48 protein-coding genes and 6 tRNA genes (2 of these 54 cut by a window edge) are annotated in these 56,494 nt (G+C 65.6%); 21 read left to right on the top strand and 33 right to left on the bottom strand.

Translation table 11 applies throughout. From position 1 onward, the window contains the following. The 3 genes in view from ACYJP6_RS13535 to ACYJP6_RS13545 are tightly spaced (at most 8 nt apart) and all read right to left on the bottom strand, a layout consistent with a single transcriptional unit that may run on beyond the window. On the bottom strand, window positions 1-548 hold the start of the coding sequence (locus ACYJP6_RS13535; protein ID WP_459475527.1) for a glycoside hydrolase family 1 protein. The gene continues 574 nt to the left of window position 1, outside the view; 548 of the gene's 1,122 nt are visible here — the first part of the coding sequence; the start codon lies at window positions 546-548; its stop codon lies beyond the left edge, outside the window. An 8-nt stretch (window positions 549-556) separates the two neighbouring features. Next, entirely contained in the window at window positions 557-1,735 is a 1,179-nt protein-coding gene (glf, locus tag ACYJP6_RS13540; protein WP_459475528.1) for a UDP-galactopyranose mutase, read from the bottom strand. Next, window positions 1,726-2,904, bottom strand: coding sequence for a glycosyltransferase family 1 protein (locus ACYJP6_RS13545; protein WP_459475529.1), 1,179 nt, complete (start codon window positions 2,902-2,904; stop codon window positions 1,726-1,728). Before ACYJP6_RS13545 ends, glf begins: the two co-directional genes overlap by 10 nt. Before the next feature lie 359 nt (window positions 2,905-3,263). Here ACYJP6_RS13545 and galE point away from each other — a divergent pair, with 359 nt between their 5' ends. Then, a complete protein-coding gene (gene galE, locus ACYJP6_RS13550; protein WP_459475530.1) occupies window positions 3,264-4,352 on the top strand; it encodes a UDP-glucose 4-epimerase GalE in 1,089 nt (362 codons plus the stop codon). 218 nt (window positions 4,353-4,570) lie between these two features. Here the strand turns inward: galE and ligA are convergent, their stop codons facing one another. From ligA to smc, 3 genes are all read right to left on the bottom strand, one after another. After that, window positions 4,571-6,955: an NAD-dependent DNA ligase LigA gene (gene ligA / locus ACYJP6_RS13555; protein WP_459475531.1), complete on the bottom strand. Its 2,385-nt coding sequence runs from the start codon at window positions 6,953-6,955 to the stop codon at window positions 4,571-4,573. 114 nt (window positions 6,956-7,069) lie between these two features. Continuing rightward, on the bottom strand, window positions 7,070-7,969 hold the full coding sequence (zipA, locus tag ACYJP6_RS13560) for a cell division protein ZipA (protein ID WP_459475532.1): 900 nt from the start codon (window positions 7,967-7,969) through the stop codon (window positions 7,070-7,072). 205 nt (window positions 7,970-8,174) lie between these two features. Then, window positions 8,175-11,660, bottom strand: a complete 3,486-nt coding sequence (smc, locus tag ACYJP6_RS13565; protein ID WP_459475533.1) for a chromosome segregation protein SMC — start codon at window positions 11,658-11,660, stop codon at window positions 8,175-8,177. A gap of 170 nt (window positions 11,661-11,830) precedes the next feature. Here smc and ACYJP6_RS13570 point away from each other — a divergent pair, with 170 nt between their 5' ends. Next, window positions 11,831-12,826: a sulfate ABC transporter substrate-binding protein gene (locus ACYJP6_RS13570; RefSeq protein ID WP_459475534.1), complete on the top strand. Its 996-nt coding sequence runs from the start codon at window positions 11,831-11,833 to the stop codon at window positions 12,824-12,826. A gap of 95 nt (window positions 12,827-12,921) precedes the next feature. Here ACYJP6_RS13570 and ACYJP6_RS13575 read toward each other — a convergent pair. The 6 genes from ACYJP6_RS13575 to ACYJP6_RS13600 form a co-directional block, all read right to left on the bottom strand. Beyond that, a tRNA-Gly gene (locus ACYJP6_RS13575) sits at window positions 12,922-12,997 on the bottom strand. A gap of 4 nt (window positions 12,998-13,001) precedes the next feature. Next, window positions 13,002-13,077, bottom strand: a tRNA-Glu gene (locus ACYJP6_RS13580). 63 nt (window positions 13,078-13,140) lie between these two features. Next, a tRNA-Gly gene (locus ACYJP6_RS13585) sits at window positions 13,141-13,216 on the bottom strand. Between the two features lie 4 nt (window positions 13,217-13,220). Next, a tRNA-Glu gene (locus ACYJP6_RS13590) sits at window positions 13,221-13,296 on the bottom strand. Window positions 13,297-13,360: 64 nt separating this feature from the next. Next, window positions 13,361-13,436 (bottom strand) — tRNA-Gly (locus ACYJP6_RS13595). Window positions 13,437-13,441: 5 nt separating this feature from the next. Beyond that, window positions 13,442-13,517, bottom strand: a tRNA-Glu gene (locus ACYJP6_RS13600). Window positions 13,518-13,688: 171 nt separating this feature from the next. Between ACYJP6_RS13600 and ACYJP6_RS13605 the strand changes: the two genes are divergently transcribed. Next, on the top strand, window positions 13,689-14,456 hold the full coding sequence (locus ACYJP6_RS13605; RefSeq protein WP_459475535.1) for a hypothetical protein: 768 nt from the start codon (window positions 13,689-13,691) through the stop codon (window positions 14,454-14,456). Between the two features lie 25 nt (window positions 14,457-14,481). On the opposite strand, the gene ACYJP6_RS13610 is transcribed toward ACYJP6_RS13605, so the two are convergent. The 4 genes from ACYJP6_RS13610 to msrB all read right to left on the bottom strand — a co-directional run bounded on the left by ACYJP6_RS13610 (window position 14,482) and on the right by msrB (window position 16,849). Further along, complete coding sequence (locus ACYJP6_RS13610; RefSeq protein WP_459475536.1) at window positions 14,482-14,970, bottom strand: GAF domain-containing protein; 489 nt, start codon at window positions 14,968-14,970, stop codon at window positions 14,482-14,484. After that, window positions 14,967-15,854 carry an ATP-binding protein gene (locus tag ACYJP6_RS13615; protein WP_459475537.1) on the bottom strand — a complete coding sequence of 296 codons (888 nt, stop codon included), beginning with the start codon at window positions 15,852-15,854 and terminating at the stop codon, window positions 14,967-14,969. Before ACYJP6_RS13615 ends, ACYJP6_RS13610 begins: the two co-directional genes overlap by 4 nt. A 111-nt stretch (window positions 15,855-15,965) precedes the next feature. Continuing rightward, entirely contained in the window at window positions 15,966-16,451 is a 486-nt protein-coding gene (locus ACYJP6_RS13620; protein ID WP_459475538.1) for a glutathione peroxidase, read from the bottom strand. Then, window positions 16,448-16,849: a peptide-methionine (R)-S-oxide reductase MsrB gene (gene msrB / locus ACYJP6_RS13625; protein WP_459475540.1), complete on the bottom strand. Its 402-nt coding sequence runs from the start codon at window positions 16,847-16,849 to the stop codon at window positions 16,448-16,450. Before msrB ends, ACYJP6_RS13620 begins: the two co-directional genes overlap by 4 nt. A gap of 155 nt (window positions 16,850-17,004) precedes the next feature. Between msrB and ACYJP6_RS13630 the strand changes: the two genes are divergently transcribed. After that, window positions 17,005-18,216 (top strand): pyridoxal phosphate-dependent aminotransferase, encoded by a 1,212-nt coding sequence (locus ACYJP6_RS13630; protein WP_459475541.1) that lies wholly within the window; start codon window positions 17,005-17,007, stop codon window positions 18,214-18,216. A 183-nt stretch (window positions 18,217-18,399) separates the two neighbouring features. Beyond that, on the top strand, window positions 18,400-19,278 hold the full coding sequence (htpX, locus tag ACYJP6_RS13635; protein ID WP_145012731.1) for a protease HtpX: 879 nt from the start codon (window positions 18,400-18,402) through the stop codon (window positions 19,276-19,278). 39 nt (window positions 19,279-19,317) lie between these two features. Here htpX and ACYJP6_RS13640 read toward each other — a convergent pair whose 3' ends face one another. Together ACYJP6_RS13640 and ACYJP6_RS13645 are read right to left on the bottom strand one after the other, a co-directional pair. After that, window positions 19,318-20,493 carry a vWA domain-containing protein gene (locus tag ACYJP6_RS13640; protein WP_459475542.1) on the bottom strand — a complete coding sequence of 392 codons (1,176 nt, stop codon included), beginning with the start codon at window positions 20,491-20,493 and terminating at the stop codon, window positions 19,318-19,320. Between the two features lie 8 nt (window positions 20,494-20,501). Beyond that, window positions 20,502-21,335: an AAA family ATPase gene (locus ACYJP6_RS13645; RefSeq protein ID WP_459475543.1), complete on the bottom strand. Its 834-nt coding sequence runs from the start codon at window positions 21,333-21,335 to the stop codon at window positions 20,502-20,504. 110 nt (window positions 21,336-21,445) lie between these two features. On the opposite strand from ACYJP6_RS13645, the gene cysK reads away from it, so the two are divergent. Continuing rightward, a complete protein-coding gene (gene cysK, locus ACYJP6_RS13650) occupies window positions 21,446-22,420 on the top strand; it encodes a cysteine synthase A (protein WP_459475544.1) in 975 nt (324 codons plus the stop codon). Window positions 22,421-22,523: 103 nt separating this feature from the next. On the opposite strand, the gene ACYJP6_RS13655 is transcribed toward cysK, so the two are convergent. From ACYJP6_RS13655 to tig, 5 genes are all read right to left on the bottom strand, one after another. Next, complete coding sequence (locus ACYJP6_RS13655; RefSeq protein ID WP_459475545.1) at window positions 22,524-24,380, bottom strand: SurA N-terminal domain-containing protein; 1,857 nt, start codon at window positions 24,378-24,380, stop codon at window positions 22,524-22,526. Window positions 24,381-24,553: 173 nt separating this feature from the next. Continuing rightward, the gene (gene lon / locus ACYJP6_RS13660; RefSeq protein ID WP_459475546.1) at window positions 24,554-26,950 is read right to left on the bottom strand and encodes an endopeptidase La; all 2,397 of its coding nucleotides are present in this window, start codon (window positions 26,948-26,950) and stop codon (window positions 24,554-24,556) included. 126 nt (window positions 26,951-27,076) lie between these two features. Further along, complete coding sequence (clpX, locus tag ACYJP6_RS13665) at window positions 27,077-28,357, bottom strand: ATP-dependent Clp protease ATP-binding subunit ClpX (protein ID WP_059232396.1); 1,281 nt, start codon at window positions 28,355-28,357, stop codon at window positions 27,077-27,079. Between the two features lie 110 nt (window positions 28,358-28,467). Next, window positions 28,468-29,109, bottom strand: a complete 642-nt coding sequence (gene clpP, locus ACYJP6_RS13670) for an ATP-dependent Clp endopeptidase proteolytic subunit ClpP (protein ID WP_007162222.1) — start codon at window positions 29,107-29,109, stop codon at window positions 28,468-28,470. A 90-nt stretch (window positions 29,110-29,199) separates the two neighbouring features. Beyond that, on the bottom strand, window positions 29,200-30,510 hold the full coding sequence (tig, locus tag ACYJP6_RS13675; RefSeq protein ID WP_459475547.1) for a trigger factor: 1,311 nt from the start codon (window positions 30,508-30,510) through the stop codon (window positions 29,200-29,202). 279 nt (window positions 30,511-30,789) lie between these two features. Here tig and ACYJP6_RS13680 point away from each other — a divergent pair, with 279 nt between their 5' ends. Both ACYJP6_RS13680 and ACYJP6_RS13685 read left to right on the top strand, forming a co-directional pair. Continuing rightward, window positions 30,790-32,097, top strand: a complete 1,308-nt coding sequence (locus ACYJP6_RS13680) for an Nramp family divalent metal transporter (protein ID WP_459475548.1) — start codon at window positions 30,790-30,792, stop codon at window positions 32,095-32,097. Between the two features lie 56 nt (window positions 32,098-32,153). Next, on the top strand, window positions 32,154-33,104 hold the full coding sequence (locus ACYJP6_RS13685; protein WP_459475549.1) for a 2-hydroxyacid dehydrogenase: 951 nt from the start codon (window positions 32,154-32,156) through the stop codon (window positions 33,102-33,104). Window positions 33,105-33,133: 29 nt separating this feature from the next. Here the strand turns inward: ACYJP6_RS13685 and ACYJP6_RS13690 are convergent, their stop codons facing one another. Continuing rightward, entirely contained in the window at window positions 33,134-33,580 is a 447-nt protein-coding gene (locus tag ACYJP6_RS13690; RefSeq protein WP_459475550.1) for a hypothetical protein, read from the bottom strand. A 98-nt stretch (window positions 33,581-33,678) separates the two neighbouring features. Next, window positions 33,679-34,635, bottom strand: a complete 957-nt coding sequence (locus ACYJP6_RS13695; protein WP_459475551.1) for a LysR family transcriptional regulator — start codon at window positions 34,633-34,635, stop codon at window positions 33,679-33,681. Window positions 34,636-34,845: 210 nt separating this feature from the next. On the opposite strand from ACYJP6_RS13695, the gene ACYJP6_RS13700 reads away from it, so the two are divergent. From ACYJP6_RS13700 to ACYJP6_RS13730, 7 genes are all read left to right on the top strand, one after another. Further along, complete coding sequence (locus ACYJP6_RS13700) at window positions 34,846-36,579, top strand: AMP-binding protein (RefSeq protein ID WP_459475552.1); 1,734 nt, start codon at window positions 34,846-34,848, stop codon at window positions 36,577-36,579. Next, complete coding sequence (locus ACYJP6_RS13705) at window positions 36,576-38,084, top strand: CoA-acylating methylmalonate-semialdehyde dehydrogenase (protein WP_459475553.1); 1,509 nt, start codon at window positions 36,576-36,578, stop codon at window positions 38,082-38,084. Before ACYJP6_RS13700 ends, ACYJP6_RS13705 begins: the two co-directional genes overlap by 4 nt. A 13-nt stretch (window positions 38,085-38,097) precedes the next feature. Beyond that, the gene (gene mmsB, locus ACYJP6_RS13710; RefSeq protein ID WP_459475554.1) at window positions 38,098-38,994 is read left to right on the top strand and encodes a 3-hydroxyisobutyrate dehydrogenase; all 897 of its coding nucleotides are present in this window, start codon (window positions 38,098-38,100) and stop codon (window positions 38,992-38,994) included. Beyond that, the gene (locus ACYJP6_RS13715) at window positions 38,991-40,043 is read left to right on the top strand and encodes an enoyl-CoA hydratase/isomerase family protein (RefSeq protein WP_459475555.1); all 1,053 of its coding nucleotides are present in this window, start codon (window positions 38,991-38,993) and stop codon (window positions 40,041-40,043) included. The genes mmsB and ACYJP6_RS13715 overlap by 4 nt, the downstream gene beginning before the upstream one ends. A 21-nt stretch (window positions 40,044-40,064) precedes the next feature. Beyond that, complete coding sequence (locus tag ACYJP6_RS13720; RefSeq protein WP_459475823.1) at window positions 40,065-40,238, top strand: acyl-CoA dehydrogenase family protein; 174 nt, start codon at window positions 40,065-40,067, stop codon at window positions 40,236-40,238. A gap of 137 nt (window positions 40,239-40,375) precedes the next feature. After that, entirely contained in the window at window positions 40,376-41,176 is an 801-nt protein-coding gene (locus ACYJP6_RS13725) for a universal stress protein (RefSeq protein WP_459475556.1), read from the top strand. Between the two features lie 132 nt (window positions 41,177-41,308). After that, window positions 41,309-41,860 carry an ATP-dependent Clp protease proteolytic subunit gene (locus ACYJP6_RS13730; protein WP_459475558.1) on the top strand — a complete coding sequence of 184 codons (552 nt, stop codon included), beginning with the start codon at window positions 41,309-41,311 and terminating at the stop codon, window positions 41,858-41,860. Between the two features lie 59 nt (window positions 41,861-41,919). Here the strand turns inward: ACYJP6_RS13730 and ACYJP6_RS13735 are convergent, their stop codons facing one another. Beyond that, the gene (locus ACYJP6_RS13735) at window positions 41,920-43,698 is read right to left on the bottom strand and encodes a glycoside hydrolase family 5 protein (protein ID WP_459475559.1); all 1,779 of its coding nucleotides are present in this window, start codon (window positions 43,696-43,698) and stop codon (window positions 41,920-41,922) included. A 396-nt stretch (window positions 43,699-44,094) separates the two neighbouring features. On the opposite strand from ACYJP6_RS13735, the gene ACYJP6_RS13740 reads away from it, so the two are divergent. Then, window positions 44,095-44,502 carry a response regulator gene (locus ACYJP6_RS13740; RefSeq protein ID WP_145012681.1) on the top strand — a complete coding sequence of 136 codons (408 nt, stop codon included), beginning with the start codon at window positions 44,095-44,097 and terminating at the stop codon, window positions 44,500-44,502. A 66-nt stretch (window positions 44,503-44,568) separates the two neighbouring features. Further along, the gene (locus ACYJP6_RS13745) at window positions 44,569-44,781 is read left to right on the top strand and encodes a hypothetical protein (protein WP_459475560.1); all 213 of its coding nucleotides are present in this window, start codon (window positions 44,569-44,571) and stop codon (window positions 44,779-44,781) included. Between the two features lie 15 nt (window positions 44,782-44,796). On the opposite strand, the gene ACYJP6_RS13750 is transcribed toward ACYJP6_RS13745, so the two are convergent. Next, window positions 44,797-45,258 carry an Lrp/AsnC family transcriptional regulator gene (locus ACYJP6_RS13750; RefSeq protein WP_459475561.1) on the bottom strand — a complete coding sequence of 154 codons (462 nt, stop codon included), beginning with the start codon at window positions 45,256-45,258 and terminating at the stop codon, window positions 44,797-44,799. A 223-nt stretch (window positions 45,259-45,481) separates the two neighbouring features. Between ACYJP6_RS13750 and ACYJP6_RS13755 the strand changes: the two genes are divergently transcribed. The 4 genes from ACYJP6_RS13755 to lpdA are packed head-to-tail and all read left to right on the top strand — an operon-like array spanning window position 45,482 to window position 50,450. Further along, window positions 45,482-46,714: a thiamine pyrophosphate-dependent enzyme gene (locus tag ACYJP6_RS13755; RefSeq protein ID WP_459475562.1), complete on the top strand. Its 1,233-nt coding sequence runs from the start codon at window positions 45,482-45,484 to the stop codon at window positions 46,712-46,714. A 4-nt stretch (window positions 46,715-46,718) separates the two neighbouring features. Beyond that, window positions 46,719-47,777, top strand: coding sequence for an alpha-ketoacid dehydrogenase subunit beta (locus ACYJP6_RS13760; protein WP_459475563.1), 1,059 nt, complete (start codon window positions 46,719-46,721; stop codon window positions 47,775-47,777). A gap of 1 nt (window position 47,778) precedes the next feature. Further along, complete coding sequence (locus ACYJP6_RS13765) at window positions 47,779-49,065, top strand: dihydrolipoamide acetyltransferase family protein (RefSeq protein ID WP_459475564.1); 1,287 nt, start codon at window positions 47,779-47,781, stop codon at window positions 49,063-49,065. 2 nt (window positions 49,066-49,067) lie between these two features. Further along, window positions 49,068-50,450, top strand: coding sequence for a dihydrolipoyl dehydrogenase (gene lpdA, locus ACYJP6_RS13770; protein WP_459475566.1), 1,383 nt, complete (start codon window positions 49,068-49,070; stop codon window positions 50,448-50,450). An 88-nt stretch (window positions 50,451-50,538) separates the two neighbouring features. Here the strand turns inward: lpdA and ACYJP6_RS13775 are convergent, their stop codons facing one another. The 6 genes from ACYJP6_RS13775 to ACYJP6_RS13800 form a co-directional block, all read right to left on the bottom strand. Continuing rightward, window positions 50,539-50,931, bottom strand: a complete 393-nt coding sequence (locus ACYJP6_RS13775; protein ID WP_459475567.1) for an ester cyclase — start codon at window positions 50,929-50,931, stop codon at window positions 50,539-50,541. A 57-nt stretch (window positions 50,932-50,988) separates the two neighbouring features. After that, entirely contained in the window at window positions 50,989-52,242 is a 1,254-nt protein-coding gene (locus ACYJP6_RS13780; RefSeq protein ID WP_459475568.1) for a metal-dependent hydrolase family protein, read from the bottom strand. Beyond that, entirely contained in the window at window positions 52,239-53,549 is a 1,311-nt protein-coding gene (locus ACYJP6_RS13785) for an MFS transporter (protein ID WP_459475569.1), read from the bottom strand. Before ACYJP6_RS13785 ends, ACYJP6_RS13780 begins: the two co-directional genes overlap by 4 nt. Before the next feature lie 178 nt (window positions 53,550-53,727). After that, entirely contained in the window at window positions 53,728-54,630 is a 903-nt protein-coding gene (locus ACYJP6_RS13790) for a LysR substrate-binding domain-containing protein (RefSeq protein WP_459475570.1), read from the bottom strand. Between the two features lie 65 nt (window positions 54,631-54,695). Next, complete coding sequence (locus tag ACYJP6_RS13795; protein WP_459475571.1) at window positions 54,696-55,481, bottom strand: enoyl-CoA hydratase; 786 nt, start codon at window positions 55,479-55,481, stop codon at window positions 54,696-54,698. A gap of 14 nt (window positions 55,482-55,495) precedes the next feature. After that, on the bottom strand, window positions 55,496-56,494 hold the 3' portion of the coding sequence (locus ACYJP6_RS13800; protein ID WP_459475572.1) for an acetyl-CoA C-acyltransferase. It continues 186 nt past the right edge of the window; only the last 999 of its 1,185 coding nucleotides appear in the window; its start codon lies beyond the right edge, outside the window; its stop codon occupies window positions 55,496-55,498.

Genomic DNA, 56,494 nt, shown 5'->3' on the forward strand with positions numbered 1-56,494 from the left:
TCGGCACGAATCGCCTCGATGGCAGCGATGCTGGCCCGGACCAGCTGGTGCTTGAGTTCCTGGCCGCGTCCGCGGGCCGTGGGATTGAACAGTCCCTGGTCGCCCCCGGCCCAGGCCCAGTAGGAGATCTCGTTGATGGGCGCAAGGCACGGCTGGGTCTCGCCCTCCTCCCGCAACAGCCGGGCGAAGGCCGCGGCGAAGCGGGCGAAGGCCTCGACGAAGGCCGGGCGCCAGATATCCAGGTGATCGGGCCAGCCGTAGTGGCAGAGGTCCCAGATCACCTGGACGCCGGCCGCTTGCGCCGCCCGGAGTTGCGGCAGGACGCTCGCCCAGTCGTAGTGCCCCGGCTGGGTTTCTACTAGGTGCCAGCGGATGCCGTCCCGCACGGTACGCAGGCCCTGGGCCGCCACGGCGTCATAGTCCTGCGCCGCCCAGCGGTCGTGGGCGGTGCTGGCGAGCAGGTCCAGCCGCCGACCATCGGCCCGGCGGTGGCAGGAGCATTCGAAACCGGCCATGAAGAAACTCTGGAACGGGGCGTCGGGGGTCATCGCATCCCTCACGGCGCCTGCCGGGCCAGGCTTTCATGGTGTTCGGCGCTCTCCCCTGCCGCCGGCCCGCGCTCCGCTTCCTCGATGCGCTTGTAGGCAGCCAGCGCCTGGCCCACCACCTGATCCATGTTGTAGTAGCGATAGGTGCCCAGCCGGCCGATGAAGATGACGTGGGGGGTCGCTTCCGCCAGGTGCTGGTAACGCCGATAGAGCTCGGCATTCTCCGGGCGCGGGATCGGGTAATAGGGCTCGCCCTCCGCGCTGGGGTACTCGTAGGTCAGGCTGGTGCGCGCGTGGCTCTGACCGGTGAGGTGCTTGTACTCGGTGATGCGGGTATAGGGCACCGCCTCGCTGGGGTAGTTGACCACGGCGACCGGCTGGAAGCGCGGCTCGTCCCGCGTCTCGTGCTTGAAGGTCAGAGAGCGATACGGCAGGCGTCCGAAGCGATAGTCGAAGAATTCGTCGATCGGCCCGCTGTAGACCAGATGCTCGTGAGGGATCAAGTCGCGAATCTCGCGATAGTCGGTGTTGACCATCACCTTGATGTTGGGATGGTCCAGCATCCGCTCGAACATCCGGGTGAAGCCATGCAGCGGCATCTGCTGGAAGGTGTCGCCGAAGTAGCGGTCGTCGGTGGTGGTGCGGGTCGGCACCCGCGCCGTCACCGAGCGATCCAGCTGCGAGGGGTCCAGGCCCCACTGCTTGCGGGTATAGCCGCGGAAAAAGGTCTCGTAGAGTTCGCGCCCCACCTGGTTGATCACCACGTCCTCGGAGGTGCGGATGTCTTCGACCGGCTCGGCACGGGCGGCGAGAAAGGCTTCAGCGCCCTGCTCGTCCAGTTCCAGACCGTAGAGCCGGTTGAGGGTAGTCAGGTTGATCGGGATGGGCACCTGCTGGCCGGCGACCTCGGCCAGCACCCGATGCTCGTAGGGGCGCCATGCGGTGAAGCGCGACAGGTAGTCGACGATGCGCTGGGAATTGGTGTGGAAGATATGCGGACCATAGCGATGCACCAGGACGCCGGCATCGTCGTAGTGGTCGTAGGCGTTGCCGCCGATATGCGGCCGCCGATCCACCACCAGCACGCGCTTGCCCAGCCCGGCGGCGAGACGCTCCGCCAGCACACTGCCGGCGAAGCCAGCCCCCACGATCAGATAATCGAAACGCTCCAGCGCCGTTACCGCCATTGGATCTTCTCCCGCATCAGGTCACAGGTGCTGTCCCAGGACATCCCGGTCAGCAGGGCATCGGCACGCGCCAGAAAGGCTTCGCGCTGATCTTGACTGGCCAGGGCCGCCTCGCAGGCGGCGACGAAGGCCTCGGCGCCCTCGGCGATCCAGACCACGCCGCTGTCGCCGTAGGTACGCACCACATCGGTGATGGGCGTCGAGACCACCGGACAGCCCCCCGCCAGGTATTCGGGCGTCTTGGTGGGGCTGATGAAGCGTGTGGCTTCGTTCAGGGCGAAGGGCATCAGGGCCACGTCCCAGCCGGCCAGGTAGGCGGGCAATTCATCGTAGGTCTTGCCGCCCAGGTAGTGCAGATTGGGCAATTGCGGCAGGCTTTCGGGCGCGATCTTCACCACCGGCCCCAGCATCACCCACTGCCAGTGCGGACGCAGCCGCGCCACTGCGGCCAGCAGGTCGAGATCCAGGCGCTCGTCGATCACGCCATAGAAGCCCAGTCGCGGCTGCGCCAGATCCGCTTGGTCGACAGGTTCCGGCAAGGCGTCACGGGCCTGGCCGAAATGCGCCACGTCCACGCTGCTGGGAAAGGGGAATACCCGTGGATGCCGGTCGCGCTTGGCTTCGTAGAGGCTGTAGCCGCCGGTGAAGACCAGATCGGCGCGCTCAAGCAATTGCGCTTCCCGCTCCAGCAGCGCCGGGGGCGCGCCACGAAAGGCGGACAGTTCGTCCATGCAGTCGTATACCAGGGTCTGCGCAGGGATTTCGCCAGCGTAATCGAGTGCCATGGGCGTGAAGTACCAGGCCACCGTCACCGGCATCTGCAATTCGCGCAGGTAGGTCTGCAAAAGCTCTCGCTGGGCACTCGCGCGCCCCTCGTTCGACAGCCCTGCGGGCAACCGCGGCACCAGTACCCGCACGCCGTTCTCTTCCACGCGCACGTCCAAATGCGCCTTATCGTCCGCCGCGTCCAGGGGCTCTTCGCAATAGAGCACGTTGTAGTGCTCGGCGAAGCGCACCATCTCGTGTTGCGGGCGCTGGTAGACGAAGCTCCAGCGCAGATGCGCCAGGCAGAGCAACAGCGGTCTGCCTGGGTCCAGGGGACGTTCCGCCATCCGTACCGGCTGCGCGGTCTTGCCTAAGGTTTCGGTATGAGGGCCGGCCCAACTCATCTTGTGCTCCTGTCATGTCGAACGCGAGACCGACCGCTGCAGAACACCCGCGGCCCAGCCTGCGCAAGGGCAATTCGTAAAACGTCCAAAGACCGTCCCGACCTTATCGCCAAGAGCACTACGCGATATCGAGCAACGTTATCGACTTATCGAATCGACAAGGGTTCATAACTTTATGGGCAACTTGCGCTTCGCTAGAACCTTTGCCCCCGCACAACTTCAGAAGCTTATCTGCTCGACGAATCGGCAACACTAACGCTTCGTTTAACGTCTTTATCAAGCGAAGCCTTAGTTGCACAAAAACCTGCACGACATATTTATTTTTATTCGGCGGCTACGGGTGACGCGAGGGCGGTTGCATGTTGATGATCACGGGTGGCGCAGGATACATAGGTTCTCATACGACACTGGAATTGCTGCGGGCGGGCCATGAGGTGGTGATCCTGGACAACCTGGTCAACAGCCGGCTGGAAGCGGTGCAACGGATCGCTACCTTGGCCGGACGCGCACCGCGCTTCGTGCAGGGCGATGTCCGCGATCGGCCGCTGTTGGATCGGCTGCTGCGGGAATTGCCGATCACCGGGGTGCTGCACTTCGCCGGCCTCAAGGCGGTCGGCGAAAGCGTCCAGCACCCCTTGCGCTACTTCGACAACAACGTCGGCGGCACCCTGGTGCTCTGCCAGGCCATGGCCGCCGCCGGCGTGCATCAGCTGGTCTTCAGTTCGTCCGCCACGGTCTATGGGCACTGCGCTCCGCCAATCAGCGAAAGCTGCCCCACCGCCGAACCCACCAACCCCTACGGCCAGTCGAAACTCATGGCCGAGCAGGTCCTGCGCGGGCTGGCCACGGCCGATGCACACTGGTCCATCGCCGTGCTGCGCTACTTCAACCCCATCGGTGCCCACCCCTCCGGCTTGATCGGCGAAGACCCCCAGGGCACACCGAACAACCTGGTGCCCTATCTGTTGCAGGTGGCCAGCGGCCGGCGGCCCTGGCTGGAGATCTATGGCGATGACTACCCCACCGCCGATGGCACCGGTGTCCGCGACTACCTCCACGTACAGGATCTGGCACGGGGGCACCTGGCGGCCTTGCACGCCCTGGCGGAGCGTCCCGGGGTCTCGCTCTGGAATCTGGGCACCGGCCGGGGCCATTCGGTCCGGGAGGTGGTGGCTACCCTCGAACGCCAACTGGGTCGCCCCATCCCCTGCCGCGTTGCACCCCGCCGCGCAGGCGACGTGGCCCGCTGCTGGGCCGACCCGGACAAGGCCTGGCGCGAACTGGGCTGGCGCGCCGAGCGCGAACTTTCCACCATGCTGGAAGATGCCTGGCGGTGGCAGTCGCTCAATCCCCAGGGGTATCGGAAAACCGCCAAGGCGACCATTGCCGTGGAAGAACCCGTTCAGAAAAAAGAACCGTCCCAGGCACCGAACTCTCGTTTCGCTTGAAAAGATAAAATCAGCCTATCGAATTACAACGCTTCGCCTGTTATTAGCGAAGCGTTGTAGTCCACTATTCTCTCGAAGAATACCGCCCCAACAAAGGCCATAAACGAAGCGATAAAAATACAATGTTGACTTTATTATTATCGCTTCGCTGTAGTTGATTATGGCAGCGCTTATCTGAGTAGTGAAAAGGTCAGCCGCTCCGGGCCTGACCTCTGCTCTCAACGTCCGCCCTGGGCCTCCAGGATCTGCAGGAAGGCGGCTTCGTCCAGCACCTTGACGCCCAGCTCAGTCGCCTTGGTCAGCTTGGAACCGGCGCCCGGCCCGGCCACCACCACGGCGGTCTTGGCCGAAACCGACCCCGAGACCTTGGCGCCCAGCGCCTCCAGCCGCTCCTTGGCCTCGTCGCGACTCATGGCCTCCAGGGTGCCGGTGAGCACCCAGGTCTGGCCGGCGAACGGCAGCCCCTGCACGGCCTGCCGAGTACTCTCCCAGTGCATGCCGAAGGCCTTGAGCTGCGCCTCGATGGCCAGCGCCTTGGCGACGTTGTCCGGCGCGGCGAAGTATTCGCGCAGGCCCTGCTTGGCTCTTTCGTTGAGTCCGGACAGCGTCTTGAAGGTCAGCCAGTCCTGGGAGCCCTTGATCAGCGCGGCCAGGCTGGGAAAGGCCGCAGCCAGGGTCTTGGCGCCGGTCTTGCCCAGGTAGGGAATGTGCAGCTGGTCGAGGAAGTCGGCGAAGGCGGCGTAGCCGGAGAACTCCGCGTGCACCTCGGCTTCGTCGGCCAATTGGATGCCGTTGGCCAGCAGCGCCTCCAGCACGTCGCGATTGTGTGCGGACTGGAAGAAGTTATGGATCTCAAAGGCCACCTCCGGCCCGATGTCCGGCAGATAGACCAGCACCTCGGGCAAGGCTTCGCGGATACGCTGCAGGCTGCCCAGGGCGCGCGCCAGGCGCTTGGCGGTCTCCTCGCCCACCTCGGGGATGCCCAGGGCGAAGATGAAGCGTGCCAGGCTCGGCGTACGGCTCGCCTCGATGGCGGCGAGCAGATTGCGGCTCGACACCTCGGCGAAGCCCTCGAGTTCGACGACCTGCTCATAGGTCAGGGTGTAGAGATCCGCCGGCGACTTCACCAGCTCGCGATCCACCAGCTGCTCGACGATGCGATCACCCAGGCCGTCGATGTCCATGGCCCGGCGCGAGGCGAAATGGATGATCGCCTGCTTGAGCTGGGCCTGGCAGGCCAGGCGACCGACGCAGCGATAGACCGCGCCCTCGCTCACCGACTCCTTGCCCTTGCCACGCTTCACCAGTTGGGTGCGCTCCACCGCCGACCCGCACACCGGGCAATGGGTGGGGATCTCCACCGGTCGCGCATCCGCCGGCCGCCGCTCCGGTACCACCTGCATGATCTGCGGGATGACGTCGCCGGCACGGCGGACGATGACGCTGTCACCGATCATCACGCCCAGGCGGGCGATCTCGTCCATGTTGTGCAGGGTAGCGTTGGTCACGGTCACGCCCGCTACCTGCACCGGCTTGAGACGGGCCACTGGGGTGATGGCACCGGTGCGGCCCACCTGGAATTCGACGTTGAGCAGCTCGGTCAGCTCTTCGCGGGCGGGAAACTTGTGCGCCAGCGCCCAGCGCGGCTCGCGCGCGCGAAAGCCCAGTTCGCCCTGCCAATCCAGCCGATTGACCTTGTACACCACGCCATCGATCTCGTAGGCCAGGGCATCGCGGCGCTGGCCGATGTCCTGGTAGTAGGCACGGCAGCCTTCCGCGCCCTGTACCTTGCGCAGCTCGCGGCTGATGGGAATGCCCCACTCTTTCAGCTGCTGGAGGATGTCGTACTGGGTGTCCGGCAGAGCACCGCCCTCGACCCGCCCGAAACCGTAGCAGCAAAACTCCAAGGGCCGCTGGGCGGTGATGCGCGAATCCAGTTGGCGCAGGCTGCCGGCCGCGGCATTGCGCGGATTGGCGAAGGTCTTGCCGCCGCTTTCCATGGCGCGGGCGTTCAACGCCTCGAAGCCGGCGCGGGACATGAACACTTCACCGCGCACCTCCAGCACCGCCGGCCAACCCTTGCCCTGCAGGCGCAAGGGCACGTTGCGGATGGTGCGCACATTGGTGGTGATGTCTTCGCCGGTGGTGCCGTCGCCCCGGGTGGCGCCCCGCACCAGCAGGCCGTCCTCGTACAGCAGGCTGACCGCCAGGCCATCGAGCTTGGGTTCGCAGGTGTATTCCACGCCCGAATCCGGCCCGGCGAAGTCGGTCTCGCCGAATTCCTCGCGCAGGCGCTTGCCCACGCTGCGGTCGAAATCCTGCAGATTCTCGTCGGCGAAGGCGTTGCCCAGGCTGAGCATGGGCACCTCATGACGGATGGTGCCAAAGGCGGCCAGGGCCGAGCCACTGACCCTCTGGGTGGGCGAATCGGGCGTCACCAATTCGGGATGCTCGGACTCCAGCGCCTTGAGCTCACCGAACAGGCGGTCGTACTCGGCGTCGGGCACGCTCGGCTCGTCCAGCACATAGTAGCGATAGTTGTGGGCATCGATCTCGCTGCGCAGGGCGGCGATGCGGGTGACGGCATTCTGGGCGTCGGTCATGGCGGTCTCTCACTGTCGCCACCCCGGGGTGGCCCTGGCGGCACCCAGGGCGCCGCGGCAAAACTTACAAACAAAAAGAGCAGCCGAGGCTGCTCTTGGTTCGCTCCGGCGCGATCAACGCTTGAGCATGAGGCTCTTGCGCTCGAAGTCGACGATGCGCTGGCGGTAGTGCTCGATGGTCTGGGCCGTCATGACACTGCGCTGCTCGTCCTTCAGCTCGCCATTGAGTTCGGACGACAGCTTGCGTGCCGCAGCCACCATCAGGTCGAAGGCCTGCTTGGGATGCCGCGGACCGGGCAGGCCGAGGAAGAAGCTCACCGCCGGGGTGTGGAAGTCGTCGATGGCATCCAGGTCGAAGGTGCCCGGGCGCACGGCGTTGGCCATGGAGAACAGCACCTCGCCATTGCCGGACATGCTCTCGTGCCGATGGAAGATGTCCATGTCGCCGAATCTCAGGCCGCTCTCGAGGATGTTCTGCAGCAGCGCCGGACCGGAGAAGCCCTTTTCGTCACGGGAGATGACGTTGATCACCAGCACCTCGTCGACCGGCGCCATGGCGGCATTGCCACTGGCGCTGCTGGTCGGCTCGCTGACCGGCTCGCGCTCGGGCGCCTTGGCGCTCAGCGGCTTTTCCTTGCGCGGCTTGTCGCGCCCACGCAGCGGGACTTCGTCGGCATCGGCGGCCAGGCCGCCCAGGCTCTCGTCGCCCGCGGACAGGTCGAAATCGTCGGCCTTGGGCTCTTCACGCCGCTCTTCGCGACGCTTGCGCTGGGTGGCGCGCGGTGGCGTGAGCTCGCCAGGATCGTCCAGCGAAGGCTCCTTCGGCTCTATCACGCGCGTCGGACCGACGATTTCCGGATCCTCGTCCTCGTGTTCCGGATGATTGCTGAGCGACTGGTCGAGCTTGAACTTGAGCTTGCCCTTGCCACTCATGCGACGCCAACCATCGAAAAGAATACCGGCGATGACGATGACGCCGATGATGATCAGCCACTCGCGCAGACCCATATCCATGAAAAAGACATACCCCTGTGAAAATAATGAACCGACATCCGTCGGGAAACTTTGGAAAGTCATCGCCTGCGAGGCCTTTCCAAAACCTCCGGAACCTACGCCAAGTCAGTGTTCTTGCTAGCTTTTTCTACTTAGCACACAAGCGGCCATAAGCTAGCACGACTGTCGCCAACTTTACACCGCCACACCGCCAGGCTGTGGGGCACTACGCGTCGACCATGGCCACCGCCTCTTCCACATCCACCGCTACCAGACGCGAACACCCCGGCTCATGCATCGTCACGCCCAATAACTGATCGGCCATTTCCATGGCGATTTTGTTGTGCGTGATGTAAATGAACTGCACCTTCTCCGCCATGCTCTTGACCAGCCGCGCGTAGCGGCCGACGTTGGCATCGTCCAGGGGCGCATCCACTTCATCGAGCATGCAGAAGGGTGCTGGGTTGAGTTGGAAGATGGCGAAAACCAGCGCCAGGGCCGTCAAGGCCTTTTCCCCACCCGAGAGCAAATGGATGGTGCTGTTCTTCTTACCCGGCGGCCGCGCCATGATCGCAACCCCGGTATCGAGTAAATCTTCCCCGGTAAGTTCCAGGTAGGCGCTGCCGCCACCGAAAACTTTTGGGAACAGTGCCTGCAGGCCATGGTTGATCTGGTCGAAGGTGTCCTTGAAACGATTGCGCGTTTCCCGGTCGATCTTGCGGATCACGCTTTCCAGGGTCTCCAACGCCTCGACCAGGTCGGCGTTCTGGGCGTCTAGGTAGGTCTTGCGCTCGGCCTGCTGCTGATATTCGTCGATGGCCGCCAGGTTGATCGGCCCGAGCCGGGCGATACGGGCCGCGAGAGCTTCCAGCTCCTGCTCCCAGGCCGCCTCGCTCGCCTCCTCGGGCAAGCTGGCGATCACCGTCGGCAGGTCGTAGCCGTCGGCCGCCAGTTGCTCGGCGAAGCCGCTACGGCGCGTGGCCAGGCCCTGCCATTCCAGGCGATGCTGTTCCAGCTGACCGCGCAGCACCGTCGCCTGCTGTTCCGCCTGCAGGCGCCGCCGCTCGAAGTCGCGCAGCTCGCGATCGGCGTCCTCCAGGGCCAACCGCGCCGTGCGCATCTCCTCGTCCACCTGCAGCCGCCGCTCGAGCAGTTCCTCCAGGCGCAGACGCAGCTCGTCGAGCGGTTCGCCACCCTCGTCCAGGTTGAGAGTCAACTGCTCGCAGCGCTCACCGAGGCGCGCGGTCTGCAACTCCAGCCGTTCCAGCGCCTGGAGGGTCGACTGGCGCTGAGCCCTCAGGGTGGTCAGCCGTACCGTGAGCTGGTGCTGCTGCTCCTGGGCCTGCCGCTGCCGCTGCCGCGCGGATTCCACCGCTTGCCGGTGGCGGTCGCGCTGCTCCTGCAACTGCGCTCGCTGTTCGGTATCCACGGCCATGGCGTCGAGGGCGTCCTGCAGCCGCAAGCGGCACTCGCCCAATTCTTCCTGCTCCCGCGCCAGCAGCTCCTCGACATCCTTGAGTTCAGCCTCCAGCTGGCGCCGGCGGATGCTCAACTGCTCCGCCCGTGCCTGCTGGGCGGAGAGCTGGGCACGAGACTCGGCGAGGCGCTGCTGCTCCTGCTGCTGGCGGCGCCGGGCGTCGTCACGTTCGCCTTCCAGCCGCTGCTGGGCGGCGCGCCTATCCTCCAGGCGCTCCTCCTGCTGCGCGAGCCCTTCGCTCAGTTCAAGGCGGCGGCCCTGCAGCTCCTCCAGCTCGCGGCCACGGGCCAGCACACTGCCTTCGGCGGCCTGGGCGCGGCGGACCCGCAGGAAATGCCGGGAGATCCAGTAGCCTTCCGGGGTGATCAGACTCTGCCCCGCTGCCAGGTCGGCCCGCCGGGCCAGGGCCTCGTCGTAGCCATTCGCGACCAGTACCTGCCCCAGCCAGGGCGACAGGTCTCGCGGCGCCTGCACCTTTTCCAGCAGGCTGCCCGCTGCCGCGGGTACCGCGCCGGGCAGCGCCAGATTGAGGGCGCCACTGGCGAAGGTATCGAGGCGCAGGGGTGCCAGGTCATCCAGGCAGACCGCCTGCAGGTCACTGCCGAGCACGGTTTCCACCGCCAGCTCCCATCCGGGCGTGACCTGCACGTCGTCCGCCAGCTGCGGCGCCTGCAGGAGCCCCTCGGCCTCGAGCCACTGGGCTGCCCCGGTGTCGAGCGCCAGGGCCGCCTGCTGCAGCGCCTCCAGCGAGGCGATGCGACCCTCGAGTCGCTGCAATTCACCCTGGCGCTGGCTCTGCTCGTTGGCCAGCGTCAACAATTCCTCACGCAGTTGCTGCAGGCCATCGGCGATCTGTACTTCCTGTTCCGCCAGCCCTTCCAGCAGGAGTTCGTCTTCGGCGATCTGCTCTTCCAGGGCGACCAGGCGGTCGGACGGTCCGTCCTCGCCCAGCAGGGTGCGCTCGTCGCGCAGTCGCCGCTGCCGCTCCACGCCACGCTCCAGGCTCTGCTCCAGGGAACGGATGCGCGCCTGCTGCACGTCCGCCTCCCGTTGCGGCTCGACGCTGGCCGCGCTGAGCGCTTCCCAGCGCTGCTGCCAGTCGGCCAGGGCCAGTTCGGCCTCCTCCAGGGCAGCGCTCCCCTCTTCGCCCAGGTCACGCGCCGCCTCTTCCTCCGGTTCGAGCATCGCCAGCTCTTCCTCGAAGGTGGCGAGCAGCACCCGGTCATGCTCCAGATGGGATTCCGCCTCGCTGCGCGCCTGTTCGGCCTCGCGCAGATCGTCCTGCAACTGGCGCTGACGCTGCTGGCCGTGCTGGATGGTCTGCTCCAGGCGGGCGATGTCGCCGCCCAGGGAGTAGAAACGCCCCTGCACCTGATTGAAGGCCTCGCTCAGCTCGTGATGACCGTCGCGGAGCCGCTCGATGCCGGCATCCGCCTGGCGCTGCTCGGCGGTCAGGGCCTCCAGGGCGGTCTCCTGGTCGCGGATCACCTTCTCGCGCTGCGCGACGCGCCCATCCAGCTCGCGCCAGCGCACCGCCTGCAATTGCGCCTTGAGTTGCCGCTCTTCCTGCTTGAAGGCCTGGAAGCGCTCGGCCGACTGCGCCTGGCGATGCAGTCGCTCCAGCTGGCGCTCCAGCTCCTCGCGCAGGTCGGTCAGGCGGGCGAGATTCTCCTGGGTACGGCGGATGCGACTCTCGGTTTCGCGCCGCCGCTCCTTGTACTTGGAGATCCCCGCAGCCTCCTCGATATAGTGCCGCAGGTCCTCGGGGCGCGCCTCGATCAGCTTGGAGATCATCCCCTGCTCGATGATCGAATAGCTGCGCGGTCCCAGCCCGGTGCCCAGGAAGATATCGGTGATGTCGCGGCGGCGGCACTTGGTGCCGTTGAGGAAATAGGTGTTCTGCCCTTCGCGGGTCACCCGGCGGCGAATGGAGATTTCCGCGTAGCTGGCGTACTCGCCCACCAGGGTATGGTCGGAATTGTCGAAGATCAGCTCGATGGAGGCCTGGGATACCGGCTTGCGGCTGTTGGAGCCATTGAAGATGACGTCGGTCATCGATTCGCCGCGCAGGTTCTTCGCCGAGCTTTCACCCATCACCCAGCGTACGGCGTCGATGATGTTCGACTTGCCGCAACCGTTGGGGCCGACCACCGCTGCCATGTTGCTCGGGAAATTCACCGTCGTCGGATCGACGAAGGATTTGAATCCCGCCAGCTTGATCGACCTCAACCGCATCTCAGGAGCCCTTGTCCACCGTGCCGTGCCCAACCGCGGGCCAAAAGCTGGGAGTCTACCATCGGCGCGCCCTGCTGCCGTCGCCGTGCATTACCTTATTTCCAGCCGTTCTGCACGGGAGCTGCGGCGACAGGCTATAGTCCTGCACCCTCCCACCGCAGGATGCCCCCATGAAGAGACTTCGCCTCCCCCTGCTCGCCGCCGCCCTGGCGGCCAGCGCCCAGGTCCTGGCAGCCCCGCCGCTGCTCAATGTCTCCTACGACGTGATGCGCGATTTCTACAATGACTACAACCCGGCCTTCCAGGCCCACTGGAAAGCCGAGCATGGGGACACCCCGGTGATCCAGATGTCCCACGGCGGCTCCAGCAAGCAGGCCCGCGCGGTCATCGACGGCCTGCAGGCCGATGTCATCACCATGAACCAGGCCACCGACATCCAGGCGTTGGCCGACCGCGGTCTGGTACCCAAGGACTGGGAAAGCCGCCTGCCGGATCGCAGCGCGCCCTTCACTTCCGCCACGGTGCTGATCGTGCGCCAGGGCAACCCCAAGGGTATCCACGACTGGTCCGACCTGCTCAAGGACGGCGTCCAGGTCATAGTGCCCAATCCCAAGACCTCCGGGAACGGTCGCTACACCTATCTCTCCGCCTGGGCCTACGCCCTGCGCCAGCCGGGTGGTAACGAAGAGAAGGCACGCACCTTCGTCAGCGATCTGTTCAAGCACGTACCCATCCTGGATACCGGCGGCCGCGCTGCGACCACTACCTTCATGAAGAACCAGCAGGGCGATGTCCTGGTGACCTTCGAGAACGAAGCCGAGATGATCGCGCGGGAATTCGGCCGGGGCGGCTTCGAGGTGGTCTACCCGAGCATCTCGGTGCAGGCCGAGCCGCCGGTGAGCGTGGTGGACAGCGTCGTCGACAAGAAGGGCACCCGTGCCGAGGCCGAGGAGTACCTCAAGTACCTCTGGTCCGACGAAGGCCAGAAGATCGCCGCGGACAACTTCCTTCGCCCGCGCAACGCCATCGTACTGGCCCAGTACGCCGACCGTTTTCCCAAGCTCGAACTGATCGATGCCCAGAAGGAATTCGGCCCCTGGGCCGGCATCCAGAAGACCCACTTCGCCGATGGCGGCGTCTTCGACCAGCTCTACACGCCTCAGTGAGACGCTCGCGCCCGGCCAAGTGTCGGGCGCCTGTCTGGCAGGCATAAAGGACGCGCACACGAAAACACCGCCCGGAGGCGGTGTTTTCGTTTATTTGGAGCGGGAAACGAGACTCGAACTCGCGACCCCGACCTTGGCAAGGTCGTGCTCTACCAACTGAGCTATTCCCGCAATGTGGCGTCCCCTAGGGGACTCGAACCCCTGTTACCGCCGTGAAAGGGCGGTGTCCTAGGCCACTAGACGAAGGGGACGAAACCTCTTCCGCAAGGCCTTTCACCTTGCATCCAACCGTCATGAAACAGCCGGATAATGTTTGGAGCGGGAAACGAGACTCGAACTCGCGACCCCGACCTTGGCAAGGTCGTGCTCTACCAACTGAGCTATTCCCGCAATATGGCGTCCCCTAGGGGACTCGAACCCCTGTTACCGCCGTGAAAGGGCGGTGTCCTAGGCCACTAGACGAAGGGGACGAAACCTCTTTCCGCAAGGCCTTTCACCTTGCATCCACCCGCCCGGAGGCAAGCGGATTGTATTTGGAGCGGGAAACGAGACTCGAACTCGCGACCCCGACCTTGGCAAGGTCGTGCTCTACCAACTGAGCTATTCCCGCAATTTTGGCGTCCCCTAGGGGACTCGAACCCCTGTTACCGCCGTGAAAGGGCGGTGTCCTAGGCCACTAGACGAAGGGGACCAGGTAGAATCCCTCGGGACTCTGGCCTACCACTCGGCTGACGCTTGCCGCCGTTGGGAGTGCGCGCATTCTAGGGAGCCTTACCCTGGGCGTCAATAGCTGATTAAATACTTTTCAAATCAACGACTTCGCTCGTACGACAAACGGCGGGCCAGTACCACGGAGAAGGTCATGTCCTCAACGATGATTGCAGCGGTAGTGGGACTCGGCATCCTTCTCATCATCATGATCGCGTTCGTCAATCAGAAGCTCGAGGCGGGACGCCTGGAGAAGCAGCGACTGGTCGCCGACCTCACCGACCGCATCAAGAGATGCGCCCAACTGGCGGGCAGCCTGCCGGGTCAGTTGATGACACCGGCGTTGAAGCAGCTGTTCAATCGCATCGAGCTGGGGCTGATCGCCCGGCTCGGCGCCCTGCAGCCACCCTCCGCCACCCTGACGGCGCGCAAGACCGAGCTGGAAGAGGGCTTGGCCAAGGGTGACGACATCGAAGTCACCAACGTCGCCCGCCCGGTGCATACCGAGGCGCGGGTGAAGGAAGTGCGGGGCTATCTGGAGATGCTGCACTCCTTGGTGGCCCACGCCAACCAGGTCGGCATCCTCGATGGCCAGGAGGCGCAGCGCTGGGTCGCCGAGATGCGCTACCTGCTCACTTTGAGCTATGTGGAATTCTTCCGCTACCAGGCCGAACAGCAGATCAAGAACGAGCACTTCATCCAGGCCCGCCAAGCCTACGAACGGGCCATCATGCAGATCCGCAAGCAGCAGCAACCCGAGCGCTACACCGAATTGCTGGCCTATCTGGAGGAGCAGATGACCCAGGTCAAACGTCAGCAGAGCGAATTGGCCGAGCAGGCCAGCGGCAGCGCCAACGAGCTATCGGACAGCGTGGACACGCTCAAGGATGATAGCTGGCGCAAGAAGAACGACTACGAGTGAGGGCGTCCCTGCCCTCCTCTCCACGTCAGCAGTCGGTCGCCGCCAGGAAGGCCGCCACCAGGGCTTCGATGCCCGCCTGATCCGCCGCGCTGAAGCGCGCCGGATGCGGACTGTCGAGATCCAGCACACCTAGCAAACGTCCCTCCTTGACCAGGGGTACCACCAGCTCACTGCGCGAGGCCGCGTCGCAGGCGATGTGTCCGGGAAAGGCGTGGACATCCTCGACACGTTGCGTCAGGCGCTGGCTGGCGGCCGCTCCGCATACTCCCTTGCTGAAGGGAATGCGCATGCAGGCGACCTTGCCCTGGAAGGGCCCGAGGAGGAGCTGGTCCTGGCCGTCGACGAAATAGAAGCCCGCCCAGTTCAGGTCGGGGACTTCCTGGAAGATGAAGGCGGACAGCTGGGCGGCATTGGCGACCAGATTGCGCTCCCCGGCCAGCAGGGCTTCGACCTGCGCCGCCAGCATCGCATAGCCTTCCAGTCCCGCACCTACGCCCGTCAGTTCTACGGTCATGCTTTCTCCAACAGTTTGAGCCCGACCCACTGCCGGGCGAATTGATAGGCACAACGGCCATTGCGGTTGCCCCGTCCGGACGCCCAGCGGATCGCCTCGCGATCGGCCTCCTCGGACCATTCCAGGGTCACCCCGGCCTTTTCCGCCAGGGTCGCGCACCAGTGGCGGACGACCGCCAGGTAGTGGTCCTGGGTGAAGGGGTAGAAGGACAGCCACAGGCCGAAACGATCCGACAGGGCGATCTTGTCCTCGGCCGCCTCGCTCGGATGCAACTCGCCGTCGACATGCTCCCAGTTGGCGTTGTCGCTCTGCCGCTCGGCCACCAGGTGGCGGCGATTGGACGTCGCGTAGAGCACGACATTGTCGGGCGCCTGTTCCAGCGAGCCATCGAGCACGCTCTTGAGCACGCGATAGTCGTCGCTCCCGGCATCGAACGACAGGTCGTCACAGAACACCACGAAGCGTTGCGTCTGGCCGGCGATCTGCTCCACCACTCGCGGTAGGTCGGCGAGATCGTCACGCTCGATCTCGATCAGGCGCAGGCCCTGCTCCGCATACTCCGCCAGCAGGGCGCGAATCAGGGAGGATTTGCCGGTGCCACGCGCGCCCCACAGCAGGGCATGGTTCGCCGGCAACCCGGTGACGAATTGCCGGGTATTGCGGCCCAGCTGCTCGCGCTGCCGATCGATACCCAGCAGGTCGGACAGCCGCAGCTCCAGATTGACCTCCAGGGGCTGGAGGTAGCCGCCATGCCCCTCGCGGCGCCAGCGCGCGGCGTAGCACCCTTGCCAGTCGAGGGGCTCACGACGATGGGGCAACAGGGGTTCGAGGCGCTCCAGCACCTGCCGCGCGTGGAGCAGAAAGTCTTCCAGGTTGGTACTCACAGAGGATGGTCCTTGACGACAGAAAAGAGCGGCCGGGCGAGCTGCCCGAACCGACCGATGCATTATCGTATGACTTTTGAAATCAGTACAAAGCCTAGCCCTGTCAATCCGCTAGGACGCGAGGGCGAGGCGAACGTGCTTCTCCAGTTGCGCCGGCTTGGTGATGGGCGCGAAGCGCTGGACCCGCCCCCGCTCCGGGCTGATGAGGAACTTGGTGAAGTTCCAGCGGATGGCCGTCCCCAACAACCCGGGTGCCGCGCGCTTCAGGGCCGTGAACAGCGGATGCGCCGCGTCGCCGTTGACCTCGATCTTGGCCATCACCGGAAAGCTGACGCCGAAACGCGTGACGCAGAAGGCCTGGATCTCGGCATTGCCCTCCGGCTCCTGCCCCCCGAACTGGTTGCAGGGAAAGACGATCACGCGGAGCCCCTCGGCCAGGTAGCGCTGCTGCAACCGCTCGAGGCCGTCGTACTGGCGGGTGAAGCCGCAGCGACTGGCGGTGTTGACCACCAGGTAAGCCCTGGCTGGCCAGTCGGCCAGGCGAGCCGTCTGGCCGTCGGCGGTCTGGAACGGCAGGTCCAGGAGCGCGGACGTCACGCGGACGCCCTGGGTTCGAGCTGAAGGGCCACCGAGTTGATGCAGTAGCGCAGTCCGGTCGGCGGCGGACCGTCGGGGAAGACGTGGCCCAGGTGGGCATCGCAGCGGGCGCAGAGCACCTCGACGCGGTGCATGCCGTGGCTGAAGTCTTCCTTTTCCCGCACCGCCTCGCCATCGATGGGCGCGTAGTAGCTGGGCCAGCCGCAACCGGAATCGAACTTGGTGCTGGAGTCGAACAGCGCCAGCTCGCAGCAGGCGCAGTGATAGACGCCGGGCGTCGTGGTGTTGCAGTAGGCACCGGTATAGGGTCTTTCGGTGGCGGCCAGTCGACAGACGCGGAATTGATCGTCGGTCAGGCGCTCGCGCCAGTCTTCCGGGCTACGCTGTACTTTTTCCATGGTGACCTCGCTGGATGCCGGCGCATCTTTTGTAACAGGCGATGCGGCCGTATGATTCCCGCTCAGTCTGGCATCCACCCCCGGATGCTGCCAAGCGCCGGTCGGCGTCCGCCTCTGCCGAGTCTTTCTCGCCCTTTTCCAGGATTCTTTCCACCATGCAGGTCTCCAAGTCGAACAAGCTCGCCAATGTCTGCTACGACATTCGTGGCCCGGTCCTCAAGCATGCCAAGCGCCTCGAAGAGGAAGGCCACCGCATCCTGAAGCTCAACATCGGCAATCCGGCGCCCTTCGGCTTCGAGGCACCCGAGGAGATCCTGCAGGATGTGATCCGCAACCTGCCGACCGCCCAGGGCTATAGCGACTCCAAGGGCCTGTTCAGCGCCCGCAAGGCGGTCATGCAGTACTGCCAGCAGAAGCGTATCGAAGGTGTCGGCATCGAGGACATCTACCTCGGCAACGGCGTCTCCGAGTTGATCGTGATGGCGATGCAGGCGCTGCTCAACAACAACGACGAGGTGCTGATCCCGGCGCCGGACTATCCGCTGTGGACCGCCGCGGTCAGCCTGGCCGGCGGCAAGCCGGTGCACTACCTGTGCGACGAGCAGGCCGGCTGGTTCCCGGACCTGGCCGACATGGAAGCCAAGATCACCAGCAATACCAAGGCGCTGGTGCTGATCAATCCGAACAACCCCACCGGCGCGGTCTATTCCAAGGAAGTGCTGGAAGGCATCGTCGAACTGGCGCGGCGGCACAACCTGGTGCTGTTCTCCGACGAGATCTACGACAAGATCCTCTATGACGAGGCCCTGCACATCTCCACTGCCTCGTTGGCGCCGGACGTGCTCTGCCTGACCTTCAATGGCCTGTCCAAGTCCTATCGCGTCGCCGGCTTCCGTTCGGGCTGGCTGATCGTCTCCGGTCCCAAGCACCGCGCCCAGAGCTACATCGAAGGACTCGACATCCTCGCCAACATGCGGCTTTGCGCCAACGTACCGGCGCAGCACGCGATCCAGACCGCGCTGGGCGGCTACCAGAGCATCAACGACCTGGTGCTGCCGCCGGGGCGTTTGCTGGAACAACGCAACCGCGCCTGGGAGCTGCTCAACGACATCCCGGGCGTGAGCTGCGTGAAGCCGATGGGGGCGCTCTACGCCTTCCCGCGGATCGACCCCAAGGTCTGCCCCATCCACAATGACGAGAAATTCGTCCTCGACCTGCTGCTGTCGGAAAAGCTGCTGGTGGTCCAGGGCACGGCCTTCAACTGGCCCTGGCCGGACCACTTCCGGGTGGTCACCCTGCCCCGCGTCGACGACCTGGAGCAGGCCATCGGCCGCATCGGCAACTTCCTGGGCGGCTACTCCCAGTAGCGGGCAAAGCATTTCCGCGTCTTTCACCGGTTGGCACCCCCTGCGGCGCCAACCGGCACCGGCGCTCGCCCCTCGGCGACCAGGCCAACGCACGACACAGTTTGCAATAGTGGAAACGTTGAATGGATCGGGGCCGAACCTTATATAGCCGGCAGATAAACCTGTGAGGAGCTGTACCCCACCATGATGCGCATTCTGTTATTTCTGGCTACCAACCTGGCGGTGCTGATCGTTGCCAGCATCACCTTGAAGGTGCTCGGCGTGGATCGCTACACCGGTCAGAACTATGGCAGTCTGCTGGTGTTCTGTGCCGTGTTCGGTTTCGCCGGCTCGCTGGTCTCGCTGTTCATCTCCAAGTGGATGGCGAAGATGAGCACCCGCACCGAGGTCATCAGCCAGCCGCGTACTCGTCACGAGCAGTGGCTGCTGCAGACGGTCGAAGAACTCGCCCGCGAAGCCGGCATCAAGACGCCCGAGGTCGGCATCTTCCCGGCCTACGAGGCCAACGCCTTCGCTACCGGCTGGAACCGCAACGATGCCCTGGTGGCGGTCAGCCAGGGCCTGCTGGAGCGCTTCTCCCCCGATGAGGTCCGCGCGGTGCTGGCCCACGAGATCGGCCACGTCGCCAATGGCGACATGGTGACCCTGGCGCTGATCCAGGGCGTGGTGAACACCTTCGTGATGTTCTTCGCGCGGATCTTCGGCAACTTCGTCGACAAGGCCATCTTCAAGAACGAAGAAGGTCATGGTATCGCCTACTTCGTGACCACCATCGTCGCCGAACTGGTCCTGGGTATCCTGGCCAGCATCATCGTCATGTGGTTCTCGCGCAAGCGTGAATTCCGCGCCGACGAAGCCGGCGCTCGATTGGCCGGTCCCAACGCCATGATCGGCGCCCTGCAGCGCCTGCGTGCCGAGCAAGGCATCCCGGTGCAGATGCCCGACACCCTGAACGCTTTCGGCATCAATGGCTCGCTGAAGAACGGCCTGGCCGGCCTGCTGATGAGCCACCCGCCGCTGGAAGACCGCATCGAAGCACTGCGCCGCTACGGCCAGCGCTAAGCGCGAGCAACGAAAGAACCCGGCCTTGGCCGGGTTTTTTCATGGGCGCGTCAAAGCCCGGATGGCATCGCCCAGCCCCTCGCCCGTTAGCGGAAACATGCGCTGCGCCATCAGCTCGCGCAGCAGCTGGATCGAGGTGCTACTGGCCCAACCTTCCTGGGGATAGGGGTTGAGCCAGGCCGCCCGGGGAAAGTGCTGGCACAGCCGCTGGATCCATAGGGCGCCCGGCTCCTCGTTCCAGTGTTCGACGCTGCCTCCGGCGTGGGTGATCTCATAGGGCCCCATGCTGGCATCGCCCACGATCACCAGGCGGTAATCCGCGCCGTAGCGCCGCAGCAGCTCGTCCGTCGCCAGGCCCTCGTCATGACGCCGGGCATTGTCCCGCCAGACGCGCTCATAGACGCAGTTGTGGAAGTAGTAGTACTCCAGGTGGCGGAATTCCAAGCGGCAGGCGCTGAACAGTTCGGTACACAGCCGGACGTGCAGATCCATGGAACCGCCGACGTCGAGCAGGAGCAGCACCTTGGTCGCATTGTGCCGTTCCGGGCGATAGCGGACGTCCAGCAGCCCACCGTCGCGCGCCGTGGCGGCCACGGTGCCGTCGAGGTCGAACTCGGCCGCCGCGCCCTGGCGGGCAAAGCGCCGCAACCGGCGCAGAGCCAGCTGCAGATTGCGGCGGTCGAGGGGCGCGCGGTCGTCCAGGTTGCGGTAGTCGCGCTGCTCCCAGACCTTGGCGGCGCGGCCCTGGCGGGTACCCGCCTCGCCGACGCGCACACCGAAGGGATTGTAGCCACCGCTGCCGAAGGGACTGGTACCGCCGGTTCCGACCCACTTGTTGCCGCCGGCGTGGCGCTCGCGCTGTTCGGCGAGACGCTGCTGCAGCGTCGCAAGCAGTTCGTCGAGACCACCCAGGGCCTGGAGCCGCTGGCGGTCTTCCTCGGAGAGCAGCCGCTGCAGTTCCAGGCGCAGCCAGTCGGCGGGAAGGGCACTCGCCTCCGCGGGACGCTCCGCGCGCGCCATCTCGCCGGCGTAGACCTGATCGAAACGGTCGAAGAAGCGCTCGTCCTTGACCAGCAGCGTACGCGCCAGCAGGTAGAAAGCCTCGGGATCGGCGATCGCCAGACCCGCGTCCAGCGCGGCGTGCAGATCCAGCAGTTCGCCCAGCGACACCGGGATGCCGGCCGCCCTGAGGCGGGTGAAGAAGTCGAGGAACATGCCCGTGTTCAGCTCCGGCGACGGCGCATGAAGGCCTGGCGTTCGAGCAGTTGCAGGTCCTGCTCGTTTTTCAACAGGGCACCGGCCAGCGGCGGCAGACCGCCCTCCCCCTGCAGCCCCTGCTGCGCCGCCTGGTCGCCGAGCAACAGCGCCAGCCAGTCCACCAGCTCCGAGGTGGAGGGCTTCTTCTTCAGCCCCGGCACGCTGCGCAGGTCGAGGAACAGATCCAGGGCTTCCTTGACCAGGCGACCCTGCAGGTCCGGGTAGTGCACCTGAACGATCCGCTCCAGCGTCTCGCGCTGGGGAAAGCGGATGAAATGGAAGAAGCAGCGGCGCAGGAAGGCGTCCGGCAACTCCTTTTCATTGTTGGAGGTGATGATGATCAACGGCCGCCGCTGGGCGCGGATGGTTTCGCCCGTCTCGTAGACGTGGAATTCCATCCGGTCGAGTTCCAGCAGCAGGTCGTTGGGAAACTCGATATCGGCCTTGTCGATCTCGTCGATCAGCAGTACCACCGGATCCTCGGCGGTGAAGGCATCCCACAGTTTGCCCGGCTTGATGTAGTTAGCCACGTCCTGCACCCGGGGATCGCCCAGCTGGGAATCGCGCAGGCGACTCACGGCGTCGTACTCATAGAGCCCCTGCTGCGCCTTGGTGGTGGACTTGACGTGCCAGGTGATGAGGCGTGCCCCCTGGCTCTGGGCCACCTGTTCGGCCAGCAGCGTCTTGCCGGTGCCCGGCTCACCCTTCACCAGCAGCGGACGCCCCAGCTGGATGGCCGCATTGACCGCCAGGCTGAGCTCCGCCGTGGCCACGTAACGCTCGGTACCCTGAAAAGCCATCGTCGATCCTCAACGCCTGTTTCTCCAGACGATAGCACGCCGCGACCGGGCTGGACGCCACTGGACGCAAGGCCTAGGCTGCGAGTTTTCCGCGCCGTACAGGGATCCCCATGAGCCGCATCTTCGCTGACAACGCCCAGTCCATCGGCAATACGCCGCTGGTCTACATCAATCGCCTCGGTCCCAAGGGCGTAACCCTGCTCGCCAAGATCGAGGGGCGTAACCCGGGTTATTCGGTCAAGTGCCGCATCGGCGCCAACCTGATCTGGGACGCCGAGGCCAAGGGGCTGCTCAAGCCCGGCATGAGCCTGGTCGAACCCACCTCGGGCAATACCGGCATCGGCCTCGCCTATGTCGCCGCCGCCCGTGGCTATCGTCTGGTGCTGACCATGCCCGCCTCCATGAGCCTGGAACGCCGCAAGGTGCTCAAGGCGCTGGGTGCGGAGCTGGTGCTCACCGAACCGGCCAAGGGCATGAAGGGCGCCATCGAGAAGGCCCGGGAGATCGCCGAGAGCGAGCCGGGGCGCTACTTCATGCCGCAGCAGTTCGACAATCCCGCCAACCCGGCCATCCATGAAAAGACCACCGGACCCGAGATCTGGAACGACACCGACGGCGCCATCGACGTCCTGGTAGCCGGTGTCGGCACCGGGGGCACCCTCACCGGCATCTCGCGCTTCATCAAGAACACCAAGGGCAAGCCGATCCTGTCGGTCGCGGTGGAACCGGAAACCTCGCCGGTGATCAGCCAGACCCTCGCCGGCGCCGAGGTGAAGCCCAGCCCGCACAAGATCCAGGGCATAGGCGCGGGTTTCGTTCCGCGCAACCTGGACCTGGCGATGGTCGACCGCGTCGAGCAGGTCAGCGATGAGCAGGCCAAGCTGATGGCCCAGCGACTGATGCGCGAGGAAGGCATCCTCTGCGGCATCTCCTGCGGGGCCGCCATGGCCGCGGCGGTCAGGCTGGCGGAAACGCCGGAAATGCAGGGCAAGACCATCGTGGTCATCCTGCCGGATTCTGGCGAACGCTATCTCTCGACGATGCTGTTCGATGGCCTGTTCGACGAACAGGACCTGGTCCAGTAGGACGCGGCCAGCGCTGCCCGGCGTCGATCAAGGCAGCGCTGGCACGGCATAGACCGCTTAGCTCCGCCCAAGAAAAAGCCCGGTTTCCCGGGCTTTTTTCGTATCAGAGATGCTTGATCTCGGCCTTGGCATCCAGGGCCCGGCGATAGGCCGCGAAGTCTACCTGTCCGGCACGCGACGCCAGGTAGCGGCGATACAGGGCCTTGTCCTCGGCACTCAGGGCTTCCTTGGGTACCCCTACGCCTTGCAGGCGCAGCAGGACGAAGTCACCGTTCTGCAGGCTGATCCCTGCAAAGGACGGCTTGTCACCTTCCGGCTTGGCCATGCGGAACACCGCCTGCAACACCTGGGGATCGACGCCCTCCTGGTTGCGGGTGGCAGCCTCGATGGTGCGCCAGTCGCCTGCCGCGGCCTTGCCACCGTCGCGCAGGGTCTTGAGTTGCCCTTCACCAGCCTGCTTGGCCACGGCTGCGGCCTTTTCCTGGGTCAGGCGCGTGACGATCTCGTTCCTGACTGCATCCAGGGGTTGCAACTGGGGCGTACGGTGCTCCTTGTCGCGGATCACCACCAGGGTTTCCGGATCCAGTTGCAGGGCGGCGCTGTTGGCGCCGTTGCGCAGCACGTCCTCGCTGAAGGCGGCTTCTATCACCTGGCGATTGGCGGTGAGGCCTTCGCCCCCTTCGCGACCGAAGGGCGCGCTGGTCTTGACCTGCAGACCCTGCTCCTGGGCCGGCTGGCTCAGGTCGGAGGCTTCATAGGCCGAGCTTTCCAGCTTGCGACCCGCTTCCACGAACAGGCGATCGGCATCTTCCGCTTTGAGCTGCTGCTCCAGGCGCGGACGCACGCTGGCCAGGGTGGGCACCTCGGGAGCCTGGACGCCCTGCAGCTTGATCAGGTGCCAGCCGAAGCTGGTACGCACCGGTGCGGACACCTGCTGCGGCGCCAGGGCATACAGCGCCTCTTCGAACGCCGGATCATAGACACCGCGACCGGCGAAGCCGAGGTCACCGCCATTGGCTGCCGAACCCGGGTCCTGGGAGAATTCCTTGGCGAGCTTGGCGAAGTCTTCACCCTTGCTCAGGCGCTCCTGAATCTGCTGGATCTTGGCCTTGGCCTGATCGTCGTTCTGCTTGTCGTTGACCTCGATGAGGATATGCGCCGCGTCACGCTGCTCCGACAGGTTGGCGATCTCGGACTTGTAGGCGGCCTGCAGGCGGCTTTCGTCGACCTTGGCCTTGGCCAGGAAGGCATCCTTCTTCAGCTCGACGTAATCGATGACCACCTGCTCGGGGGTCATGAAGGCGTTCTTGTGGCTGTCGTAGTAGGCCTGGATCTCCTCCTGGGTCGGCGTGATGCCAGCCGGCGACGCCTTGACGGTACGCATGGCGAAGTCACGGGTCTGCCGCTCGAGTGCAGCGAAGGCCTCGATGTCGGCATCGGTGACGAAGTTGCTGCCGACGATACCGGCACGCAGCTGGCCGATCAGCATCTCGTCCCGCAGCAGATCGCGGAACTGCAGGCGGTTGTAGTTCATCTGGCGAACGGCCTGATCGAAGCGCTGGGGATCGAAACGCCCTTCGGTCTGGAATTCGGGGGTATTGAGGATCAGTTGGTCGAGCGCCTGCTCGGAAAAGGCGAAGCGATCCGCCTTGGCGCTCTGCAGGATGAGCTGCTTGTCGATCAGCGCCTTGAGCGCCGATTCGCGCAGCAGGCGGTCATCCAGCGTGGAAGGATCGAAGCCCTGTCCCAGCTGTTGCTGCAGCTGTCGACGCTGCATTTCCACGGCCTGGGCCAGCTCCGTCTGCTTGATCTCCTCTCCATTGACCAGGGCTACCGCACCCTGGTGACCCGTCGCGCGGATGATCGCTTCGAAGCCGGTCAGTGCCATCAGCAGGATGATGAATCCGATGATGACTTTGGCAATCCATCCCTGCGAACGGTCCCTGATGTTTTGTAGCATGTTCCCCCCACGAGCTGTGGCCGGACCGGCCATGGCGAATTCGTCGAATAGCAAATAGCGAAAAGGCGCATCTCGAGATGCGCCTTTTCGTCAATCAAGGACCTTGCATCCAGCAGGATGGCGGGTACCGGCAACCTACTCCGGTGACCCGCCCATCAAGCCCAGGGGCGTCGTCAGTGGGTACTGACGCGCTCCTTGCCCTCCTGATCCCGCTTCTCGTCCTTGCTGACGAGCTCCGGACCATCATCCGGAAGCGGCTCCGGCGTGTATTGCAGCGCAACCTCCAAGACCTCGTCAATCCATTTGACCGGCTTGATCTGCAAGTCGGCCTTGATGTTGTCCGGAATGTCCCGCAGATCCCGGACGTTTTCCTCCGGAATGATCACGGTACGGATGCCGCCACGGTGGGCTGCCAGCAGCTTTTCCTTGAGGCCACCGATGGCCAGCACCTGACCGCGCAGGGTGATCTCGCCGGTCATGGCCACGTCGGCCCGCACCGGGATGCGGGTCGCGGCCGAGACCAGCGCCGTGCACATGCCGATACCGGCGCTCGGGCCGTCCTTGGGCGTGGCGCCCTCGGGAACGTGGATGTGGATGTCGTGCTTCTCATGGAAGTCCTTGGGGATACCCAGGCTGCGACCACGGCTGCGGACCACGGTCAGTGCCGCGGTGATGGACTCGGCCATGACGTCGCCCAGGGAGCCGGTCTTGATCATCTGGCCCTTGCCGGGCACCACGACGGACTCGATGGTCAGCAGTTCGCCACCCACTTGGGTCCAGGCCAGGCCGGTCACCTGACCGATCTGGTCCTGCTGCTCGGCCAGGCCGTAGCGGAACTTGCGCACGCCCAGCCAGTGCTCGAGGGTGTCCACCGTGACGCTGGCGGTCCGCTCCTTGCTCAGGGCATGCTCCTTGACCACCTTGCGGCAGACCTTGGCCACCTGGCGCTCCAGGCTCCGTACGCCCGCTTCGCGGGTGTAGTAGCGGATGATGTCGCACAGCGCGGCTTCGTCGAATTCCACCTCGCCCTTCTTCAGGCCATTGGCCTTCACCTGCTTGGGAATCAGGTAGCGGGTAGCGATGTTGACCTTCTCGGCCTCGGTGTAACCGGGCAGGCGGATGACCTCCATGCGGTCCAGCAGCGGCGCCGGAATGTTCATGGAGTTGGCGGTGCAGACGAACATCACATCGGAGAGGTCGTAATCCACCTCGAGGTAATGGTCGTTGAAAGTGTGGTTCTGTTCCGGATCGAGCACCTCGAGCAGCGCGGACGCGGGATCGCCCCGCATGTCGTTGCCCATCTTGTCGATTTCATCGAGCAGGAACAGCGGATTGCGCACCCCGACCTTGGTCATCTTCTGGATCAGGCGACCCGGCATGGAGCCGATGTAGGTCCGACGGTGACCACGGATCTCGGCTTCGTCACGCACGCCGCCCAGGGCCATGCGCACGAACTTGCGCCCGGTGGAGCGAGCGATGGACTCGGCCAGGGAGGTCTTGCCCACCCCGGGCGGACCGACCAGGCACAGCACCGGCCCGCGAACCTTCTTTACCCGCTTCTGCACGGCGAGGTATTCGAGGATGCGTTCTTTGACCTCTTCGAGCCCGTAGTGGTCCTTGTCCAGGACCTCCTCAGCACGACCTAGGTCCAAACGCACCTTGCTCTCGGCTTGCCACGGCACGTTCACCAGCCAGTCGATGTAGGAGCGCACCACGGTGGCCTCGGCCGACATCGGCGACATCTGCTTGAGCTTGTTCAGCTCGGCATTGGCCTTGGTCAGGGCATCCTTGGGCAGACCGGCGGCCTCGATGCGGCGCTTGAGGTCATCGACCTCGTTGTGGCCTTCGTCGATGTCACCCAGCTCTTTCTGGATGGCCTTCATCTGTTCGTTCAGGTAGTACTCGCGCTGGCTGCGCTCCATCTGCTTCTTGACGCGGCCACGGATGCGCTTTTCCACCTGCAGGAGGTCGATTTCCGCATCCAGTAGCGCCAGCACGTGCTCGACGCGGGCGCCGAGTTCGGTGATCTCGAGGATTTCCTGCTTCTGTTCGATCTTGAGCGCCATGTGGGCGGCCATGGTATCGACCAGGCGGCTGGGATCCTCGATGCTGTTGAGCGAGGACAGCACCTCGGCCGGCACCTTCTTGCCCAGCTGCACGTACTGCTCGAACTGGCTCATCAGGCTGCGCGAGAAGACCTCGGATTCACGATCCGGGGCTTCGCTATCATCGATCAGGGTCACCAGGGCGCGGGCATAGGCCTGGTTCTCGACGAAGGATTCGATGCGACCACGCTGCTCGCCCTCGACCAGTACCTTGACGGTGCCATCGGGCAGCTTGAGCAGTTGCAGAACGGTCGCGACCGTACCCATGTGATACATGTCGTCCGCGGCGGGGTCGTCATCGCCGGGATTCTTCTGCGCGACCAGCAGGATCTGCTTGTCGCCAGCCATGGCAGCCTCGAGGGCCTCGACGGACTTTTCCCTTCCGACGAACAATGGGATGACCATGTGGGGATAGACCACTACGTCACGTAGGGGCAGCAGGGGAAGTTCTATCGTCGTAGTCATGGGATACGGGTCTCGGCAAATAATCGGCCGCAGATGCGGTTAAGGCCTCGGTTTTCTCTAACATGAGGTTGGCCGCCGCAAAATACAACCGTCGCTGAATTGAAAAAGGGGCCGAAGCCCCTTTTGTCACGCGTCCGGCGCCGCCTTGGCGGGCTCGCTGTTCTCGTAGATGAGCAGCGGCTGGGAACTGCCATCGATGACGCTCTCGTCGATGACCACCTTGCTCACGTCCTTCTGCGAAGGGATCTCGTACATCGTCTCCAGCAGGATGCCTTCGAGGATGGATCTCAGGCCCCGGGCCCCGGTCTTGCGCTCCAGCGCCTTGCGGGCGACCGCCTTGAGCGCATCGGGACGGAATTCCAGGTCCACGTCTTCCATCTCGAACAGCTTGGCGTACTGCTTGGTCAGGGCGTTCTTCGGCTCGGTCAGGATCTGCATCAGCGCCGGCTCGTCCAGTTCGTCCAGGGTCGCGATGACCGGCAGACGACCGACGAACTCGGGGATCAGCCCGAACTTCACCAGATCCTCGGGCTCGGCATCGCGCAGCGATTCACCGATCTTCTTGCCCAGCTCCTGGCTGCGCACCTCGGCGTTGAAGCCGATGCCGCCGCCCTTGGTGGAACGGTTCTGGATGACCTTTTCCAGGCCGGCGAAGGCGCCACCGCAGATGAACAGGATGTTGCGCGTATCCACCTGGAGGAATTCCTGCTGGGGATGCTTGCGACCACCCTGGGGCGGTACCGATGCTACGGTGCCTTCGATCAGCTTCAGCAATGCCTGCTGCACACCCTCGCCCGAGACATCACGGGTAATGGAGGGGTTGTCGGACTTGCGCGAGATCTTGTCGATCTCGTCGATGTAGACGATACCCATCTGGGCCTTTTCCACATCGTAGTCGCACTTCTGCAACAGCTTCTGAATAATGTTCTCGACGTCTTCACCCACGTAACCGGCTTCGGTCAGGGTGGTGGCATCCGCGATGGTGAAGGGTACGTTGAGCAGGCGCGCCAAGGTTTCCGCGAGCAGCGTCTTGCCCGAGCCAGTCGGACCGATCAGCAGGATGTTGCTCTTGCCCAGCTCGACGTCGTCTTTCTTCTCGCGCTGGTTAAGACGCTTGTAGTGGTTGTAGACGGCAACGGCGAGGACACGCTTGGCACGCTGCTGACCAATGACGTACTGGTCGAGGATGCCGCTGATTTCCTTCGGCGCGGGCAGCTTGTGCGCATTGCTCTCGGCCTGAGCTTCCTGGACTTCCTCGCGGATGATGTCATTGCACAGGTCGACGCATTCGTCGCAGATGAAGACGGAGGGTCCAGCGATCAATTTACGTACTTCGTGCTGACTCTTGCCGCAGAAGGAGCAGTAAAGCAGCTTGCCGTTATCGTCGCTATTGCGCGTATCTGTCATTCGATCGATCCAATGGAATGTGCTTACATCAACAAGATGGAGCCAATTGCACGGTTTTTCAAGCCTACCTGCCCAAACGACCGGCGTCTGGGCGGGTGGTCGAGGCGGGGTCAGGCGGGGATGTTGCGCTTCTCGAGGACCTTGTCGATCAGGCCGTAGGCAACGGCTTCGGGGCCACTCATGAAGTTGTCACGGTCGGTGTCGCGGGCGATTACGTCCATGGGCTGGCCGGTGTGATGCGCCAGCACCTTATTCAGACGCTCGCGGATGGTCAAAATTTCACGGGCGTGAATTTCGATGTCCGAGGCCTGACCCTGGAACCCACCCAGCGGCTGGTGAATCATCATCCGCGAATGCGGCAGGCAGAAGCGCTTCTCGGCCGCACCGCCGGCCAGCAGCAGGGCGCCCATGCTGCAGGCCTGGCCGATGCAGATGGTGGACACGTCGGGCTTGATGAACTGCATGGTGTCGTAGATCGACATGCCAGCGGTCACCGAGCCACCCGGGCTGTTGATATAGAGGTGGATGTCCTTGTCGGGATTCTCGGCCTCCAGGAACAGCAGCTGGGCGACGACCAGGTTGGCCATGTAGTCCTCGACCTGGCCGACCAGGAAGATGACCCGCTCCTTCAGCAGCCGGGAGTAGATGTCGTAAGCGCGCTCACCCCGGGCGGATTGCTCCACCACCATGGGTACCAGACCGCCAGCGGCTTGAATATCGGGCATGGATTGCATGTAAGAATTGCGGGACATGTCCTGCACTAGCTCCCTATCTGGATGACCTGTCAAAAACACTTAAGCCAGCACGAGGCTGGCTTAGGTGAACGAGCAACTTGAGGCAGATCAGGCTGCTTGCGGAGCCTCGGCCGGTTTGACCGCGTCCTCGTAGGAGACCTGCTTGTCGGTGACTTTTGCCTGCTTGAGGACAGTATCCACGACTTGTTCTTCCAGTACAACCGAACGCACTTCGTTCAGCTGCTGCTCGTTCTGGTAGTACCACTTCACTACCTGCTCGGGCTCCTGGTAGGCCGCCGCCATTTCCTCGATCAGCTCGCGAACGCGGGCGTCATCGGGCTTGAGCTCAAACTGCTTGACCATCTCGGCGATAATCAGGCCCAGCAGCACGCGGCGCTTGGCCTGCTCGGTGAACAGCTCGGCCGGCAGCTGGTCGGGCTGGATGTTGCCACCGAACTGCTGGACGGCCTGGACGCGCAGGCGATCCACTTCGTTGCTGATCAGGGCGGCCGGCACGTCGATCTGGTTGGCGGCCAGCAGACCGTCCATGACCTGGTTCTTGACCTTGGTCTTCAGAGCCTGGCGCAGCTCGCGCTCCATGTTCTTGCGCACTTCGGTGCGGAAACCCTCGACGGTGGTCTCTTCCACGCCGAACTGCTTGAAGAAGGCTTCGTTCAGCTCGGGCAGCTCGGGGGCGGCCACTTCCTTGACGGTGACCTTGAACTGGGCGGCCTTGCCGGCCAGATCCAGGTTCTGGTAATCCTCGGGGAAGGTCAGGTCGAGCACGCGCTCGTCACCGGCCTTGGCGCCGACCAGGCCGTCTTCGAAACCGGGGATCATGCGGCCGGAGCCCAGCACCAGCTTGGTGCCTTCGGCGGAGCCACCAGCGAAGGCTTCGCCGTCCTGGGTGCCGACGAAGTCGATAGTGACCTGGTCGTCAGTGGCAGCAGCGCGGTCGACCGCTTCGTAGCGGGTGCCCTGCTTGCGCAGCACGTCGAGCATCTTGTCGATGTCGGCGTCTTCGACACTGGAGTCCTGGCGCTCGATCTCGATGCCATCCAGGCCCTTGACTTCGAACTCGGGGAAGACTTCGAAGGTGGCGACGTATTCCAGATCCTTGCCCTTTTCGAACACCTTGGGTTCGACGGCGGGTGCACCGGCCGGGTTGAGCTTCTGCTCGACGACGGCTTCGTAGAAGGTTTCCTGAATGAGATCACCCAAGGCTTCCTGACGAGCCGAGGCTTCGTAGCGCTGGCGGATGACGCTCATGGGTACCTTGCCCGGGCGGAAACCGGGAACCTTGGCACGCCGTGCAGTCTGCTGCAGACGCTTGTTCACTTCGGTTTCGATACGCTCGGCCGGCACGCCAATGGTCATGCGACGCTCGAGAGCAGAGGTGTTTTCAACGGAAACTTGCATGGATATTCCTCGTGGCACAAGAACGGGCCGGCAACCCGACCCCCCAGAATCAAGGGCAACCATTCTAGAGAGAGTCTCAAGCGAAGTCACCTGGCACGAACTAGCGGTGCATACGGCGGCCGCCGACGCGCGCTCGCCCCTCCTGACCAAAGGCAACATTTTGTTGCCCGCCATATGTTGTACGACGTCATATGTAGTGCTAAACCCTGAAAGCGCAAGCTAACGACAAGGCCAGCGGCCTTCATGCACAACAACAACAATCGTTAGGAGAGTGGCCCCATGGAGCGTTCCAGTTCCGTCGAAAAACCCGTACCCGCCGCCCGCGAAACCCGTTCGGGCCTGCGCCGGATGGCCAAGCTGCTCGGTCCCGGCATCATCGCGGTGCTGTCCTGGCTGGGCGCCGGCGACCTCATCACCTCCTCGGTGGCCGGGGCCAACTACGGCTACGCCATGATGTGGGTGCTGGCGGTCTCCCTGCTGCTGCGCTTTCTCATCGTCAACATCATTGCCCGTTTCCAGCTGTGCAATAACCGCGGCATGTCGATCCTCGAAGGCTACGCCCAGCTGCATCCGCTGTTCGCCTGGTTCATGCTCGGCTACGCGCTGATCATGGGGCACCTGACCAATGCCTATATGCTCAAGGGCGCCGGCGAGGCCCTCGCCACCCTGCTGCACCTCGACCAGCCGCTGCTCTGCTCGGTGGCCGTGGTGATCGCGGTCTGGCTGCTGGTGGGGCGCAATTTCTACGGGCTGATCGAAGGGGTGATGAAGGGGTTGTTGGCGATCATGACGCTGGCCTTCATCACCCTGGCGCTGATGTCGGGCCCGGACCTGGGCGGCATCCTGCGCGGCACCATCGGCTTCAGCATCCCGCCGGACGAAGGGGTACACGGTGCCCTGCTGGTGGCGGTGTCGGTGATCGGCGCCGTGGCCGGCTCCATCGCCAATTTCGTGCATCCCTATGTGATGAAGGAAAAGGGCTGGACCGGCCCGGAGCACAAGCGCATCCAGCGCAACGACCTGCTCTTCGCGGTGGTCGTCGGCATCGTCATCAACCTGGCCATCTGGGTGGTCGGGGTGGAAATCCTCAGGCCCAACGGCTTGCAGGTGAATACCCTGAACGACCTGGGCGCGGCGCTGGAACTGTTCTTCGGAGCGGGGGGCTGGCTGATCTTCTTCACCGGGGTGTTCGCCACCCTGTTCGCCAGCGTGGTGGGCAAGACCACCGCCTTCCCCATGCTGATCACCGATGCCCTGCAGCACATCCGCCCGGAGCGGCGCGAACGCTATGGCAAGACCTTCCACAAGGATCCGCTGCACAAGTGGTTCATGCTCTTCATCCTGGTGACCCCGCTGGTGTGGTCGCTGCCGGGCATGCCCGACTTCGTGACCCTGACCATCGGGGTCAACGCGCTGAACATCGTCGGCCTGCCGGTGATTTCCCTGGGGCTGCTGATCATGTCCAACCAGAAGTCGCTGCTGGGCGACGAATACCGCAACAACTGGTTCGAGAACCTGGCGCTCGGCTTCGCCACGCTGCTGGCGATCTGGGTCGCCATCCAGCTGGGCATGCAGCTGCTGGGCTGAGGATCCATCACCGCGAGGGGCGACACTTGCGCCCCTCCTGCTCAAGGAGTCTAGAAATGTCCGAACAGCATCACCGCCCCGTCTTGTTGCAAGTGGGTCCCCTGTTGCCGGCGCTGCAGGAGGCCCTGGCCGCGCATTACGACGTCCTGCGCCTGTGGGAGGCGCCCGAGCGCGCCACGCTGCTGGCCGAGCGCGGCGCGGACGTCATGGGCCTGGTGACCTCGGGCGTGCATGGGGCGACCCGTGACCTGATGAGCGCCCTCCCCGGCCTCAAGGCCGTGTTCAGCTTTGGCGTGGGCTACGACAGCATCGACCTCGCCGCCGCGCGGGACCTGGGCGTGGTGGTCAGCAACACCCCAGGCGTGCTCGACGACTGCGTGGCCGATACCGCCTTCGCCCTGCTGATCGACGTGGCCAGGGGCATCAGCGCCGCGGATAGATTCGTGCGCCGCGGTGACTGGCGCCAGGGCAAGTTTCCGCTGACCTCGCGCCTGGCCGGCAAGACCTGCGGCATCGTCGGCCTAGGCAACATCGGCAAGGCCATCGCCCACCGGGTGACGGCCTTCGGCATGACGGTGGCCTACCACGGGCGTCAGCCGCAGCCCGGGGTGCCCTACCGCTACGAAGCCGACCTCGAGGCCCTGGCCAGGACCGCGGACTTCCTGGTGCTGTCGCTCCCCGGCGGCCCGGCCACCGACGGCCTGGTGGATGGCCGGATCCTCGCGGCGCTCGGTCCGCAGGGCTATCTCATCAATATCGCCCGGGGCAGCGTGGTCGACGAGCCGGCCTTGGTGGACGCCTTGCGGAGCGGCGCCCTGGGTGGTGCCGGCCTGGATGTCTTCGCCGAGGAACCGGCGGTTCCCGCGGCACTGCTGGCAATGGACAACGTGGTCCTCACCCCGCACCTCGGCAGCGGTACCCGGGAGACCCGCCAGGCCATGGCTGACCTGGTACTGGCCAATGTCGAAGGCTATTTCGCCAGCGGCACCCTGGTGACCCCCGTCTGACGGGGTCACCCCACCCCGGACTGCCCGCGTTAGTCGATGGCGGGCAGCGTCTTGCTGCGGATGCGGCGCGCGAGGGAATCGTAGATCTCGCGGCAGCCTTCATCCCAGAAGCGATCGGGATCGTCATGGGGTTCGAGGGCGACGGAAAATTCGCCCTCGCGCTCCTTCAGCACGAAATGCTCATTGGTATAGAAGAAGGACAGCCCGATGGCGAAGGTCTGGGGATTGCCAGCCAGGTCATCGACGATCACCGTGAGGTCATAGCGGGCATAGACTTCCAGCTCGCGCACGATGTTGCCATCGACGCGCTTTTCCAGCCCCAGGCCGGCGTCCACCTGGTCCGCGGGGGTGAGCCCCAAATAGCGGGTGAAGCAATCCGGCAATTCATGCAGGCGGCGCTCCAGTTCCTGCCAGTAGGCTTCCTCACGTTCGGCTGCCTTGCTCAGCGCCTGACTCAATGCCTGATATCGTTCCATTGCCGTTCCCATCTGTTCACTGGAGGCCGTCGACGGACGACCGACAGCTCTGAGACCCCAGCGTGGTTCAGGGGTGCCCGACCGGTCGGTGACGGCCGTCAACTCTCCGGCCAGCCCCAGCTCGGCGTGCGGGTTTCGCCGAGCAGGAACTCCCGATTGGCGTCGGTGCAGGCGCGCAGGTAGTCGGTGACCAGGGTGACGCGGCGCAGGCGGCGCAGGTCTTCGCGGTAATAGAGCCAGAAGTGCCGGGTGATCTGGATCTGTTCCGGCAGCAGCGCCACCAGGCGGGGATCGGGCTCGGCGACGAAACACGGCAGGATCGCCAGGGCGTGGCCGCGGAGCGCGGCCTGGTATTGGGCGATCACGCTGGTGCTGCGCAGACCGCTGCTGGCCTCAGGCAGGATGCGCTCCAGGTAAAGCAGCTCCGGGCTGAAGGCGAGATCGTCGACGTAGGTGATGAAGCTGTGGCGCTGCAGGTCCGCGAGTTCGGCGATGGGCGGATGGGTCGCCAGGTAGTCCGCGGTGGCATAGAGGCGCAGGCGGTAGTCGCACAGCTTGCGGCAGACGTAGGGGCCGCGCTCCGGACGCTCCAGGGTGATGGCGATATCGGCTTCGCGGCGCGACAGGTTGACGAAGTGCGGGACCGGCAGCACCTCCAGGGTGATGCCCGGATAGCGGTCCTGGAAGAAGCTCAACTGGGGCGCGATGAAATAGCTGCCGAAGCCTTCGGTGGCACCGATGCGCACCTGGCCGGAAGGCGCCAGGCGGGTATCCGAAATCTGCTCGCAGGCGGTCTGCAGGGTGCTCTCCAGGGTTTCGGCGTGCACCAGCAGGCGCTGCCCTTCCATGGTCAGACTGAAGCCGGTGCTGCGCGACTTCTCGAACAGCAGCGCCCCCAGGGCCTTCTCCAGCGCGGCGATTCGCCGGGACACCGTGGTGTAGTCGACGCCCAGCCGCCGGGCGGCGCCGCTGGCCTTCTGGGTGCGGGCGACCTCAAGGAAGAACCTGAGGTCGTCCCAGTCGAGACGCGCTGCCGAACTATTGGATTTTTGCATATCGGTTGGGCGTTTTTGCCGGAAGCCAGGAGACTTTTGCCAGAACTATACTGCCTACCAGGACGCGCCACGAGAGGTCACGGCGCGGACCGCTGATAGCCAACAACAATAAAGAGAGCAGGCACCCATGACCCATCCTCAGGCTCCGTCCGGGCGCTCCGCCGGATTTCGTCACCCCCTCCCCGCCTCGACCGCCGCGGGGCATCGGTCATGACGGCCGCCGCTGCCTTTCGCCAAGCGCGCGACTTACTGCTGCGCCATCGCACCGACTACGCCACCGCCGTCCGCGATTTTCGCTGGCCGCAGTTGGAGTACTTCAACTGGGCGCTCGACCACTTCGATCACCTGGCCGAGGAGAATCCCGGCCCGGCGCTCTGGCGATTGGACGCCGAAGGCCGGGAAGAGCGCTACAGCTTCGCCGAACTGAGCCTGGCGTCCAATCGTACGGCCAACTTCCTGCTCGCCCAGGGGGTGCGCCGCGGCGACCGCATCCTGGTGATGCTGGGCAACGAGGTGGCACTCTGGGAAACCCTGCTGGGCGCCTTCAAGCTGGGCGCCGTGGTGGTACCCGCCACTACCCTGCTGAGCGATGCCGATCTGCAGGACCGGGTGCAGCGGGGTCGCATCGCCCATCTGGTGGTGGGCAGCGTCCATACGGCGCGCTGCGCCAGTATGGACCCTGCCCTGACCCGGATCTGCGTTGGCGCGCCCGTCGCCGGTTGGCATCCCTATGCCCCGGCCGACTGCGCCAGCGACTTCCTTCCCAACGAGCCGACCCGGGCCGAGGATCCACTGCTGCTCTATTTCACCTCGGGGACCACCTCGCGGCCGAAGCTGGTGCTGCACAGCCATAGCAGCTATCCCATCGGGCACCTGTCAACCCTCTACTGGATCGGCCTGCAGCCGGGCGACGTGCACCTCAATATTTCCTCTCCCGGCTGGGCCAAGCACGCCTGGAGTTGCGTCTTCGCGCCCTGGAACGCCGGCGCCTGCGTCTTCATCCACGATGTGCCGCGCTTCAAGCCCCAGGCGCTGCTGGAGGTACTGTCGAGCTATCCGGTCACCAGCCTCTGCGCGCCGCCCACGGTGTGGCGCATGCTGATCCAGGAGGACCTGGCAGCCTATCGCGACCGTCTCAACCTGCGCGAACTGGTCGGCGCGGGCGAGCCGCTCAATCCGGAGATCATCGACAGCCTGCAGGCCGCCTGGGGGCTGCCCCTCAGAGACGGCTTCGGCCAGTCGGAGACCACGGCGCTGGTGGGCAATACGCCGGGCCAGCCGCTCAAGCCGGGCTCCATGGGCCGGCCGTTGCCGGGCTGCCAGGTGCAGTTGCTGGACGCCGATGGCCAGCCAGGCGAGGACGGCGAGGTGGCCCTGGCGCTGCAGCCAAGACCCGCCGGGCTCATGCTCGGCTACGAGGACAGCCCGGAGAAGACCGCCGAGGTGATGCGCGACGGCCATTACCGCACCGGCGATACCGCAGTTCGCGACGCCGATGGCTACATCACCTTCGTCGGGCGCGCCGATGACGTCTTCAAGTCATCGGACTACCGCATCAGCCCCTTCGAGCTGGAAAGCGCCCTGATCGAGCATCCGGCGGTGATGGAGGTCGCCGTGGTCCCCAGCCCCGATCCCCTGCGCCTCAATGTACCCAAAGCCTTCGTCATCCTCGCCGCCGGGCACCCGCCTTCACCTGCGCTTGCACGAGAGTTGCTCGGCTTCGCGCGCAACTGCCTTTCGCCCTACAAGCGGGTACGCCGCCTGCAATTCGTCAGCGAACTGCCCAAGACGCTATCCGGCAAGATCCGCCGCATCGAGTTGCGCCTGGGTGAGGCACAGCGCCGTGCCCAGGGTGCAGGCGATACCCACGACTACGCCGAAGAGGACTTCGCCGACCTCCCAGCCTCCGTTTCCGCTCCCACTGCCCAGGAATCCCTGTCATGACCCAGACTGCCATTCGCAACGTGCCACTGCTGATCGACGGCCAGTTCGTCACCTCCACCAGCAGCGAGAGCCGCGACGTCATCAACCCGGCGACCCAGGAAGTCCTGGCGCGGGTGCCCTTCGCCACCGCCGAGGAAGTGCAGCGCGCCGTAGCCAGCGCCAAGACGGCCTTCGCCAGCTGGCGCAAGACCCCCATCGGTGCCCGGGCGCGCATCTTCCTGCGCTATCAGCAGCTGATTCGCGAGCACATGGGCGAACTGGCCGCGCTGCTCACCGCCGAGCAGGGCAAGACCCTGGCGGATGCCGAGGGCGATGTCTTCCGTGGCCTGGAGGTGGTGGAGCACGCGGCGGGCATCGGCAACCTGCAACTGGGCGAGCTGGCCAACAATGTCGCCTGCGGGGTGGACACCTACACCCTGCTGCAACCCCTGGGCGTCTGCGCCGGCATTACCCCCTTCAACTTCCCGGCGATGATCCCGCTGTGGATGTTTCCCATGGCCATCGCCTGTGGCAATACCTTCGTGCTCAAGCCCTCGGAGCAGGATCCCTTGGTGACCATGCGCCTGGCCGAGCTGGCGCTGGAAGCCGGGGTACCGCCCGGAGTGCTCAACGTGGTGCACGGCGGCCCGGCGGTGGTGGACGCCCTGTGCGATCACCCGGACATCAAGGCGCTGTCCTTCGTCGGTTCCACCCGCGTCGGCACCCATGTCTATCGCCGCGCCAGCGAGGCCGGCAAGCGCGTCCAATGCATGATGGGCGCCAAGAACCATGCGGTGGTCATGCCCGATGCGCCGCGCGAGCAGACCCTGGCCAACCTGGCGGGCGCCGCCTTCGGCGCGGCTGGCCAACGCTGTATGGCGGTCTCGGTGGTGGTGCTGGTGGGTGAAGCCAACAGCTGGGTGCCGGACCTGGTGGCCAAGGCCCGCAGCCTCAAGGTCGGCGCTGGTCACGAGACGGGCACCGACGTCGGCCCGCTGATCTCCTGCCAGGCACTGGACCGGGTCAGTGGGCTGATCGAGCGCGGAGTGAGTGAAGGGGCAACGCTGGAGCTGGATGGCCGTAACGTCCAGGTCGATCGCTACGAGCAGGGCAACTTCGTCGGCCCGACGCTGTTCTCCGGGGTGACGCCTGAGATGACCCTGTACCGCGAAGAGCTGTTCGGCCCGGTGCTCTGCGTGATGCAGGCGGCGACCCTCGACGAGGCCATCGCCCTGATCAACGCCAATCCCAATGGCAACGGCGTCGCCCTCTTCACCCGCTCCGGCGCGGCGGCGCGGCGTTTCCAGGAAGACATCGACGTCGGCCAGGTGGGTATCAACGTGCCCATCCCGGTACCGGTACCGCTGTTCTCCTTCAGCGGGTCGCGCGCGTCCAAGCTGGGCGACCTGGGGCCTTACGGCAAGCAGGCGGTGCTCTTCTATACCCAGACCAAGACCATCACCACGCGTTGGCCGGACGAACAGGACGTAGGCGGCGCCGTGAACACCACCATCACCCTCAAATAAGGGAGACGCCAGCATGCATCTGGGATTTCTGGGACTGGGCAACATGGGCGCGCCCATGGCCCGCAACCTGCTCAAGGCCGGCCATCGGCTGACCGTCTACGACGTGTCCGCCGTCGCCCTGACTGCGCTGCAGGCCGAGGGCGCCGAAGTGGCCGCCTCCCCTGCCGCGGTGGCGGACGGGGGTGCCGAGGTGATCATCACCATGCTGCCCGCGGCCACTCATGTGAAGACGGTCTATCTGGGCGAGGACGGCCTGATCGCCCACGCCCGGCCGGGCACCCTGCTGATCGACTCCTCCACCATCGACCCGCTCAGCGCCCGCGCCGTGGCCACGGCTGCCGCCGAGCGCGGGCTGGAGTTGCTGGACGCACCGGTCTCGGGCGGCACCGGCGGCGCCGCGGCCGGCACCCTCACCTTCATGGTCGGCGGCAGCGCGGCCGGCTTCGAGCGCGCCCAGCCGGTATTGGCCGCCATGGGCCGCAACCTGGTGCACTGCGGCGCCAGCGGCAACGGCCAGGTGGCCAAGGTGGCCAACAACCTGCTGCTCGGCATTTCCATGATCGGGGTGGCCGAGGCCATGGCGCTGGGTACCCGCCTGGGCATGGATGCCAAGACCCTGGCCGGGGTGATCAATACCAGCAGCGGCCGTTGCTGGAGCTCGGAGGTGAACAACCCCTACCCCGACGTCCTGCCCCAGGCCCCCGCCTCGCGCGGCTATCAAGGCGGTTTTGCCGCCGACCTGATGCTCAAGGACCTGGGACTGGCCACCGAGGCTGCCCGCGCCGTGCGCCAGCCGGTGATCCTCGGCGCCGTGGCGCAGCAGCTCTACCAGAGGTTCAGCCAGACCGGTGGCGGCGGACTGGATTTCTCGGCCATCATCCAGGACTACCTGGACGAGGACGGTGCATGAGCGACGCCAAGGTATTGCTGGAAAGACGCGGTGGGGTCGGCTACCTGACCCTCAATCGCCCGGCCGGGCTCAATGCCCTGGACCTGGAGATGGTGCGCAGCCTGCACGGCGCCCTGCGCGACTGGGAGCAAGACCCCAGCGTGCGGGTGGTGGTGCTGCGCGGCAACGGCCCCAAGGCCTTCTGCGCCGGCGGTGACGTCCGCGCGCTGTACGAGAGTTACCAGCGCGGCGACGACCTGCACCAGACCTTCTTCGCCGAGGAATACGCCCTGGACCTCGCCTTGCACCGCTATCCCAAGCCGGTGCTGGCGCTGGCCCACGGCCTGGTGCTGGGCGGCGGCATGGGCCTGGTGCAGGCGGCGCGGTTGCGGATCGTCAGCGAGCGTACGCGCATGGCCATGCCGGAGACCGCCATCGGCTACTTCCCCGACGTCGGCGCCAGTCACTCCCTGCCGCGCCTGCCCGATCACCTGGGGTTCTACCTGGGGCTGACCGGGGTGCAGATCGGCCCGGCCGATGCCTTGGCCGCGGGTCTGGCCGATGTCTTCATTCCTGAAGCGGCCAACGACGACCTGCAGCAGCGCCTGGAAGAGGCCACGGCCAGGGGCCCGACCGACCTGGCCGCCCTGCTCCAGGAATTCGCCACAGCACCGGTGGAAACGGCCCGGCTGACCGACCTGCGGCCGGCCATCGCCGAGCACTTCGCGGCCGCGACCGTCACGGAGCTGCGTACCGGCCTCGCCCAGGAAGAGCGCCCTGCCTACCGTGACTGGGCCCGGGAAACCCTGGCCGTCCTGGATCAGCGTTCGCCGCTGGCGGTGGCCACCGCCCTCGAGCTGTTGCGCCAGGGCAGCGGGCTGTCGCTGGAGCAGTGCTTCGCCCTCGAGCTGCACCTGGATAGACGCTGGTTCGAAAAGGGCGAGATCGTCGAAGGAGTGCGCGCCATGCTGGTGGACAAGGACCGCACGCCGCACTGGAGTCCGGCCCGCTGGCAGGACCTGGATCCACGTCGCGTCGCGGCCTTTTTCGCCGATTTCCGCCATGCCTGAGGGAAGCCCTTCGCCTCCGGGATCGGCGGCTGGGTGTGCTTCAAGGCGCTCTGGAGCCACGGGGGCTACGGCCAGCTGGAGGACTACCTGGTGGACCACCATTACCCGGATAGCCGCAGCACCGAACGCTGCGAAGGATCCCGTGAAATCCTGCGGCCGCTGATCACCCGGAAAGGCGATCGCCGCGAAATGTGAGGGCGTCCGGAATGACGGCCGTGACCTGTCCAGCAAAAGCCAAAGATGACCCTCGAGGGGCGTCTGGACGTTGGTGGACCGGTGCTACGCTCATGGCTGGGACCGCGCTGGTCCCCGCCTCGCCAAGGAATACCGCTATGGCCTCCCTGCTCGCCTGCATCGATGGATCCCCCCACGCCGAAAGCGTCTGCGATCACACCGCCTGGTTGTCGCGGCGGCTGGATGCGCCCGTCACCCTGCTGCACGTGCAGGAAGCCGCCAGCAGTGGCAAGAAGGTCGCCAATGGCGAGCCGGTCTTCCTCGAAGACGACGCCGGTGCCGGGATGGCCAAGGCCTTGCTGCTCAAGGCGCGCCAGCGCCTGCTGCAACAGGGGCTGACCCTGCCACCGCAGATCCTCCGACGCCCCGAAGGCCTGGTCGATACCCTGAAGACCCTGGAAGCGGATACCCGCCTGCTGGTGATCGGCAAGCGTGGCGAAGGCTCCGGGGACAGTGGCATCGGCAGCCAGCTGGAGGCGGTGGTGCGCGCCGTAAGCCGTCCGATCCTGGTGTGTTCGGGCCCCTTCAAGCCGCCACGCCAATTCACCATCGCCTATGATGGCCGGGAAGCCACCCACCAGGGCGTCCTCGCCCTGGCGCGCAGTCCGCTGCTGGCCGGCATGAGCGGAACCCTGCTGCGGGTCGGCGAAGACGATCCGGTGCTGCGCAAGCGCCTGGAAGACCTGGCCCTGTTGCTGCGCAGCGCCGGGTGCCGGGTAGACACCACGGTCGCCCATGGCGACGTCGAGCGTATCGTCCCGCGCCACCTCGACGAACGTCGCGCCGACCTGCTGATCATGGGCGCCTACAGCCACTCCTCGGTCTGGCGCTTCCTGCGCGGCAGTCGCACCACCCAACTGCTGCACAAGACCGAGGTGCCCCTGCTGCTGCTGCGCTAGGGTACAGCCCATCCGCTCCCGACACGTTTCGTCGGGGAGTGGCCGCCGGGGCTCAAGCCGACCCGGAAATCGCCGAAGCAGGATATATAGAGCCCGGCCCTCCGCCGGCTCCCCGGCGCGTCGGTAGGCCCCATGAGCACCCATGTCATCCATTTCACCGCTCCCATCAATTCCAGCAGTTGCGGCCAGCTGATCGCCCAGTGTTCCCAGGCGGTCCAGCAGGACGCCTCGCGCATCCTGCTCAAGATCGCCACCATGGGCGGCGACTGCAGCTACGGCTTCACCATGTACAACTTCCTGCAATCGCTGCCGCTGCCGGTACACACCCATAACCTGGGTACCGTCGAGTCGATGGGCAACATTCTGTTCCTGGCCGGCCAGCACCGCACGGCCAGTCGCCACAGCAAGTTCCTCTACCACTCCTTCTACTGGAACCTGAACAATTCGGTCGACCACGCCCGCATGGCGGAATACGCCATGTGCCTGGACTACGACCTGGATCTCTATGCCCGCATCGTCGCCGAGCGTACCGCCGGTGCCGCGGAAGCCCTGGACATCTACAGCTGCCTGAAGGCCAACGCCCGCCTCCTCAGCCCGGAAGCAGCGCTGACCACCGGGGTGATCCACGCGGTGGACGAATGCCAGGTGCAGCCGGGGGAGAAGGTCAGCTTCATTCACCTCTGAACGAAAAAAAACCCGGTGGCCTGAGCCACCGGGTTTTTGCGTTGGAGCTATCGCCGCGATCAGCGGCTGAAGGACACCAGGGTGTTGGGATAGCCGACGCTGGCATCCAGGCGGCTGGCATCGAGGAATACCCCCAGGTTCTTCGCCCCTTCCTGCACATAGCTGATCTTGACGATCTGGCCATTGGCGAGGCGCACCGAGCCACCCAGCTTGAAGGCCGAGCGATTGGCCGCGGTGGCCGGAATGGAGATGGCTGCGGCGCGACGGTAGACGCCGCGGTTCCAGTCACTGTTGGTGAAGTCGTTGATCGGGCTGCTGATGGTGGCGGCGCTGCTCACCCCGGTAGGCGAGACGGTCACGGTCTTCGGATAGCCCATGGCGTTACCGTTCAAGGCCGCACCCTCGGTGAATACGCCAAGGCTGTTGCCGGCCTGCACGAAGGAAATCCGCCGTACTTGGCCATCCGCGGTGGTCAGGTAGGCGCCGGCCTTGAAGGCGGCACGATTCACCGCGGTACCGGGTACCGAGACAGCCGCCTTGTTGCGGTAGACGCCCTTGAGCCAGTCCGAGTTGGTGAAATCGTTAAGCACCGAGGTCACGGTCCCGGCGGTCGCACCGCCGGTGGCCGGGGTCTCGACACCCGCGTTGCTGCCGCTGTTGCCGGCGCTGCCACTGCTGCTGCCGCCCGTGTTACTGCCACCGGTGTTGCCTACGGCTCCGGCATTGCTGCCGGTGGAACCGCTGCTGCCGGTGCCGCTGTTGCCGGTCGACGGCGTGGTGCTGCCACTGGCGATCGGGCCGATGGCGGTGCAGCTGCTGTCGTCCAGGTACTTGCGCAGGGTCGGCCACTGCGGACGCTCCTGGCCATTGATGGGCTCCACCGACATGAAGTAGCTGCCCCAGCCCGGGCCGGCCGCCCAGTAGGAGGCCGGGATGCAGTTCTGCTTGAGGTACGCCAGCATGTTGTCCATCAGCAGGTTCCAGCGCGGATTGTTGTCCGGCACGCCGAATTCGCCGATGTAGCCACGCTTGCCGTTCTTCTTCAGCCAGTCGACGAAGGGCTTGACACGGGTCACGCCATAGTTGGCGTCGAGCTTGTTGACGTCGGTCTTGTCGTAGCTGCCGCCGGCGTTCTCGTCGAAGTAGGAATGCGCCGAGAAGATGATGTTGTTCGCCGGATCCTTGAGGTTCAGCAGGGAGTCGTTGAATTCGGCCCAGCGGGTCGCGCTCGACCAGCCGTTGCCTTCGACGATGACCGGACGGCTGCTGTCCACCGCGCGAACGCCGTTGATGCCGTACTGGGCGGCAGTCGGCCAGTAGGCCATGGCATCGTGGGGCTCGTTCATGATGTCGTAGGCGTATAGCGACGACTGGCCACTCCACTGCCGCGCGATGTGGGTCATGATCTCCTGGTAGCGGGCGTAGGGAACGCCGCTGGTGCCGATCACCTGGCCGCGATAGCGCGCATAGTTGTGCAGGTCGAGGATGATCTTGATGCCGTGCTTCTGCGCGTAGCCGAAGGTCTGGTTCACCAGGGCCACGTAGGCGCTGTCCAGGGGTCCGCCGAGCTTGGGTTGCAGGCGCTCCCAGATGATGGGGAAGCGGATCAGCTTGACGCCGCGGGCGCTCCACTGCTGGAAGTAGGCTTCCACCGGGAAGATGTAATTGGTGCCATTGATGCCGGGCAGCACCTGGGGCGCGAAACCGGCGCCGGACAGGTTCAGGCCTACCAGGCTCACGGATTCGGCCTGGACGGCACCGGCGGACAGGGCGAGCATGGTGGCGACGGCGGCGAGCGGACGACGGAGAGCGGCGACGGAGAAACGGATCGGAGTCATGGACAGGTACTGCTTTGGGAGGCGTGGCGTCGATGTCCTTTGTGTACGAGCAATGCCTAGGTTTAGGTGAAGCCACTGGGACGTGACAAGAAAGCACTCTGCGTCCTGCAGTTGCCTTACCCAATACAAGTCGTATGCCAGCCAAGTGAAACCTTTCACCTGGCAAGGGGTCACGATGTGCCCCACCGCCTTGAAAGCACCGCGCCAGAGGCGTTGCAGCAAACGTAACCAAATATGCGCGACATGGAGTCGCAGCGCGAAATGCCTGGCCCGGACGAAACAATCGGCCTGCGAGGACAGAAATCTGACGCCAAGATCATGATCCGCTCTGGCAGGGAATTTTCCTCGTGGTCCGTTATCCAAGGATCAGCAATGTCTTGTATATAAGGTCCAGTCATGCGCGCAGAACAGCCGGGAACCCCTGTCTTCCAACCCACTCTTCTGGTGGTGGACGACGAGCCATTGGTCGCGGATTTCGTCCGCGAGATCCTCGAGCCCGAAGGCTTCAACATCCTCGCCGCTGACTCCGCCGACACCGCCCTGGCGCTGTTGGAGAAAGAAGAAGCCAATATCGACATCCTGCTGACGGACATTCGCATGCCCGGCTCCATGGATGGTGCGCAGTTGGCCAATCTGGTCTGCCAGCGCTGGTCCGACATGCCGATTATCGTCATGTCCGGCTACGAGACCCCGTCCACCGCCAGCATCAAGGGCAAGGTGCGCTTCCTGCCCAAGCCCTGGTCGATCGGTCAGTTGATCGATGCGGTGAATGGCGTGGCCTATTCGGTGACGCCAAGCGTCTGACGCCCGAGGAACCTTGGCGATGGGACTGATGTCCTATTGCCATCTCGGTATCTCGGACCTGCAGCGATGCTCGCCTTCACCCAATCCTTCGTTTCGCGCCTTCCCGATGTCTCCTGCCTATTCGGCCCGCTCACGCCCGATGGTGGCCTGCCCGTGCAGGTTTCCAGCCGCTGTGGCCAACACCGCCTGACCCTGATGCTCGACCGGATTCGCCTGCAGGATTCCGCGTATTGCGACACCCAGGCCGTACGGGTTCGCCGCTCGCTCAACGCGCGCTAGCCTCGCCCGTTCAGCTCAGAGGGGTGGCGCCGGCCTGAGCAGGACGGCCTTCAAGGAGAACGCCGAGGTGACGCTGGCCACTCCGGGTATGCAGGTAAGCACTTCCGCCAGGAAGTGCTGATAAGCCGCCAGGTCCTGCACCACAACCCGCAACACATAGTCCGCATCGCCAGTCATCTGGAAACAACTCATCACCTGTGGCGCCTTGACGATCTCCCGTTCGAAGGCGCGCAGGTAGTCGGTCGACTGCTTTTCCAACCGCACCGAAACGAAGACGCTGACACTGCCGGCCAGGCGGGTTTCATCCAGCTGGGCGTGATAGCCCTGGATGTAGCGCTCTTCCTCCAGTCGCTTGACGCGCCGCAGCGTCGGGGTCAGCGACAGCCCGATCTTCTGCGCCAGATCACGCCAGCTGAGGCGGCCATCGGTGGACAGGGCGTTGAGGATGCGCAGGTCGATACGGTCCAGGCCAGCCATGGTGCAAAACCTCTACTGTTGTTCTTGTACGGGGTTCAATAGCACCAAAAGCCGGCGCTGCCCACCCCGAATTTGCGGCAAAACGGCTAGCGCGGCCGGCCTATACTCAGGTGACCAATAACAAGAATGCCGAGGCCTCCACCATGTGGCACCCTGCATCGCACCCGGACGGCCAACCCGTCCCGCGACTCGCCCGTACCCCCTACCTTCCGGAGGTGCGGTCATGAGCGACTACCCTCCCCTGCAGCTGCACGTCCCCGAGCCAAGCGGCCGTCCAGGACGCTCCACAGACTTCAGCTACCTGCAACTCTGCCCGGCTGGCCGCGCCGAAAAACCGCCGGTGGACGTGGCGCCCGTGGACACCCGCGAGCTGGCTACCCAGCTGATCCGCATTCTCGACGACGACGGCAACGCCGTGGGCCCCTGGGCCAGCGAGGAAGATCCCGCCCTGTTGCTGCAGGGCCTAAGAGCCATGCTCAAGACCCGACTGTTCGATGCACGGATGCTCAAGGCGCAGCGGCAGAAGAAGCTCTCCTTCTATATGCAGTGCCTGGGCGAGGAAGCCATCGCCGTCGGCCAGACCCTGGCCCTGCGCCCGGATGACATGCATTTCCCCACCTACCGCCAGCAGGGCATCCTCATCGCCCGCGAGGCGCCGCTGGAGGAAATGATCTGCCAGTTGCTGTCCAATGCCCGCGACCCGCTCAAGGGCCGCCAGTTGCCGGTGATGTATTCCTACCGCGACCTCGGCTTCTTCTCCATCTCCGGCAACCTGGGCACCCAGTACATCCAGGCGGTGGGCTGGGCCATGGCTTCGGCGATCAAGGGCGATACGCGCATCGCCGCCGGCTGGATCGGTGACGGCGCCACCGCCGAAGGCGACTTCCACGCCGCCCTCACCTTCGCCCACGTCTACCGGGCACCGGTGATCCTCAATATCGTCAACAACCAGTGGGCCATCTCCACCTTCCAGGCCATCGCCGGGGGTGAAGGCATCACCCTGGCCACCCGCGGCCTCGGCTACGGCATCGCCGCCCTGCGGGTGGATGGCAACGACTTCCTCGCCGTACTGGCCGCCTCGCGCTGGGCCGCCGAACGCGCCAGGCGCAACCTGGGGCCGACCCTCATCGAATGGGTGACCTATCGCGCCGGCCCCCACTCCACCTCGGACGATCCGTCCAAGTACCGGCCTGCCGACGACTGGACGCACTTCCCCCTGGGCGACCCCATCGACCGCCTCAAGGCGCATCTGATCGGCCGGGGTCTCTGGTCCGACGAGCAGCATCAGGCGCTGACCGCCGAGCTGGAAACCGAGGTGACCGCCGCGCAGAAGGCCGCCGAGGCCCATGGCACCTTCGCCAGCGATCTCGCCCCCAGCGCCGCCGACATGTTCGAGGAGGTCTACCAAGACCTGCCGCCGCACCTACGTCGCCAACGCCAACAGCTCGGGAAGTGATGCCATGACCGTACAACAGGAAACCGACCTGCCGACCCAGCCCGGCAGCCGCAGCACCCTGACCATGATCCAGGCTATCCGCTCGGGGCTGGACGTGATGCTCGAACGCGACAGCAACGTGGTGGTATTCGGCGAGGACGTGGGTTACTTCGGCGGCGTCTTCCGCTGCACCGAAGGCCTGCAGGCCAAGTACGGCGCCTCGCGGGTGTTCGATGCGCCCATCTCGGAAAACGGCATCGCCGGTGCCGCGGTGGGCATGGGCGCCTATGGCTTGCGGCCGGTGGCGGAGATCCAGTTCGCCGACTACGTCTATCCGGCCATCGACCAGATCGTCTCCGAGGCGGCGCGCCTGCGCTATCGCTCGGTGGGCCAGTTCACCGCGCCGCTGGTGTTCCGCATGCCCTGCGGCGGCGGCATCTACGGCGGCCAGACCCACAGCCAGAGCCCCGAGGCCATGTTCACCCAGGTCTGCGGCCTGCGCACCGTGATGCCCTCCAACCCCTACGACGCCAAGGGCCTGCTGATCGCCTCCATAGAGAGCGACGATCCGGTGATCTTTCTCGAACCCAAGCGCCTCTACAACGGCCCCTTCGACGGCCACCACGACCGCCCGGTGACGCCCTGGTCGGGCCATCCGGCCAGCGCCGTACCGGACGGCTACTACCGGGTCGAGCTTGAGCGCGCCGCAGTGGTCCGTCCGGGCAAGCACGTCACGGTGCTGACCTATGGCACCACCGTCTGGGTGGCCCTGGCCGCGGCCGCCGAGACCGGCATCGACGCCGAGGTGATCGACATCCGCAGCCTCTGGCCGCTGGACCTGCAGACCCTCACCGACTCGGTGAACAAGACCGGCCGCTGCGTGGTGGTCCACGAAGCCACCCGCACCTGCGGCTATGGCGCCGAGCTGGTGTCCCTGATGCAGGAGCACTGCTTCCACCGCCTGGAGGCGCCCATCGAGCGGGTCACCGGTTGGGACACGCCCTACCCCCACGCCCAGGAGTGGGACTACTTCCCCGGTCCGGCGCGGGTCGGCGCCGCGCTCAAGCGCGTGATGGAGGTCTGAGATGGGTACCCATGTCATCAAGATGCCCGACATCGGCGAAGGCATCGCCGAGGTGGAACTGGTCAAATGGTACGTGGCGGTGGGCGACGAGGTCAGCGAAGACCAGACCCTCGCCGACGTCATGACCGACAAGGCCATGGTCGAGATTCCCTCACCCGTGGTGGGCCGGGTGCTGGCTCTCGGCGGCGAGCCCGGCCAGGTGCTGGCGGTGGGTGCCGAGTTGATCCGCCTGGAAGTGGCCGGCGACGGCAACCAGCGTGAGGTCAGTCGCCCCGCGCCGGTAGAAGCTTCCGCGGTGGCATCCCCCAAGGTGGAAGCGCCCAAGCCCGAGGTAGCCCCAGCCCCGCGCCGTCCGGAACCGGAACTCCCGCGCGACGACGACCGACCGGCCTCCCGCCCGACCCCCGGTAGCCCGCCGCTGGCCTCCCCGGCGGTGCGCCAGCACGCCTGGGATCTGGGTATCGAGTTGCGCTTCGTCACCGGCAGCGGCCAGAACGGCCGTATCCTGCATGGCGACCTGGACGCCTATGTGCAGCAGCGTGACGCCGGTCTGCCGTCGGCCACCGGCGGCAATGGGCTGGCCAAGCGCAGCGGCGAGGAACGCCTTCCGCTGATCGGCCTGAGGCGCAAGATCGCCGAGAAGATGCAGACGGCCAAGCGCCACATCCCCCACTTCACCTATGTGGAAGAGCTGGATGTCACCGAGCTGGAAGCCTTGAGAGCCAGCCTCAACCAGCGCTGGCAGGGGCGTCGTGCCCACCTCACCCTGCTGCCCTTCCTCGCGCGCGCCCTGGTGGTCGCGGTGCGGGATTTCCCGCAGATGAATGCGCGCTTCGATGAGGAAAGCAGCACGGTGACGCGCTATGGCGCGGTGCACCTGGGTATCGCCACCCAAGGCGAGCAGGGCCTGGCGGTACCGGTGGTCAGACACGCTGAGGCGCTGGATCTCTGGGGCTGCGCCCAGGAGGTGGCGCGCCTGGCCACCGCGGTGCGCGGCGGCAAGGCAAGTCGCGACGAACTGGGCGGCTCCACCCTGACCATCAGCAGCCTCGGCCCGCTGGGCGGCATCGCCTCCACGCCCATCATCAACCATCCCGAGGTGGCCATCATCGGCGTCAACCGCATCGTCGAGCGCCCGGCCTTTCGCCATGGCCTCGTGGTGCCGCGCAAGCTGATGAACCTCTCCGCCTCCTTCGACCACCGGCTGATCGATGGCCAGGACGCTGCCAGTTTCATCCAGGCCGTGCGCCAGCTGCTCGAACAACCCGCCACCCTCTTCCTGGAGTAGCCATGGACACCCGACTCCTCATCATCGGCGGCGGCCCCGGCGGTTACGTCGCCGCCCTGCGCGCCGCCCAGTTGGGCATCACCACCACCCTGGTGGAGGGTGCCGCCCTCGGCGGCACCTGCCTCAACGTCGGCTGCATTCCTTCCAAGGCCATGATCCATGTCGCCGAGGAGTTTCATCGCACCTGCGGGCGTGCCGACCAGGGCAGCCTGGGCATCCGCCACGGCCGCCCGGAGTTGGACCTCGGCCAGGCCATGGCCTGGAAGAATGGCATCGTCGATCGCCTCACCACCGGTGTCGCCGGCCTGCTGAAGAAGCAGGGGGTGACGGTAGTCGAGGGCTGGGCCGAGATCCTCGACGGCAAGACCGTCGAGGTGCAGCGTACGGGAGGCGAGCGGCTGCGTATCCGCACCGAGCACCTGCTGCTGGCCATGGGCTCCACCTCGGTGGAACTGCCTAACCTGCCCTTCGGCGGCCCGGTGATCTCGGCCACCGAAGCACTATCGCCCACGGAAATCCCGGAGCATCTGGTGGTGGTAGGCGCCGGCTATATCGGCCTGGAATTGGGCATCGCCTATCGCAAGCTGGGTGCCAAGGTCGCCGTGGTCGAGGCTCAGTCGCGACTGCTGCCAGGCTACGACGCCGAACTCACCGCTCCGCTGCGCCAGCGCCTGGAACGGCTGGGTATCGAGCTGCACTTGGGCTGCAAGGTCGTCGGCTTGACGGAGGATGGCACCGGACTGCGGATGACCACGGGCGATGGCCAGGAGCAGGTGCTGCCCGCCCAACGCATCCTGGTGGCTGCCGGTCGCCGTCCCCTTACCGAAGGCCTGGAACGCCTGCCGCTGGACTATGACGGCCGCTTTATCCGGATCGACGATGGTTGCCGGACCAGCATGACCGACGTCTGGGCCATCGGCGACCTCACCGGCGAACCCCTGCTGGCCCATCGCGCCATGGCCCAGGGCGAGGTGGTGGCGGAGCTGATCGCCGGCAAGCGGCGGCATTTCGCTCCGGTGGCCATTCCGGCGGTTTGCTACACCGATCCGGAGATCGTGGTGGTCGGCCTCACCCCCGAGCAGGCCAGGGCCCAGGGGCTGGAGATCAAGGCCGCCAGCTTTCCCTTCGCCGCCAATGGCCGTGCCCTGACCCTGGAAGCGCCGGAAGGCTTCGTGCGGGTAGTGGCCCGCGCCGATGACCATCGCATCCTCGGCTGGCAGGCCACCGGGCAGCAGGTGGCGGAATTGGCCACGGCCTTTTCCCATAGCCTGGAGATGGGCATGCAGCTGGAAGACGTGGCGGCCACCCTGCATCCCCACCCTACCCTGGGCGAGGCGGTGCAGGAGGCGACGCTGAAAGCCTTGGGCCGGGCACTGCATCTCTGACGGCGTCTGCCTGGCTTGGCCTCGACAAGGACCGAGCCAGGCGCCGCTCAGCCAGCGACTCTTCGCTGGCTGGAGGACGGAGGCCTCGTTACAACTGCGCGGCTATCACTGCGGTATCTATCACCGACCGCACCTCGCGGATGCGCCCTTCGGCAAAGCGATAGAACACATGCTCACTGAAGCGCACCCGACGGCCGTTCACCGGCAGACCGAACAGTTCCCCATGCGGGGTGCAGTCGAAATCCAGCTGCGCCGCCAGCCGGGGCGACTCCACTACCAGCAGCCGCGCGCTGAACTGCAGATCCGGGATGGCGGCGTGATCGCCTTCGAGCATGGCCCGGTAGCCGGCCAGGCCCAGAGGACGACCGTTGTGCTCGACCGCCTCGTCGACATAGCGGCCCAGTTCAGTCCAGGCCTGGCGGTTGAGGCAGTCGAGGTAAGCTCGGTAGTGGCTGCGAAGTTCGGCAGGGGTAAGAGGCATGGCGAGGTCTCCGTTGGCAACAATTACAGGGACCTCGCCCAGCTGCCAAGGCTCCCCTTAGCCCAGGCGATTCTTCACCAGCCGTCCGCCTTGGAGGATGACGTCCAGTCGCTCGCCCTGCCCTACCAGGCAGCCGATGTCGGCCAGCGGGTCGCCGTCCACCACCAGCAGATCCGCCAGGGCACCATTGGCGATGCAGCCCAGCTCGCCCTCGCGTTGCAGGATGCGCGCGGCCACGCTGGTGGCGCTGCGCAGGGCTTCCAGATTACCCAGCACCTCGGCGCGGATCCGCAGTTCCTGGGTCTGGTACTCGTGCATCTCGCCCAGCAGATCGGAGCCGTAGCCCATGGGGACGCCCGCCTCGGCGAAGAATTCCAGGGCGCGGCGGCCGGCCAGGCGGACGTCCTCGATCTTGGCTACGGAATCGGCGGGCAGGCCATAGCGGGCGCCATGCTCGGCGAGCATCTCGTAGGTCACCTGGGTCGGCACCGCGAAGGCCCCGCGCTCGTGCATCAGTTGCGCCGTTTCCCGGTCCACCAGGTTGCCGTGCTCGATGGTGCGCACCCCACATTCCACGGCGCGGCGGATGGCCCGGGCGGTATAGGCATGGGCCATCACATAGGTATTGGCCGCCTCGGCTTCCTCGACGATGGCGCGGATCTCGGCCTCGCTGTACTGGGTGTTGGCGATGGGATCGGTGGGCGACGACACCCCACCGGAAGCCATGATCTTGATCTGGGTGGCACCCTGCTGCAGCTCTTCGCGCACCGCCTTGCGAACGTTGTCCACGCCGTCCACCACCCGGGCGATGGCGCCGGCGCGGAAGCAGCAACTGCAGGGCTCGCTCAGCAGCAATTCACCACGGGCGCGCATGTCGCCATGGCCGCCGGTCTGCGATAGCGCCTTGCCGGAGGCGAAGATGCGTGGCCCCGGCACCAGGCCAAGGGCAATGGAGCGCGCCAGGGCCCAATCCGCCCCGCCGGCATCCCGTACGGTGGTGAAGCCGCGGGCGAGCATGCCTTCGAGGATGGGCAGCGCGCGATACATGATGATGGCGTTGGGCTGCAGGGCGTTGAAGCCCAGGTTGGCGCTGGAGGCCAGCACATGCACATGACAGTCGATCAGCCCCGGCATCAGGGTGCGACCGCCTAGGTCGATGACGGTGGTGCCTTCCGGCGGACTGGCGCTCTGGTCACGCACGGCGGTGATGCGCTCACCTTCCACCAGGACTTCTTTACCGGTGACCAGGGTGCCGGTGGTGAGATCAAGCAGCTTGCCGTTGCGCAGCAGCAGGGGAGTACTTTTAGTCATACGGAGGCTTCCGGTTGATGGCCGCTGGATGCGTCGCGGAACAGCGCGGCGCCCCCGGCACTGATGGCCGCGGCGAACATGATGTAGAAGGCCGGCGCCAGATGGCTGCCGGTGGCGGCGATCAGCCAGGTCACGGTGAAGGTGGCGAAGCCGCCGAACAGGGTCACCGCGAAGTTGTAGGCCACCGATAGTCCGGTGGAGAGCACCCGCGTCGGCAACAATTCGCCGAAGGCCGCCAGCAGCCCGCCGAGATAACCGGAGATCAGCAGCCCCAGCACCAACTGGAATACCAGCAGGGACGCCAGGCCCGGCCAGCGATTGAGCATCCAGAACAGCGGCCAGGCGACGCAGAAGATGGCGAGAGCGGAACCCAGCAGCCAGCGGCGCTTGCCATGGCGATCCGCCAGGCGTCCCACCAGCGGCGTGGCGACCAGCAGCACCAGGCCACCGAGCACGCCGGCGCTGAAGCCCAGGCCACTGGGCAGGCCCAGCACCCGGGTGGAATAGGACGGCAGGTAGAACAGCACGGCGTAGGTGCAGACCGTCCAGAGCACGACCATGGAAAAGCTGATCGCCGTCTGGCGTGGATAGATGCGCAAGACCTCGCGCAGCGGCGACTGGGCGCGCTCGACCGTGGCATAGGCCGGGGTCTCGTCGATGCGACTGCGGATGTAGAAGCCGACAGGGCCAATCAGGGAGCCGAACAGGAACGGCAGGCGCCAGCCCCAGGTCTCCAGTTGCTCCGGGGTCAGCAGCGCCGAGAGCAGCGCGCCGAAGCCCGCGCCCAGGGCCACTGCCACCCCGATGCTGGCCTGGATCCAGCTCGAGTAGTACGCCTTCTGCCCAGCGGGCGCGTGCTCGGTGAGAAAGGCGGTCGCGCTGCCCATCTCACCGCCGGCGGAAAAGCCCTGCAGCAAGCGGGCGAGGACGATCAGCGCCGGCGCGAACAGGCCCCATTGGGCGTAGCCGGGAGTCACGGCGATGATCAGGGTACCGGCGGCCATCAGCAGGATGGTCAGCGACAGCGCGGCCTTGCGACCCCGGCGGTCGGAATAGATACCGAGCAGGATGCCTCCCACCGGACGCATGAAGAAACCGACGCCGAAGGTGGCCAGCGCCAAAAGGTAGGAGGTGAGTTCGCTGGCGCTCGGAAAGAACACCTTGGCGATGATGACGGAAAAGAAGCTGTAGACGGTGAAATCGAACCACTCCAGACCGTTGCCGATCACGGTAGCGACGACCGCCTTGTTGGCCTGGCGGCGCTGGACGAGGGACGCTTGTCCCGGGAGAGTCGTGCTGCTCTGCATTGTTGGCTCCTGAATGCTGCTGGCGCAGGAAGCCCAGGCCTCCTACTACGGCGGCGGCAGTTTCAATTGGGAAACAGGACGAGGATCTTTGCCCTCTGCTGCCGAGCTTAAGAGGCCACCACGAGCGGTGAAAACGCTGATTGCAGGGGTTTGCATGCGTCTGGCGCATGCATTAGGCCTAACGCCGCGCCGCCAGGCTTTCGTTCAGCCAGGCTTCGAAGCGGCGGGCCGCCAGGCCTGGCAGACGATCGCCGGGCCACAGCAGGTGGTAGCCGCCCTGCCCCTGCACGTATTCCGCGCAGGCCGGCACCAGGCTGCCCGCGCGCAGATGACCATCGATCATGGGGCGCCAGCCCAGCACCACGCCATGGCCGGCCACGGCCAGGTCGACCAGGATGGGATACTGGCTCACCGTCAACCGCTGACGAATCCGAGTTGCGGGATGGCCGAGGCGGGAAAACCATTCCTCCCAGGACAGCCAGCGGCGCTGCCCGTCCTCGATCATCAGCAGGCGCTGGTCGAGCAATGCCGCAGGAGGCAACTGGCGGCCTCCCAGGTAGTCCGGTGCGCAGTAGGCACCGACCCTCTCGGGAAACAGCTGGCGCCCGGCCAGCCCCGAGGGCGGCAGTTCACGCAGGAAGTAGAGCGCCAGATCGAATTCCGGCTTGAGCAGGGTATCGAGGTTATCGAGGACCCGCAGGCGCACGTCGATGGAGGGAAAGGCCTTGATGAACTGGCCGATCAGCGGCCCCAGCCAGAGGGCCGCGACCCCCGACGAGCAAGCCAGCACCAGTTGCTGCTCGCCGCTGTGGTCCATGACCTCGGCAGTGGTTTCCGCCAGCCCCGCCAACAGTTGCTGGACCCGCTCAGCATAGCGTTGCCCGGACACCGTCAGGTGCAGCCGCTTGTGTTCCCGGCGGAACAGCGCGCGACCGAGAAAGGCCTCCAGCTGCGCCACCTGGCGGCTGATGGCGCTTTGCGTGAGATTGAGCTCCAGCGCGGCACGGGTGAAGCTGCCGAGCCGCACCGTCGCCTCGAAGGCGATCAGGTTGGTCAGAGGAGGTAAGGGATCGATACGCATCCGTGGTTTTCGAGGCGCTGGGCTGGAAGGACCAGTCTAGCGCCTCTGGCAAGCGGATTGCGGCCTCAGCGGTGCTCGAACCTGGCCGGCCGCTTTTCGACGAAGGCGGTCATGCCTTCCTTCTGGTCGGCGCTGGCGAACAGCGAGTGGAACACCCGGCGCTCGAAGCGGATGCCCTCGGCCAGGCTGGTCTCGAAGGCGCGGTTGACGCTTTCCTTGAGCAGCAGGGTCGCCGGCAGGGACCGGCTGGCGATGCCGCGGGCGGTCTCCAGGGTACGCTCCAGCAGTTCGGCCGCGGGAAAGACCTGGGCGACTAGGCCGGCGCGTTCGGCCTCCGCGGCGTCCAGCTGCCGTCCGGTTAGGCACAGCTCCATGGCCTTGGCCTTGCCCAGGGCGCGGGTCAGGCGCTGGGTGCCGCCGATGCCGGGGATGACGCCCAGGGTGATCTCCGGCAGGCCGAAGCGCGCCGTGTCTGCGGCGTAGATGAAGTCGCACAGCAGCGCCAGTTCGCAGCCGCCCCCCAGGGCGTAGCCCGCGACGGCGGCGATCAACGGCTTGCGCCGTTCGGCGATGCGGTCGGCGACGCGGAAGTAGTCGTCCAAATAGATCTGCGGATAGCCCTGCCCGGCCATCTCCTTGATGTCGGCGCCTGCGGCGAAGGCCCTGGCCGACCCGGTGAGCACCACGCAACCCACCGCGGGGTCGGCGTCCAGGCGCGCCAGCAGCGCGTCCAGGTCAGCGAGCAGCTGGGCGTTGAGGGCGTTGAGCGCCTTGGGCCGGTTGAGGGTGATGAGGGCGACGCGATCCTGCACGTCCAGCAGCAGGGTCGGTTCGGCAGAAGCTTCGCTCATGGTCTGTTCCTTATCTAGTCATTGAGTTCCAACGCCAGGGCCGTGGCCTCCCCGCCGCCGATGCAGATGGCCGCCACACCCCGGCGCAGACCACGCTGATGCAAGGCATGGATCAAGGTCACCAGGATGCGCGCACCGGAGGCGCCGATGGGATGGCCCAGGGCACAGGCCCCACCGTGCACGTTCAGGCGCTGCGGGTCCAGCCCCAAGGCGTCCTGGGCGGCCAGGGCCACCATGGCGAAGGCCTCGTTGATCTCGAACAGGTCGACATCCGCCAGTTGCCAGTCGATGCGCTCCAGCAGCCTGCGAATGGCACCGATGGGCGCGGTGGGGAAGTCACCCGGTGCGCCGGCATGGGCGGCGTGGCCACGAATGGTCGCCAGCGGGATCAGGCCCTCGCGCGCTGCCGTGCTGGCCCGCATCAACAACAGCGCCGCGGCGCCATCGGAAATCGAGCTGGCGTTGGCCGCCGTCACGCTGCCGCCCTCGCGAAAGGCCGGCTTGAGGGTAGGAATGCGGGCGGGATCGGCGCGCCGAGGTTGCTCGTCGCTGTCGACGCTCAGGGTTTCCTTGCGGCCCGCCACCGCGACCGGGACGATCTCGGCGGCGAAGGCACCACTGGCCTGTGCCTGGCGCGCCCGCTCCAGGGAGCTGAGCGCATAGGCATCCTGGCGCTCGCGGGCTATCCCCAACCGCGCTGCGCAGTCCTCGGCGAAGGCGCCCATCAGCCGACCGGGCTCATAGGCGTCTTCCAGGCCGTCGAGGAACATACTGTCGATCAGGGCGCCATGGCCGAGGCGATAGCCACTGCGCGCCTTCGCCAATAGATAGGGTGCCCGGCTCATGCTCTCCATGCCGCCGGCCAGCACCACCTCGGCGCTGTCGGCACGCAGCAGGTCATGGCCGAGGATGACCGCCTGCATACCGGAGCCGCACATCTTGTTCAGGGTGGTGCAGCGGGTGCTCTGCGCCAGGCCAGCCGCCAAGGCGGCCTGCCGCGCCGGTGCCTGGCC

It is taken from the genome of Pseudomonas sp. No.117, assembly GCF_054558395.1.

Bases quoted from the DNA above. Each gene is read 5' to 3' on its own strand.
- glf (WP_459475528.1), bottom strand. From the start codon at position 1,735: ATGGCGGTAACGGCGCTGGAGCGTTTCGATTATCTGATCGTGGGGGCT.
- ACYJP6_RS13545 (WP_459475529.1), bottom strand. From the start codon at position 2,904: ATGAGTTGGGCCGGCCCTCATACCGAAACCTTAGGCAAGACCGCGCAG.
- galE (WP_459475530.1), top strand. From the start codon at position 3,264: ATGTTGATGATCACGGGTGGCGCAGGATACATAGGTTCTCATACGACA.
- ligA (WP_459475531.1), bottom strand. From the start codon at position 6,955: ATGACCGACGCCCAGAATGCCGTCACCCGCATCGCCGCCCTGCGCAGC.
- zipA (WP_459475532.1), bottom strand. From the start codon at position 7,969: ATGGATATGGGTCTGCGCGAGTGGCTGATCATCATCGGCGTCATCGTC.
- smc (WP_459475533.1), bottom strand. From the start codon at position 11,660: ATGCGGTTGAGGTCGATCAAGCTGGCGGGATTCAAATCCTTCGTCGAT.
- ACYJP6_RS13570 (WP_459475534.1), top strand. From the start codon at position 11,831: ATGAAGAGACTTCGCCTCCCCCTGCTCGCCGCCGCCCTGGCGGCCAGC.
- ACYJP6_RS13605 (WP_459475535.1), top strand. From the start codon at position 13,689: ATGTCCTCAACGATGATTGCAGCGGTAGTGGGACTCGGCATCCTTCTC.
- ACYJP6_RS13610 (WP_459475536.1), bottom strand. From the start codon at position 14,970: ATGACCGTAGAACTGACGGGCGTAGGTGCGGGACTGGAAGGCTATGCG.
- msrB (WP_459475540.1), bottom strand. From the start codon at position 16,849: ATGGAAAAAGTACAGCGTAGCCCGGAAGACTGGCGCGAGCGCCTGACC.
- ACYJP6_RS13630 (WP_459475541.1), top strand. From the start codon at position 17,005: ATGCAGGTCTCCAAGTCGAACAAGCTCGCCAATGTCTGCTACGACATT.
- htpX (WP_145012731.1), top strand. From the start codon at position 18,400: ATGATGCGCATTCTGTTATTTCTGGCTACCAACCTGGCGGTGCTGATC.
- ACYJP6_RS13640 (WP_459475542.1), bottom strand. From the start codon at position 20,493: ATGTTCCTCGACTTCTTCACCCGCCTCAGGGCGGCCGGCATCCCGGTG.
- ACYJP6_RS13645 (WP_459475543.1), bottom strand. From the start codon at position 21,335: ATGGCTTTTCAGGGTACCGAGCGTTACGTGGCCACGGCGGAGCTCAGC.
- cysK (WP_459475544.1), top strand. From the start codon at position 21,446: ATGAGCCGCATCTTCGCTGACAACGCCCAGTCCATCGGCAATACGCCG.
- ACYJP6_RS13655 (WP_459475545.1), bottom strand. From the start codon at position 24,380: ATGCTACAAAACATCAGGGACCGTTCGCAGGGATGGATTGCCAAAGTC.
- lon (WP_459475546.1), bottom strand. From the start codon at position 26,950: ATGACTACGACGATAGAACTTCCCCTGCTGCCCCTACGTGACGTAGTG.
- clpX (WP_059232396.1), bottom strand. From the start codon at position 28,357: ATGACAGATACGCGCAATAGCGACGATAACGGCAAGCTGCTTTACTGC.
- clpP (WP_007162222.1), bottom strand. From the start codon at position 29,109: ATGTCCCGCAATTCTTACATGCAATCCATGCCCGATATTCAAGCCGCT.
- tig (WP_459475547.1), bottom strand. From the start codon at position 30,510: ATGCAAGTTTCCGTTGAAAACACCTCTGCTCTCGAGCGTCGCATGACC.
- ACYJP6_RS13680 (WP_459475548.1), top strand. From the start codon at position 30,790: ATGGAGCGTTCCAGTTCCGTCGAAAAACCCGTACCCGCCGCCCGCGAA.
- ACYJP6_RS13685 (WP_459475549.1), top strand. From the start codon at position 32,154: ATGTCCGAACAGCATCACCGCCCCGTCTTGTTGCAAGTGGGTCCCCTG.
- ACYJP6_RS13690 (WP_459475550.1), bottom strand. From the start codon at position 33,580: ATGGAACGATATCAGGCATTGAGTCAGGCGCTGAGCAAGGCAGCCGAA.
- ACYJP6_RS13695 (WP_459475551.1), bottom strand. From the start codon at position 34,635: ATGCAAAAATCCAATAGTTCGGCAGCGCGTCTCGACTGGGACGACCTC.
- ACYJP6_RS13700 (WP_459475552.1), top strand. From the start codon at position 34,846: ATGACGGCCGCCGCTGCCTTTCGCCAAGCGCGCGACTTACTGCTGCGC.
- ACYJP6_RS13705 (WP_459475553.1), top strand. From the start codon at position 36,576: ATGACCCAGACTGCCATTCGCAACGTGCCACTGCTGATCGACGGCCAG.
- mmsB (WP_459475554.1), top strand. From the start codon at position 38,098: ATGCATCTGGGATTTCTGGGACTGGGCAACATGGGCGCGCCCATGGCC.
- ACYJP6_RS13715 (WP_459475555.1), top strand. From the start codon at position 38,991: ATGAGCGACGCCAAGGTATTGCTGGAAAGACGCGGTGGGGTCGGCTAC.
- ACYJP6_RS13725 (WP_459475556.1), top strand. From the start codon at position 40,376: ATGGCCTCCCTGCTCGCCTGCATCGATGGATCCCCCCACGCCGAAAGC.
- ACYJP6_RS13730 (WP_459475558.1), top strand. From the start codon at position 41,309: ATGAGCACCCATGTCATCCATTTCACCGCTCCCATCAATTCCAGCAGT.
- ACYJP6_RS13735 (WP_459475559.1), bottom strand. From the start codon at position 43,698: ATGACTCCGATCCGTTTCTCCGTCGCCGCTCTCCGTCGTCCGCTCGCC.
- ACYJP6_RS13740 (WP_145012681.1), top strand. From the start codon at position 44,095: ATGCGCGCAGAACAGCCGGGAACCCCTGTCTTCCAACCCACTCTTCTG.
- ACYJP6_RS13745 (WP_459475560.1), top strand. From the start codon at position 44,569: ATGCTCGCCTTCACCCAATCCTTCGTTTCGCGCCTTCCCGATGTCTCC.
- ACYJP6_RS13750 (WP_459475561.1), bottom strand. From the start codon at position 45,258: ATGGCTGGCCTGGACCGTATCGACCTGCGCATCCTCAACGCCCTGTCC.
- ACYJP6_RS13755 (WP_459475562.1), top strand. From the start codon at position 45,482: ATGAGCGACTACCCTCCCCTGCAGCTGCACGTCCCCGAGCCAAGCGGC.
- ACYJP6_RS13760 (WP_459475563.1), top strand. From the start codon at position 46,719: ATGACCGTACAACAGGAAACCGACCTGCCGACCCAGCCCGGCAGCCGC.
- ACYJP6_RS13765 (WP_459475564.1), top strand. From the start codon at position 47,779: ATGGGTACCCATGTCATCAAGATGCCCGACATCGGCGAAGGCATCGCC.
- lpdA (WP_459475566.1), top strand. From the start codon at position 49,068: ATGGACACCCGACTCCTCATCATCGGCGGCGGCCCCGGCGGTTACGTC.
- ACYJP6_RS13775 (WP_459475567.1), bottom strand. From the start codon at position 50,931: ATGCCTCTTACCCCTGCCGAACTTCGCAGCCACTACCGAGCTTACCTC.
- ACYJP6_RS13780 (WP_459475568.1), bottom strand. From the start codon at position 52,242: ATGACTAAAAGTACTCCCCTGCTGCTGCGCAACGGCAAGCTGCTTGAT.
- ACYJP6_RS13785 (WP_459475569.1), bottom strand. From the start codon at position 53,549: ATGCAGAGCAGCACGACTCTCCCGGGACAAGCGTCCCTCGTCCAGCGC.
- ACYJP6_RS13790 (WP_459475570.1), bottom strand. From the start codon at position 54,630: ATGCGTATCGATCCCTTACCTCCTCTGACCAACCTGATCGCCTTCGAG.
- ACYJP6_RS13795 (WP_459475571.1), bottom strand. From the start codon at position 55,481: ATGAGCGAAGCTTCTGCCGAACCGACCCTGCTGCTGGACGTGCAGGAT.